The following is a 57671-nucleotide window of genomic DNA, read 5'->3' as shown; positions in this document are numbered from 1 at the left end:
GGCAACATCCGCCTCGTCTTCCCGGTGATCAAGGGCGAGACGCACGCGGTGATCCGCTTCACCGGCTCGCCGAGCTTCCGCGGCGCCGTCGATCTCACCGCTCGCCTCGACGAGGGCGAGACCCTGTCCTGGTCGCAGTTCGCGGTGCCTTAGGGCGTTTCACGATCGCGTTGCAATCGCGAAGCTCTCTAAGCCATTTTTTTGTCGCATTTTTTGCGACGAACCGGTTTCCACTTCGTCGGAAAATGCTCTAGCGATGAATACCGTCCTCAAGGCCGCGGCGGCCTACATCATCGTGCTGTTCGTGATCCGGCTGATCGGGCGCCGCACCGCGAGCCAGCAGGCGCCGATCGACATGGTGGTGCTCTTCCTGTTCGGCGGCCTCTCGGTCAGCGCCGTGCTGGGCGACGACCGCTCGTTCGTCGGCGCGATGAGCGCGCTCTTCACCGTCGGGCTGATGCACGTCGCGGCGTCGTGGCTGAAGCTGCGCTTCGTCTGGTTCGAGCGCATCGTCGACGGCACCCCGATCGTGGTGTTCCGCGACGGCCGCTGGAACGAGACCGCGATGCGCCGCCTGCGCATGCAGCAGGCCGACATCCGCACCGCCGCCCGCCAGGAGAAGCTCGACGACCTCGACAAGGTCGCGGTCGCCATCGTCGAGCGCGACGGCACGGTGTCGATCCTGGAGAAGGAGTAGAGGCTCAGCGCATCCCCGCCGGCCGCTCCCCCACCGCCCAGGCGAGCGCCTGCTCCAGCCGGTCGTTGCCCCAGAACAGTTCGCCGTCCTCGGTGAGGAAGGTCGGGGCGCCGAACAGGCCGCGGGACTTCGCCTCCTCGCCGATCGAGCGCAGGCGGCTCTTCACCGGCTCCTGGGTCGAGGCGCGGATCAGTGCCGGCCCGTCGAGGTCGAGGCCGTTGAGGAGGTTCGAGACCGCGGCGGGCTCGGCGATCGACTGGCCGCGGGCGAACTCGGCGTCGTAGACCGCCCGGACGTAGGGCCCGATCCACGGCTCCTCGGCGCCGTGGACCGCGACCCGGGTCGCCGCCAGGCTGTTCTGGGGAAAGCTCTCGGGGCGCACCACCGGCGGCAGGCCGAGGCGGGCGGCCTCGCGGGCGAGGTCGCGCCACATGTGGCGGCCCTTGGCCGGGTAGAGGTTGAACGGCGAGGAGGTCCAGCCCTGCGCGGCGAAGACCGGCCCGAGCAGGAACGGGCGCCAGCGCAGGGTGACGCCGGCGGCCTCCGCGAGCGCCTCGATCCGCATGGCGGCGAGGTAGGAATAGGTCGACGCGAACTCGAACCAGAATTCGAGCGTGGGCCGGCGCAGCATCGCACCCCTCCGTGTGGCTGAAGCCGGCACCTTCGCGTCCGCGCGCGCCGCCCACAAGCACCGGGCCGGGCGTCGCTTCGCCACGGGCCGGAGCGAGGAGTGCGGCAACGCGGTTGCACGCGGCCGGGCCGGGCTGTTAAGCCCCGGCGCGTTCACTCAGTTCCCTTTTCGCTCGAGGCCCGACCCGCATGTCCGACCAGCCCCAGAAGCGCGTGAAGAAGGTCGTGCTCGCCTACTCGGGCGGCCTCGACACCTCGATCATCCTCAAGTGGCTCCAGACCACCTATGGCTGCGAGGTGGTGACGTTCACGGCCGATCTCGGCCAGGGCGAGGAGCTGGAACCGGCCCGCGCCAAGGCCGAGCTCCTCGGCATCAAGCCGGAGAACATCTTCATCGAGGACCTGCGCGAGGAGTTCGTCCGCGACTACGTCTTCCCGATGTTCCGGGCCAACGCCCAGTACGAGGGCATCTATCTGCTCGGCACCTCGATCGCCCGGCCCCTGATCGCCAAGAAGCAGATCGAGATCGCCGAGCGCGTCGGGGCGGATGCCGTGTCCCACGGCGCCACCGGCAAGGGCAACGACCAGGTCCGGTTCGAGCTCGGCTACTACGCGCTGAAGCCCGACGTGACGGTGATCGCCCCCTGGCGCGAGTGGGATTTCCGCTCCCGCGAATCGCTGATCGCGTTTGCCGAGCAGCACCAGATCCCGATCGCCAAGGACAAGCGCGGCGAGGCGCCGTTCTCGGTCGACGCCAACCTCCTGCACGCCTCCTCCGAGGGCAAGGTGCTGGAGGACCCGGCGCAGGACGTGCCGGACTACGTCTACTCGCGCACCCTCTCCCCCGAGGAGGCGCCCGACACGCCGACGATCATCACCATCGGCTTCGAGCGCGGCGACGCGGTCTCGATCGACGGCGAGACGCTGTCGCCGGCCACCCTGCTCGCCAAGCTCAACGAGCTCGGCCGGGCCAACGGCATCGGCCGCCTCGACCTCGTCGAGAACCGCTTCGTCGGCATGAAGAGCCGCGGCATGTACGAGACCCCCGGCGGCACCATCCTGCTGCCGGCCCACCGGGCGATCGAGTCGATCACCCTCGACCGCGGCGCGGCGCACCTCAAGGACGAGCTGATGCCGCGCTACGCCGAGCTGATCTACAACGGCTTCTGGTTCTCGCCGGAGCGCGAGATGCTCCAGGCGCTGATCGACAAGAGCCAGGAGATGGTCACCGGCACGGTGCGGCTGAAGCTCTACAAGGGCGGCGTCCACGTCATCGGCCGCGAGAGCCCGAACTCGCTCTACGACCAGGACCTCGTCACCTTCGAGGAGGGCGCGGTCGCCTACGACCACCGCGACGCGGCGGGCTTCATCAAGCTCAACGCGCTGCGCCTGCGCACGCTCGGCCAGCGCAAGCGCAAGCTGGGCGCGTAAGCGAAAAAAGGCCCGCTCCGGCGACGGAGCGGGCCTCGGACAGGAAAGATGCGACCGGCGAGACGCCGGCCGCGCGGCGTCTTACGCCTCGTCCTCGTCGTCGATGTCGACGAGGAACAGGATGTCGACGTCGTCCTCCTCGTCCTCGTCCTCGGTCTCGCCCTGGCTGTCATTGGCGGCCTTGGGCTCGTCCTCGTCCTCGAAATCCTCGTCGTCCATCGAGTCCTCGAAGGTCTCGACCTCGTCCTCGGTCGCGGGGCGCAGCTTCAGCGACTCGACCTTGCCCGTCCACAGCGGGCGGCCGTCGCTCTTCATGGTGCGCAGGTCGTCCTGGAAACCCTCGACCTCAAGAAGCTCCCGGGCCCGCTCCTCGTTCGACCGGATGATGGCGACGGCCGTGCCGTCGATCTCGAGAGTGAACATCGTGCTTCCCTTTTCAAGGGCCGCGCCGCTCGGGCGGGCGGGGCCGTGTTACGGGGGGAAAGGCCGGCGCGCCAGCCCCGTTCCGGGCGGCCGCGAGGGAAAGTCGCATGGGAAAGTCGCGTGAGCCGCGGGGCGGCGGGCCGGCTCAGCGGATGCCGAGGGCTCCGTCGTCGTTCGAGACGATCAGGATCCGCAGGTCGGAATCCGGCGCGTAATCCGTCGCCTCCCACACGAAGGTGGTCGGCCCCGTCTTGCGCACGCCGGTGCGGCAGAAGCTGACGAGTGCGGCCGGGCTGCCCTTGTCGACCGTCAGGGTGAAGCGGCCGATGCGCCCGGCCCAGTTGCGCGCCGTCGTCACGATGTAGGGCACCTCGATCGCCCGGGTCAGGCCCTGCTCCTTCATCGGCGAGGCGGCGATCAGGCGCCGCACCCCGGCGAGGCCGGCCTCGTCGAGGCAGTAGCGGGCGCGGTAGGCGGGGGTGGCCGCCTCCTCGCGCGAGAGCAGGTGGTTGCCCGTGACGGGGGCGTACGTGTGGGAGACGCGCAGCTCGCGGCCGGCCGGGAAGGTCTGCTCCCAGTGGAACTTCGCCTCGCTGCGCCACAGGCCCTCCGCATCGGCCTTGGCCTCCGAGAGCAGGCCGGCCTTCTCCAGCTCCCCGAGCACCGCCGGCGGCAGGCGCGCGAGCGCCGCCGCCAGGTCCGCGCGCCGCAGCGGGTTGAGCGGCAGGCCGTGGCGGGCGAGCAGGCCGGTCACCTCGCTCGTGCCGAGATGGGCCCGCTCCTCCAGGAGCGGCATCACCGGCGCCCCGTCGACCGTCACCGTGAAGCCGACGAAGTTCGCCCGATCGGCATGGGGCAGGTCGAGCGCGCTCATCGAGAGCTGCGCCCCGTCGATGGCCGGCAGCGGGAAGGCGACCCGGAGGGCCTTGGGCGCGGAGGCGCGGTTGCGGAAGACGTAGTCGACCGTGATGCGGTCGAGGCCGATGCGCAGGTCCTCGCTGGCGAGCGCGATGTCCGGGTCGCGCACCAGCACGAGGCCGCCGGCGTCGAGGGCGGCGGCGCTGTCGTTGGCCCGGGCCGGCACGGGAAGCGACGCCGCCAGGAACGCGACGGCCCCGATGCCGGCGGCCAGGATCGCACGAACTCCGCTGCCCACCATCGCTCTCTCCCGTCTCGAAATGATCGCGACGTCCCGAGGCGGACGCCGCGGACCGATGCCTCCGGCACGGGGGGTCACGGCCGCACGCACTGGCTCAGGCCCCCGATCCCGCTCGTCCGCCCCTGGATCCGGTTCGCGATCGCCCGCAAGGCCCGGGTCGGGCGGCGCGGGTTGCGCAGGATGGGGTTCGGCAGGGTGGCGACCAGCATCGCCGCCTCGCTCCGGGTGAGGTCGCGGGCGGACTTGCCGAACCAGTGCCGGGCCGCGGCCTCGGCCCCGAAGATCCCCTCCCCCCACTCGGCGACGTTGAGGTAGATCTCCATCGTCCGGCGCTTGCCCCAGACCAAGTCGACCATCAGCGCCAGCGGGATCTCGAGGGCTTTGCGCAGGTAGGAGCGTCCCGGCCACAGGAAGACGTTCTTCACCGTCTGCATCGTCACCGTGGAGGCGCCGCGGCTCGGGCCGTCCTCGTCGTCGACGACGCTCCACAGCGCGTCCCAGTCGACGCCGCCATGCAGGCACAGGCGCTGGTCCTCGGAGGCGACGACGCCCTGGACCAGCGCCGGGGCGATCGCCTCCAGCGGCACCGCGATGCGGCTCACCGGCTGGAGCGTGACCCAGCGGCCGAGCATCAGGGTTGAGGGCGGGGTCAGCGCGCGATAGACGAGCGCCAGGACCAGGACGAGGACGACCGCCATGACGGGCACGAGGAGCACGGCGCGCAGCACCCGCCGCCCGCGGGCCCGCGTCGCGCTGCCGGCGACCGGCGCGTGGCTCGGCTCCAGGCGGCGCATCGGCCGCAGGACGTTCCCGTCCCGGCCAGCCCCGTCGCGGTCCGCCGTGACGCGCGGCTCCTGAATCCGACCCTCCTCTCGGCGTGCCCGTCGATACGAGGACACCATGACGTCAACGCGGGCCCCGCAGCACACGACGCCGGGCCGTCCCCAGGAAAATACGATGGCCGGCACCACAGGATACCCGCAGGCAGGCGATTTCACGGCGCGGCTCGCCGCCGTCGCCAAGAGCACCGAAGGCTTCCTCGCCGAGCGCCTCGGCGACGGCGTGCAGGCGGGCGAGATCGCCCGGCCGCCCCGGCTGATGGAGGCGATGCGCCACGCCGTGCTCAACGGCGGCAAGCGCCTGCGCCCGTTCCTCGCGATCGAGACCGCCCGGATGCTCGGCGGCCCGTTCGAGGGCGCGATGGCGGCCGGCGCCGGCGTCGAGCTGGTCCATTGCTACTCCCTCGTCCACGACGACCTGCCGGCGATGGACGACGACGACCTGCGCCGCGGCCAGCCGACCGTGCACAAGAAGTACGACGAGGCGACCGCGATCCTGGTCGGCGACGCGCTCCAGACGCTGGCCTTCGAGATCGTCGCCGATCCAGCCTGGCAGGCCGATCCGCTGATCCGCTCCGAGCTGGTGCTGGGCCTCGCCCGGGCGTCCGGCCTCGGCGGCATGGTCGGCGGCCAGCTCCTCGATCTCGGGGCGGAGGGGCGCTTCGGCCCGGCCAACCTCGACGTCGATGCCACGCTCCAGCTCCAGGCGATGAAGACCGGCGCGATCTTGGCCTTCTCGGTCGATGCCGGCGCGCTCGTCGGCGGCGCCTCGCCCGAGGAGCGCCGCGCGCTCCTCGCCTACGGCCGGGCGCTCGGCCAGGCCTTCCAGGTCGCCGACGACATCCTCGACCGCGAGGCGTCCTCCGAGGCGATGGGCAAGCGCACCGGCAAGGACAAGGATGCCGGCAAGGCCACCCTCGTCGACCGCCTCGGCCTCGACGGGGCGCGTGCCGAGTGCGAGCGCCTGGTGGGCGAGTGCGAGACCGCGCTCAAGCCCTGGGGCGAGGCCGCCGCGACGTTGTGCGAGGCCGCCCGCTTCACCGTCGCCCGCAAGTCGTAGGCTCCTGACGGTCCCGCAGGGGGCTTCCCCCCCCCTGCCCTCCTCTCTCTACCCGGTTTGAAAGATCGCACCATGGCGACCCACAAGATCCTGCTCCTGCCCGGCGACGGCATCGGCCCCGAGGTCGCCACGGAAGTCTCCAAGGTCCTGGCCTGGTTCACCCGCGCCGGTATCGCCCGGTTCGAGACCGAGACCGACCTCGTCGGCGGTGCTGCCATCGACGCCCACGGCGTGCCGCTGTCGGAGGCCGCGATGGACCGGGCCAAGGCCGCCGACGCGGTGCTGTTCGGCGCCGTCGGCGGGCCGAAATGGGCCGGCGTGTCCTACGCCAAGCGCCCCGAGGCGGGGCTGCTTCGCCTGCGCAAGGACCTCGGCCTGTTCGCCAACCTGCGCCCGGCGATCTGCTACCCGGCGCTCGCCGAGGCGTCCGCCCTCAAGCGCGAGCTGGTCGAGGGCCTCGACATCGTCATCGTGCGCGAGCTCACCGGCGGCGTCTATTTCGGCGAGCCGAAGGAGATCGTGACCCTGGAGGACGGCCAGAAGCGCGCGGTCGACACCCAGGTCTACACCACCGGCGAGATCGAGCGCATCGCCGCGGTCGCCTTCGACCTCGCCCGCAAGCGCCGCAACAAGGTCGCCTCGGCCGAGAAGCACAACGTGATGAAGACCGGCGTGCTCTGGAAGGAGACCGTCACCAAGCTCCACGCCGAGCAGTATTCCGACATCGGGCTCGAGCACGTGCTGGCCGACAACTGCGCCATGCAGCTCGTGCGCAACCCCAAGCAGTACGACGTGCTCGTCACCGACAACCTGTTCGGCGACATCCTGTCGGACGTGGCCGCGATGCTGACCGGCTCGCTCGGGATGCTGCCCTCCGCCTCGCTCGGCGCGGTCGAGAACGGCACGCGGCGGGCCCTCTACGAGCCGGTCCACGGCTCGGCGCCCGACATCGCCGGGCAGAACCTCGCCAACCCGATCGCCATGATCGGCTCGCTGGCGATGGCGCTGCGCTACTCGTTCGGCCTGCTCGAGGCCGCCGACCAGCTCGAGGGCGCCATCACCCGCACGCTCGCCGCCGGCACCCGCACCCGCGACATCGCCGGCCCGGGCACCAACGCGGTCGGCACGACCGAGATGGGCGACGCGATCGTGCGCGAGCTGCAGGCGCAGGCGGGCTGAGAGGCGGTCGCTCCCTCCCGCAAACTCATCCCGAGGTGCCCGCGTCAGCGGGCCTCGAAGGAGGGCTCCAGAAGTCTCTGCGATTCCTGGAGCCTTCCTTCGAGGTCAATCGATCTTCGATCGACCGACACCTCAGGATGAGGTCGTGGATGGGATGACGTTCAAGCCGATCCTGGTTTTCGATCGACAGGGAGAACCACCATGCGCCTGTGCGTGTTCTGCGGTTCCAGCGACGGGGCCCGCCCGCTCTACCGCGAGGCGGCGACCGCGCTCGGGCGCCACTTCGCCGAGGCCGGGATCGAGCTGGTCTATGGCGGCGGCAAGGTCGGACTGATGGGGGCGGTGGCCGACGGCGCGCTCTCGGCCGGCGGCCGGGTCACCGGCATCATGCCCCAGGCCCTGGTGGAGAAGGAGACTGCGCATCGCGGCCTGACGGAGCTGCGCGTCGTCGCCTCGATGCACGAGCGCAAGGCGATGATGGCCGACCTCGCCGAGGGGTTCGTGGCGCTGCCCGGGGGGCTCGGCACCTTCGAGGAGATGTTCGAGGTCTGGACCTGGGCCCAGCTCGGCTACCACGGGAAGCCGCTGGCGGTTTTCAATGCCGGCGGCTTCTACGACGGGCTGCTGGGCTTCCTCGACTCCGTGGTGGAGGAAGGTTTCGTGCGCGAGCCGCACCGGGCGATGCTGATCGTCGGCACCGAGCCGGCCGACCTCGTGGCGCGGATCCGCGCCTACGAGCCGCCGCGGGTGATCAAGTGGGTCAAGGCGGAGGAGCGGTAACGGCCCGCCGCCGCGAGGATCGGGTGACGCGGAAACGGAAACGGGCCCCTTTCGGGGCCCGTCGTGCATCCGGATCGTGCCGCTCGGCTCAGTAGCCGTAGCGGGCCCGCGACAGCGGCGAGGTCGGATCGAGGTAGTCGACCGCCGAGAGGTCCACCGTGACGGCGGTGCGGCGGGCGCCGATAAACGGGCCGTTGGTGATCGGGTCGGGCAGGATGCCAGCGCCGCCGAAGCGCTCGCGGTTGGCGATGTAGGGCGGCGAGTTCAGGTAGGAGGCGGTGATGAAGTGCGGGTTGGTGGCCGGGTTGCCGGTCGCGCCCGAATTCGCCTCGACCACGTTGCCGGCATCGAGCCAGCTGCGCGGGCGCACCCGGATCGCGAGGCCCTGGCCGTCCTTGTAGCTGCGGATGACGTAGCTGTCCTGCGCCTGCGAGGCAGCGGTGCCGGCGCCCAGGGTCGCGAGGGAGAGAAGCCCGGTCAGGGCGAGAGTCTGGAAGCGCATGACGCACCTTTGCTGAACGTCGCCAGGGGTAGCGCCGTACCCGTTAAGAAACGGCGCCTATGGGGAAAAAGACGTGCGAGCGCGGCCGAGGTTCCGCCTCACGGCGAAGCCGGTCGCGAATGCCGCACTCTCGCCGCATTCTTGCGGATCGCCCGGCGGGGTGCCGGCACCGCCGCGGTGGTGGCCGGCTCCTCCGGCGGGCAGGCGGCCATGCGCGGGCCGGCCAGCATGGCGGCGACCGGCGCCGGCAGGTCGGCTCCCGGCAGCGCCGCGAGGCGCTCGACCGTGCAGGCGACCGCCTGCGGCTCGGGCAGCTGACCCAGGGGGGCGCAGAGCCAGCCTTCGAGCCGCAGGACGGCCGTGACCCGGAATGCCGTGCAGGCGCGCCGCCCCTCGCCATCCGCCAGGGTCGCGTCGACGGTCTCGAGGGCGCCGAACCGGCTCGCCACCTGGCCGCGCTCGCCGCTGCGCACCACCGCGAGGCCGCCGGCCTCCGCGGCCCGGCGCGCCAGGGCGACGAACAGGCTCCCCTCCCCGTCCGGTTCGGAGGACTCGGCGGCGACGAGGCGCAGGTACGGCGCCTCCTGGACCGCGAACTCGCCGGCCGTCAGGGTGTCCTCCCGCAGGCCCGGCTGCGTGCGGGCGCCGACGGTCGCCTCGCCGAGGCGGTAGCGGTCGGCTGCCGCCTCGCGCCAGGCCGGCGGCGCCACCGCGGGGGCGGCGTAGCGCGGCACGAAGGCGGTCGGCTCGGCGGCGCGCGGCGGGTCGGCGAGGCGCCGCTCGCTGGCGAGCACGCTGAGCAGCGCGATCACCCCGGCGGCGACGACGGTGCGCGCCAGGACGCGCAGGCGCCCGGCGCCGCGCGAGAGCCGGCGGGGCTCCGCGCGGCGCAAGGGCCGGGGCAGCAGCGGCTCGACGGGACCGATGTCCTGCACACCGATGTCCTGCACGAGGGCTCGGCCCGCCCGTGCCAGGGCGGCGTCGTCGAAGTCCGGCCTCTGTCGCACGGGCTCGCTCCTTCGGTTCGCGCAATCTCGCGAAACCAGGAATCGCATCGCATTTTAGCGATTTCCTTGACCGGGCCCGGCTTGTCCTCAGGCGGCGCGAGTCAGGGTGAACGGCACGCTAACGCGTGACGGGTCGCGGAATCTGTCGCCGGCTCCCGATCCCGTTCGCCATCCACCCCTTGACAGGTCGTCGCGTTCGGGCTGTTGCTGTGCGCGCTCGCGTACCCCGTCTCGGGTGCGCCTTTCGAGGACTGACCCCGCGCCATGCGGCTCGTGTCGACCACGACGAAACGCAAAGCCACGACGGCGATTACCGCCGCCGGCTGAAGCCTCGCGTCGTCCTCGGATCCCTCCCCGTCCGTGGCGGACGGAGGCCGGGCTCTCGAGAGCCCGCCTGAGATCGTCCGGGGAGGAGCATTCCGAACTGGAGCGATTGAGATGGGTTACAAGGTTGCCGTCGTCGGAGCCACCGGCAATGTGGGCCGCGAGATGCTCGACATCCTGGCCGAGCGCGCCTTCCCGGCCGATACCGTGGTGGCGCTCGCCTCCCGCCGCAGCCTGGGCCAGGAAGTGTCCTTCGGCGACAAGACCCTGAAGGTTCAGGCTCTCGACCAGTACGACTTCTCCGACACCGACATCTGCCTGATGTCGGCCGGCGGCGAGACCTCGAAGGAGTGGTCGCCGCGCATCGGCCAGCAGGGTTGCGTCGTCATCGATAACTCGTCGGCCTTCCGCTACGATTCCGACGTGCCCTTGATCGTGCCCGAGGTGAACGCCGACGCGGTGGTGGGCTTCACCAAGAAGAACATCATCGCCAACCCGAACTGCTCGACCGCGCAGCTCGTCGTGGCGCTGAAGCCCCTGCACGAGGCCGCCACCATCAAGCGCGTCGTCGTCGCGACCTACCAGTCGGTCTCCGGCGCCGGCAAGGAAGGGATGGACGAGCTGTTCAACCAGACCCGCGCGGTGTTCACCGCCGGCGAGGTCAAGATGCAGAAGTTCACCAAGCGCATCGCCTTCAACGTCATCCCGCACATCGACGTCTTCATGGAAGACGGCTCCACCAAGGAAGAGTGGAAGATGGTGGCCGAGACGAAGAAGATGCTCGACCCCAAGATCAAGCTGACGGCGACCTGCGTGCGCGTGCCGGTGTTCATCGGCCACTCCGAGGCGGTGAACGTTGAGTTCGAGCGCCCGCTCTCGGCCGAGGAAGCCACCCAGATCCTGCGCTCGGCGCCCGGCATCCTGGTCGACGACAAGCGCGAGAACGGCGGCTACATCACCCCGCACGAGGCGGCGGGCGAGGACGCGACCTACATCTCGCGGATCCGCGAGGACATCACGGTCGAGAACGGCCTGTCGTTCTGGTGCGTGTCGGACAACCTGCGCAAGGGCGCGGCGCTGAACACGGTCCAGATCGCCGAGGTGCTGATCAACCGCAAGCTGATCTCGCCCAAGCAGAAGGCGGCGTGAGCGCGACCGGGCTGTAGAAGCGGGATGAATCCCCTATAACTACCGACACCATGACCGGCCCGTCTCCCCTCGAGGCGGGCCGTCTTTCGTCAGACGCGGAGATTCTGCCCATGGCCCCGACCGTCCTGTCCGTCCGTGACGACACCCTGGCGGTGCTGGAGCGCCTCGGCGTCCCGGCCTCGGCCTTCGCGGCGGAAGGCGGAGAGGGCGGCCTGCCGGCGCGCTCGCCGATCGACGGCAGCGTGGTGACGACGGTCCGCGAGACCACCGCCGCGGAGGCCGAGGCGGCGCTGGCGCAGGCATCGCACGCCTTCCTCGCCTGGCGCCGGGTGCCGGGCCCGCGCCGCGGCGAGCTGGTGCGGCTGCTGGGCGAGGAGCTACGCGCCCACAAGGACGATCTCGGCCGCCTCGTGACGCTCGAGGCGGGAAAGATCCTCTCGGAGGGCCTCGGCGAGGTCCAGGAGATGATCGACATCTGCGACTTCGCGGTCGGCCTGTCGCGGCAATTGCATGGGCTCACCATCGCCACCGAGCGGCCGGACCACCGGATGATGGAGGTCTGGCACCCGCTGGGCGTCTGCGGCGTCATCACGGCGTTCAACTTCCCCGTCGCGGTGTGGTCGTGGAATGCGGCGTTGGCGCTGGTCTGCGGCGATCCGGTGATCTGGAAGCCGTCCGAGAAGACCTCCCTTACCGCGCTCGCCGTCCACGCGCTCGCCGCGAAGGCGGTGAAGCGCTTCGGGTCGGACGCGCCCGACGGCCTGCTCGGCCTCCTGATCGGCGGCCGGGAGCTCGGCGAGCGGCTGGTCGAGGACGAGCGGGTGGCGCTCGTCTCCGCCACCGGCTCGACCGCGATGGGCCGGCAGGTCGCCCCGAAGCTCGCCGCCCGCTTCGCCCGGGCGATCCTGGAGCTCGGCGGCAACAACGCCGCCATCGTGGCGCCGTCGGCCGATCTCGACCTGGCACTCCGCGCCATCGCCTTCGCGGCGATGGGCACCGCCGGCCAGCGCTGCACCACCCTGCGGCGGCTCTTCGTGCACGAGAGCGTCTACGATGCGCTGGTACCGCGGCTGAAGGCCGCCTACGGCTCGGTGCGGATCGGCGATCCGCGCGACCCCGCCACCCTGATCGGCCCGCTGATCGACGTTCATGCCGCCGACGGCATGGCGCGCGCCCTCGACGAGGCCCGCGCCATCGGCGGCACGGTGCATGGCGGCGAGCGCCTGCGCGACATCCGCGGCGAGGCGGCGGCCTATGTCCGCCCGGCGCTCGTCGAGATGCCCGAGCAGACCGGCCCGATGCGCCGCGAGACCTTCGCGCCGATCCTCTACGTGACCCGCTACACCGATCTCGACGAGGCGATCACCGCCCAGAACGCGGTCGCGGCCGGCCTGTCCTCGTCGATCTTCACCCGTGACCTGTCGGAGGCCGAGATCTTCCTGTCGGCGTCGGGCTCCGATTGCGGCATCGCCAACGTCAATATCGGCCCGTCCGGCGCCGAGATCGGCGGCGCCTTCGGCGGCGAGAAGGAGACCGGCGGCGGCCGCGAGGCGGGCTCGGATTCCTGGAAGGCCTACATGCGGCGCGCCACCAACACCATCAACTACGGCAAGACCCTGCCGCTGGCGCAGGGAGTGACGTTCGAGGTGTGAGAGCCCGCTTGACTTGAGCAGAAGATTTTGCCCGACTCTAGACCTCATCCTGAGGTGTCAGTCCATCGAAGATGGCCTGACCTCAAAGGACGGCTTCAGGGATCACTACGCCCGCTAGAGGCCTCCTTCGAGGTCAGTCGATTTTCAATCGACCGACACCTCAGGATGAGGTTGCGTGTAGGAGGCAAGATCATCCGTTAAGCTATTGCGTGTGTCGAACAGGCCCTGAGAAACACGGCCCGGCGCCGCCGCGGCGGCGGGCCGTTCCGGCTCACGCCGCCGGCATCGCCCGCTCGATCATCCGGGCGAACAGCGAGACGCCGTAGGGCGTCGCCTGGTCGTTGAAGTCGTAGGCCGGGTGGTGCAGGCCCGCACCCGGGCCGGTGCCGAGGAAGATGTAGGCGCCGGGCCGGGCGTTCAGCATGTAGGAAAAGTCCTCCGCGCCCATCATCGGGGCGACCGCCCGCTCCACCGCGCCCTCGCCCGAGACCTCGGCGGCGATGTCGGCCATGAAGCCGGCGCGCTCCCCGTCGTTGACGGTCACCGGGTAGCCGCGGCCGTAATCGGCGCTCGCGGTGGCGCCGAAGGCGGCGGCGATGTTCGAGGCCACCTGGCCGATGCGCGCCTCGCACAGGTCGCGGACCGATTCCGAGAGCGTGCGCACCGTGCCGTTGAGGATCGCGGTCTCCGGGATCACGTTGAAGGCGTCGCCGGCCTTGACCTGGGTGATCGAGATCACCGCCGATTCCACCGGGTCGACGGTGCGTGCGGCGATCGATTGCAGCGCCGTGACGATGTGGGAGGCGACGAGCACCGGGTCGATGCAGTTGTGGGGCGCCGCCGCGTGGCCGCCCTTGCCGCGCACCGTGATGGTGATCCGGTCGGCCGCCGCCATGATCGCGCCCGGGCGGATCGCGAAATGGCCCAGCGGCAGGCCCGGCATGTTGTGCAGGCCGTAGACCTCCTGGATGCCGAAGCGCTCCATCAGGCCGTCCTTCAGCATCTCGTCGGCGCCGCCGCCGCCTTCTTCCGCCGGCTGGAAGATCACCACCGCGGTGCCGTCGAAGTTGCGGGTCTCGGCGAGGTACTTGGCGGCCCCGAGCAGCATCGCGGTGTGGCCGTCGTGGCCGCAGGCGTGCATCTTGCCCGGCACCGTCGAGCGGTGGGCGACGCCGCTCGTCTCCTCGATCGGCAGGGCGTCCATGTCGGCGCGCAGGGCCACTACCTTGCCCGAGCCGCCGCTGCGGCCGCGGATGACGCCGACGACGCCGGTCTTGCCCAGCCCCGTCACCACCTCGTCGCAGCCGAAGGCCCGCAGCCGCTCGGCCACCAGGCCGGAGGTGCGGTCGAGGGCGAACAGCAGCTCGGGATGCTGGTGGAAGTCGCGGCGCCAGGCCGTGATCTCGTCGGTGAGGGCGGCGACGCGGTTGATGACGGGCATGTGACGATACGCTCGTGTGGGGGGCGGAAAACGGACGCGCAGGATGCAACAGGCAGACCGGCGCGCGGTCAACTCCCTCCGGGCGTTCGCGAATGGCGCGGGCCCGGCGCCCGGCGCATGACCTCGCCCGGTTGGCCCGAGATTTGTTAGAGCTGCGCGATCGTGCCGGCCCCGCGGGACGTCCTGCGAGACGAACCGGGGACGATGCATCATTTTTCATCAATCCGGCGTCGCGTGCGGCGCCGGAAGGCTCTAGTAAGAGCCTCAGCGTCCCCCGCGGAGTGTGCCCGTCGATGTCGTTCGTGAAGTCCCGCCCGCTGCTGGCCTGCCTGACCGCCGCCACCGCCCTGATGGCGGTGGCCGGTGCCGCGCCGGCCTCGGCCGCCAACACCTTCCGGTTCGCCTTCCAGGGCGACCTCAAGTCCCTCGACCCGTACACCCTGAAGGAGACGTTCACGATCGCGGCGCACGGCGCGGTCTACGAGTCCCTCGTCACCCGCGACAAGGACCTGAAGCTGGTCCCGGGCCTCGCGGAGTCCTGGGAGACCCCGGAGCCGACCCGCTACCGATTCAAGCTGCGTAAGAACGTCAAGTTCCACGACGGCTCGCCCTTCACCGCCGACGACGTGATCTTCTCCGCCGAGCGCGTGCGGGCGCCGGGCTCCAACTTCCAGACCAACGTGCCGGCGGACGCCACCTTCGTGAAGGTGGACGACCACACCGTCGACATGGTGCTGAAGAACCCCAACCCCATCGCCCTGTACCAGTTCGGCGGCTGGTACATCATGTCGAAGACCTGGGCCGAGAAGCACGATGCCCTGAAGCCCACCCCGGTCGCGGCCTCGGCCCCGAGCTACGCGGCGCTCCACGAGAACGGCACCGGCCCGTTCACCATCACCGAGCACCAGCCCGGCGTGCGCACGGTGTTCAAGAAGTTCGACGGCTACTGGGGCAAGGTCGACTCGAACCTCGACGAGGCGATCTTCACCACGATCAGCAACGACGCCACCCGCGTCGCCGCGCTGATCTCGGGCGAGGTCGACTGGGTCGACCCTGTGCCGCTCCAGGACCAGAGCCGGGTGAGTTCCAGCCCCAACGCCGTGGTGGTGAACGCGCCCGAGCTGCGCACGATCTATCTCGGCATGGACCAGACCAGCGACGAGCTGCGCGGCTCGAACGTGAAGGGCAAGAACCCGTTCAAGGACGTGCGGGTGCGCGAGGCGTTCTTCCGCGCCATCGACGAGGACGCGATCGTCAAGCGCGTCATGCGCGGCCAGGCGACCCCGGCCGCCCTGCTCATCGCCCCGCCGCTCTTCCCGCTCGCCGGCGAATTCAAGCGCCCGGCCTACGACCCGAACAAGGCCAAGGCGCTGCTCGCCGAGGCCGGCTACCCCAACGGCTTCGAGGTGCCCCTCGACTGCCCGAACGACCGCTACGTCAACGACGAGGCGATCTGCCAGGCCGTGACCTCGATGCTCGCCCGCGTCGGCGTCAAGGTGAACCTGATCGCCCAGCCCAAGGCGAAGTATTTCGCCAAGATCCTGAAGCCCGCCTTCGACACCTCGTTCTACATGCTGGGGTGGACGCCGTCGTCGATGGACTCGCACAACATCCTGTACGAGATCGCCGGCTGCCGGAACGACAAGGCCTCGCCGCGCGGCACCACCAACCTCGGGAACTACTGCAACCCGAAGGTCGATGCGCTGGCCGACAAGATCGAGCGCGAGACCGACCAGGAGGCCCGCAACCTGCTGATCAAGCAGGCCTACGAGATCGTCATGAATGACTGGGGCTACATCCCGCTCCACCAGCAGGCGCTGGCCTGGGGCGTGTCGAAGAAGGTGAAGCTGGTGCCGCGTGCCGACAACCAGATGATGCTGTTCTGGGTGTCGAAGGAGCAATAAGGCGCCTCCCCGACCAGTTCGCGTGAAAGGAAAGGCGCGGGTCGCCCCTCTCCCGTGTGGGAGAGGGGCCGGGGGTGAGGGTGACACGCTTCCGTCTAAAGTTCGAAGCGTTGTGCTGGCAGCGGCACGTCCTAAGCGAGACTCAGGACCGTAGCACCCTCACCCCTACCCCTCTCCCACACGGGAGAGGGGATCCCGCGCTTTTCTCGTCCAGATCAGAACACCCGAGGCTCTCGCCCCGGACCACACGAGAACACAAGAACCCCCCCATGCTCGCCTTCATTCTCCGCCGCCTGCTGCAATCCGTCGGGGTGCTGCTGGCGGTCGGGCTGATCGCCTTCGCGATGTTCCGCTTCGCCGGCGATCCGGTGAACCAGCTCGTCGCGCCGGACACGCCCTATGCCGAGCGGCTACAGATCCGCCAGAGCCTCGGCCTCGACGATCCGGTGCTGGTGCAGTTCGCCCGCTACGCCGGCAACGCCGTGCGCGGCCAGTTCGGCAACTCGTACCAGTTCCGCCAGCCGGTCTCGACGCTGCTCGCCGAGCGTATGCCCGCCACCCTCGAGCTCGCGCTCTGCGCCACCCTGTTCGCGCTCACCGCCGGCATCCTGATGGGGGTCTACTCGGCGCTCCGCCGCGACAGCGTCGGCGCCAAGCTCGTCCAGGCGATCTCGCTCGTCGGCGTCTCGCTGCCGACCTTCCTGATCGGCATCCTGCTCATCTTCCTGTTCTCGGTGACGCTCGGCTGGCTGCCCTCCTACGGGCGCGGCGACACGGTGCGGCTCGGCTGGTGGACCACCGGCTTCCTCACCGCCTCGGGCTGGCGGGCGCTGATCCTGCCCTCGATCACCCTCGGGCTGTTTCAGATGACGCTGATCATGCGCCTCGTCCGGGCCGAGATGCTGGAGGTCCTGCGCACCGACTACATCCGCTTCGCCCGCGCGCGCGGCCTCACCACCCGCTCGATCCATTTCGGCCACGCGCTGAAGAACACGCTCGTCCCGGTCATCACGGTCGCGGGCCTCCAGCTCGGCTCGATCATCGCCTTCTCGATCATCACCGAGACGGTCTTCCAGTGGCCGGGCATGGGCCTCCTGTTCGTGCAGGCGGTGCAGAACGTCGACGTGCCGATCATGGCCGCCTACCTGCTGCTGGTCGCCCTCATCTTCGTGACGATCAACCTCGTGGTCGATCTCCTCTACACCATCGTCGATCCGCGCCTGCGCCTCTCGGTGCGGCGGGCGACGTGAGGATTGTTTAGAGCCCATGGCCTCCCCCGCCCTCCCCGCCGCGGCGCCGCCGTCGCGCCTCGCGCGCTTCCTCGACTCCGACCTGTTTGCCAACTTCAAGCGCTCGAAGCTCGCCATCGCGGCCTTCGTCGCCACGGTACTGTTCATCGCGCTGGCGCTGCTGGCTCCCCTCATCTCGCCGCAGAACCCCTACGATCCGGCGCAGCTCGAGCTGATGAACGCCAGCCTGCCGCCGCTCTGGTACGCCGACGGCCAGGCGCCGTTCCTGATCGGCACCGACGACCAGGGCCGCGACGTGCTCTCGGCGGTGTTCTACGGCATGCGCCTGTCGCTCCTCGTCGGGGTGCTCGGCGTGCTCCTGTCGGGCTTCATCGGCATCGGCCTGGGGCTGATCGCCGGCTATGCCGGCGGCTGGGTCGACACCATCATCATGCGCGTCGCCGACGTGCAGCTGACCTTCCCGGCGATCCTGATCGCGCTCATCGTCGACGGCGTCGCCAAGGCGGTGGCCGGCGGCCACATGGAGGCGAACGCGCAGATCGCCCTGATCGTCCTGGCGATCGGCCTGTCGTTCTGGGTCCAGTACGCCCGCACCGTGCGCGGCTCGGTGATGGTCGAGAAGAACAAGGACTACGTCCAGGCCGGCCGGCTCATCGGCCTGTCGGCGCCGGTGATCCTCACCCGCCACATCCTGCCGAACGTCACCGGCCCGGTCTTCGTCATCGCCACCATCAACCTGGCGCTCGCCATCATCACCGAGGCGACGCTCTCCTTCCTCGGCACCGGCCTGCCGGAGACGATGCCGTCGCTGGGCACGCTCATCCGCACCGGCAACCGCTTCCTGTTCTCGGGCGAGTGGTGGATCGTCGCCTTTCCGGGCCTGGCGCTGGCCGGCCTGGTGCTGGCGATCAACCTGCTCGGCGACTGGCTGCGCGACGCCCTGAACCCCAAGCTGCAATGACCGACATGACCCAACCCGTCCTCTCGGTGCGCGACCTGCGGGTCGAGTTCGCCACCCGCCGCGGCGTGCTGACCGCCCTCGACGGCGTCTCCTTCGAGATCAACCGCGGCGAGGTGCTCGGCGTCGTCGGCGAGTCCGGCGCCGGCAAGTCGGTGACCGGCTCGGCGGTGATCGGCCTGATCGACCCGCCCGGCCGCATCGCCGGCGGCGAGATCCGCCTCAACGGCGAGCGCATCGACAACCTCCCCCCGGAGGCGATGCGCAAGGTGCGCGGCAAGCGCATCGGCATGATCTTCCAGGACCCGCTAACCAGCCTCAACCCGCTCTACCGGGTCGGCCGGCAGATCGAGGAGACGATCCGTACCCACACCGACCTGTCGGCCAGGGCCGCCCGCCAGCGGGCGATCGACCTTCTGGCCGAGGTCGGCATCCCGGCGCCGGAGCGGCGGATCGACGGCTTCCCGCACGAATTCTCCGGCGGCATGAGGCAGCGCGTGGTGATCGCGCTCGCGCTCGCCGCCGAGCCGGAGCTGATCATCGCGGATGAGCCGACCACGGCGCTGGACGTCTCGGTCCAGGCCCAGATCATCACGTTGCTGAAGCGCCTCGGGCGCGACCACGGCACCGCCGTGATGCTGATCACCCACGACATGGGGGTGATCGCCGAGGCCGCCGACCGCGTCGCGGTGATGTATGCCGGCCGCGTCGCCGAGATCGGCCCGGTGGCCGCCGTGGTGGGCGATCCCCTCCACCCCTACGCCAAGGGCCTGATGGGGGCGATTCCCTCTCTGTCGCAGGAGACCGATCGCCTGGCCCAGATTCCCGGCGCGATGCCGCGGCTCTCGGCGATCCCGCCCGGCTGCGCCTTCAACCCGCGCTGCCCCAAGGTGTTTGCCCGCTGCACGGTGGACCGGCCCGAGCCCCTGACGGTCGGCTCGCACCGGGTCGCCTGCCACCTCTACGACGCGACCGGACAGGCCGCCGCATGAAGCCCGACATCAAGCCCCACATCGCCTTGAAGCCCGTGATCACGCCCCAGCCCGACTACGTGCAGGTCCGCGACCTGCGCCGCCTGTTCGACGTCTCGCGCCCCTGGCTCAACCGGGTGATCGAGCGCCAGCCGCGCCAGTACCTGCGCGCCGTCGACCACGTCTCGTTCTCGGTCGCCAAGGGCGAGACCCTGGCGATCGTCGGCGAATCCGGCTCCGGCAAGTCGACGGTCGCCCGCATGGTGGTCGGCCTGATGCCGCCCTCCGACGGCGAGGTGACGATCAGTGGCATCTCGATGACCGACCCGCGCCAGGCCGCCGAGCGGCGCCTCTTACGCCGTCGCATCCAGATGATCTTCCAGGACCCCTACGCCTCGATGAACCCGCGCTGGCGGGTCGACCGGATCGTCTCCGAGCCGATCCGCGCCTTCGGGCTCCTCAGCGGCGAGCGCGAGATTCAAGCCAGGGTCGGCGAGCTGCTGACCCTGGTCGGCCTGCACCCCGACGACGGCAAGCGCTACCCCCACGCCTTCTCGGGCGGCCAGCGCCAGCGCATCGCCATCGCGCGGGCGCTCGCCTCCGAGGCCGAGTTCCTGGTCGCCGACGAGCCGACCTCGGCCCTCGACGTCTCGGTCCAGGCCCAGATCCTGAACCTGATGCGCGACCTGCAGGACCGGCTCGGCCTGACCTACCTGTTCATCAGCCACAACCTCGCCGTGGTGCGCCACATGGCGAACCGCATCGGCGTGATGTATCTCGGCCGCATCGTCGAGATCGGCGGCGGCCGCGAGCTCTTCACCGCCCCGAAGCACCCCTACACCCGCATGCTCCTCGATGCGGTGCCGGACCTGGCGCATGTCGGACGGCAGCGCGTGCCGGTGCAGGGCGAGATCCCGAACCCGATCAACCCGCCGTCAGGGTGTACCTTCCATCCGCGCTGCCCGTTCGCGAATGAACGGTGCAAGGCGGAGGTGCCGGTGTTTCGGGATGGGGTGGCGTGTCATGCGGTGGAGGAGGGGCGGTTGATGCCGGGGGGTGTGGCGGCTGTGGCGTAGTACCTCGGTCCTCGGTCAGCCCGAGGACCATTCTCGCACGTCGATGTGAACGGTACTTGGCCAACACGGCTCCGTGACGTCGCTTGCCGAAAAACCAGCTGTTAGGCGTTGCCTAACACCTAACAGTGGCGCTAACCTGCTTTCAGGAGGCGCAAATGACCCAGCAATCGACCCCCACTGATCCACATGACCCGATTCGAGTTTCAGCACCTCACCCCGGTACATATGTGAGGGATACAGCGTTAGCTCCAAAAGGCATTTCCGTAACAGAGACTGCCAAATTGGTAGGCATCAGCCGACCTAGCATGTCACTATTCCTGAATGGGCGAGTTGCTGCAACGCCAGACATGGCGATGAGAATTGAACGCGCCCTCGGCATTCCAGCAGCTAAAATATTGGAATTGCAAGCGATTTATGACGCCGTGCAAAGGAAAGATAATTCTGAAATACATAATGTGAAACAATATGTTCCTGCATTCCTAGAGTTAAAAGCAAAAGATATTGAACAATGGTCAAGTAAAAATATTTCATCGCGCTCAAGGTTTGCGGTATTTCTGAGGATACTTGCAAATTCGACTGGAGCAGCGCTGACAAAATCGGAGTTCCCCGGCAATGACGATGCCGAAACTCCGGGTTGGGACGGATTTACCGAAGCCAGTCAGGGAACCCCATGGGTCCCAGCAGGAAAATCTGGCTGGGAATTCGGAACAAACGCTGTTCCGAAAACAAAAGCAGACTCTGATTTTAAAAAGAGCATATCTGCGCATTCCGCCACAGAGCGCTCTGAGATTACATTCATATTCGTTACCCCTAAGAGATGGCCTGGAAAAAAAAGTTGGGAGGCAGCAGCAAAAGCCAGCAAAAGCTGGAAAGATGTTCGCGTATACGACGCTGTTGATTTGGAACAGTGGGCCGAACAGTCGCTATCTGCTCAAGCTTGGCTTGCCGGCGAAACTAACATGCCAAATACGAATGTGAGGTCCCTGGATCAATGTTGGTCTGATTGGGCCAATGTGACATCTCCTCCCTTATCTAGAAAATTTTTCGAATATATGATTGATAAATATAAAACTGTAGCCTTAAACCATCTCCGAGATAAACCTCGCTCTCCATTAATTGTGTCTGCGGACTCGACCGAAGAAGGCTTAGGTTTTGTCTCCTGTTTGTTTAATGACGAAGCGCTCATCGGATTTCGTGATCAAATAATTGTAATCGATAAGCCGAATATTGTCCCAAGGCTTGCCATGGGCGCACAAACATTTATTGCCATAACAACAAATCGTGATGTCGAAAGGGAATTGGCGTCATTATCCAATTCGATGCATTCCGTAATTATTTCGTCCCGCAACACAGCAAATTCTGAACCACACATAGTTTTACATCCCGCTGATTATGAAAGATTCCAAGCAGGCTTGAATGAAATGAACAAAGAGCGAGACGAAATTGATCGTCTAGCTAATGCATCTGGCCGTTCTCTTACAGTATTAAGGAGACGATTGTCAAACGTACCGGCAGTTCGCACACCCGAATGGGCACGCAATCCAAAAATTGCTCGGCGCTTAATACCGCTTATGTTTGTTGGAAAATGGAGTAGCACAAATCCTGTAGATCGCGAAGGCATGAGCTTACTGGCAGATCGCTCCTACAAAACAATTGAACAAGATTGTCAAGAATTAGGACAACTTGACGATATCCCAATTATATCAATAGGTGAGTTTAGAGGAATTATTTCAAAGATCGACGCCCTCTTCGCTGTTGCACCGTTCGTTACTAGAGATGAACTTGAGAGATATTTTAGTTTAGCGGAAATGGTCCTATGCGAAGACGACCCATCATTAGATTTGGCGGATAAAGATCGTATCTACGCCAATATTCATGGTAAAACCCGAGAATTCACAGGTAGCTTCAGAAATGGCGTAAGCGAAACACTTGTGCTTCTTGCAGTCTACGGAAACGATCTATTCCTCAATCGCTTGGGTTTCAATGCAGAATTTCATGCCGCAAACTTAGTGAAGAAAATTCTACCAGTGCCCTTGATACTAAGAAATATAGAGGCGAACGATCAAGACTTGCCAGTTTACGCCGAAGCGGCGCCAAGTGTGTTCCTAGATATAATTGAGGACGATCTTCAGCAACCTGCCCCAGCTATCCTAGGTCTCTTACGCCCTATCGATAGCAGGTTGTTTGGTTGGCTCTCCAGCCGCACAGGATTACTTTGGGCTTTAGAGGATCTCGCATGGAATCCAAAAACATTTTTTCGATCCATAATTATTTTGGCAAGGCTGTCAGAAGTTGAAATCAACGATAATTTGTCAAATAAACCGATTAACTCATTACATTCAATTTTCCGATCATGGATGCCGCAAACAGCAGCCAATCATGAACAGCGACTCGCAGCGATAAAGTATTTGTTGGATAAATTTCCCCAAATCGGCTGGCAATTGTGTGTTAAACAATTTGGAGAAAACCAAGAGATAGGTCATTATAATCACAAACCCCGCTGGCGTACCGATGGATATGGCTTTGGCGAGCCGTTTAAAACCTGGGATCCAATTCTGTCTTTCCGGCGCGAAATGGTCGAGCTCGCATTTACATTTGAACCTCATAGTTTTGATACTTTATCTGATATTGTCGGTAGACTTGAGTCATTAGGAGAAGAATATCAAATAGATTTTTGGGAAATAGTCTCAAAGTGGGCACGGAATGCTGCCGACGCTGACAAAGCCTCACTTCGTGAAAAGATTCGTACCAGTACAATGTCACGCAGAGCAGTCAAAGCAAAAAAACCTACCGCTAGCGCGCCCTTAAGAGAAGCAGCCTCGAGAGCGTATGAAGCTTTGGAGCCCTCGGATTTATTAAATCGTCACGCTTGGTTGTTCCATAAATCTTGGGTTGAAGAGTCATGCGACGAAGTGCTCGCAGATGACATGGATTTTGAGAGCAGGCAAAGGCGTATAGATGCTCTTCGTATAACTGCATTGAAAGAAATTTATGCCGATAGAGGAGTGGCAGGTATCATCCAGGCTGCCGGCAATGGGGGAGCGGCTTGGCAGATCGGATGTCTATGCTCAAGCTCAGCTCTCACATTTGATGAATTGATTGAATTCCTTCAATTTTTATGGACAACTAAGAAGGAAAATATGACTCATTCCTTTGTTTTGCAGCAATTATTTTCAGGAGCGTTGCATATCCTCGATGATACTACAAGAGAAATAGCGATATCTCAAATATACCAAAAATACGAAGACGAAGAAAGGAGCCGTATACTTATCCATGCTCCGTTTCGCCGTAGTACATGGGTGCTTGTAGAAAAACTGACAACAGAAGCGCAGCGAATTTACTGGAGCGAGGTTGCTCCGGACTGGGGACAAAGATCCGACGATGAAACACGCGACGCCATGCGCAAGTTGCATCAATCGGGCCGGCCGCGCGCCGCTTTCGCTTGCGCGCGCTTTCATCTAGAAAATACCGATGCACGTCTGCTAGCAGGCATATTGCATTCTATGATTGATGATAGCGATGAAAAGGTGGATCATCATCAGATCGATCAATATCATATCGTTGAAGCATTGAAATTCATATCGCGTAGCAATGATATTTCTTTTGAAGAAAAGGTTTCTCTTGAATTTTCTTACCTGTCTCTGCTTTCGAACTATTCTGAACGTGGTAAAAATAATTATATCTCAAATTTAGAAATATACATCCAAAAAAATCCGGAATTTTTTGTCCAAGCAGTTGTATGTGCCTATCGACGCAATGATGATAATCTTGATCCACCCGAATTCATCATTCAACAAAAACATATAAAACGTATGTCCGAGCAAGCATATAAGCTTCTTGACAGCCTCACGCGTATTCCCGGATATAACGAGCAAGGAAATCTTACGACGTCAGAACTCATACATTGGGTCCAGACAGTTCGAAGTGCGTGCTCAGAACTGGCTAGATCCGAGATTGGCGATCAAATGATTGGGCAACTTCTGTCATATGCACCAGTGGGTGCTGACGGTACATGGCCTTGCGAGGAAGTTAGAGAAGTACTCGAACATATACGCTCTGATCATATAATGACAGGTGCTCGCATAGGGCGCTACAATGCGCGAGGCGCGGTATGGCGGGGCCCAGACGGCTCAGAAGAAAGAAAATTAGCTTCTATGTACGATCAATGGGCAGACGCTATACAATACACGCATCCATATGTCTCGTCGAAGCTTTTAACAGGAATGGCTAGTAGCTACGAGCAAGATGCGCGGCGCGAAGATACAGAAGGAGAAATTCGTCGCCGCTTACGCTGAATTTTTCGCAAGACCGGCCCCGACATTTTGTCGGTGGCCGGTAGAGACATCATACTAGATGTCAGCTCTTCACCGCCCCCGCCGTCAACCCACCCACCATATACCGCTTGAACACGTAATAGATCGCGGCCGGCGGCATGGCGTAGATCAACCCGGTGGTCATCAGCAGTTCCCACGGCGAGTCATCCGCCGCCAGGAAGCTGCCCAAGGCCACCGGCAGGGTCACGTCGGTGTCGCGGGAGAGGAGCAGGAAGGCGAACAGGTACTCGTTCCAGGCGAGCAGCAGCGCGTAGACGCCGATCGCGACCAGCGACGGGACCATCAGCGGCAGGTAGACGAAGCGGAAGAGCTGGGGCGGCGAGGCGCCGTCCATGATCGCGGCTTCGTCCAGTTCCACCGGCAGCTTGTCGGAGGCCTGCTTCAGCACCCAGATCGCGTAGGGGCTGGCGATCGTCACCATCGCGAGGATGAGCGCCCACTTGCTGTTCAGCAGCCCGTAGGCGCCCATCGTCTTGTACATCGGCACGGCCAGGAACGCGGCCGGGATGAAGTAGGTGAACAGCGCCATGTTCATCACGGTCCGGCCGCCCTTCACCTTCAGGCGGCTGATCGCGAAGGCCGCCGCGGTGGCGACGACCAGCGTCAGCACGCCGGTCGCGAAGGCGATGACCGCCGAGTTCCAGAATTGCTGCCAGAAGTTCGACAGGAAGTAGTGCTGCTGCCCGAAGACGATCCGAAAATTCTGGAGCGTCGGGTGGGCCGGAAACAGCGCCCCCGACATCGCGTCCTGCTTGGGCGAGATCGCGAACAGGACGAGGTGGTAGATCGGGATCACGGTCCAGAGCAGGACCGGGATGCCGATGAGGAGGAGCTTCGCCTCCGTGCCGGCCGCGCGCAGCCAGTTGGTGCGGGCGGCGGAGCGCTCCTCGGCAGACGGAGCGGCGCGGGCTGTCAGGGTCGTGCTCATTTCGAGAGCCTCTTCATCAGCACGTAGACCAGCGGCAGCACGAAGGGCATCGCGCAGACCACCGCCGCCATCGAGGCGTCGACCTGATCGAGGCGCAGATACCGGATGCCGAGGGTCGCGAGCACGTGGGTCAGGTCGGCGGGGCCGCCGCCGGTGAGCAGGTAGACCGAGTTGAAGTCGCCCAGCGTCCAGATCATCGACAGGATGGTGCAGGTCACGTAGAGCGTCCGCATCGACGGCCAGGTGACGTGCAAAAACTTCTGCCACTTGGTGGCGCCGTCGACGGAGGCCGCCTCGTAGAGGTCGGCCGAGATGGCGAGCCGGCCGGCGAGCAGGATCAGCGTCCAGAACGGCAGCGACTTCCAGATATGGACGCCGATGGCGAGCGTCAGCGCGAGGCTCGGGTCGTTGAGCCAGTTCGGGCCGTCGTCGCCGGTCAGCCGGAAGATCATCGAGTTCACGATGCCCCATTCGGGGTTCAGCATGAACCGCACCGACAGGATGGTGGGGATCGACGGCACCGCCCAGGGCAGGATGAACAGCACCGACAGCCAGCGGATCCACTTCCGCTCGTTGGTGAAGAAGCCCGACAGCACGAGCGCGATCGCCATCTTCACGTTGATGCCGACGATGAGGAACACCAGCGTGTTGACGACGGCGCGGGCGAAGATCGGGTCTTCGGCCAGATGCACGTAGCTCGCGGGGCTGCGCGCCAGCCACAGGCCGTAGCCGATCGGGTAGATGACGAAGAAGATGAAGATCAGCAGGTAGGGCGCGATCAGGATCAGCCCCCAGGCCTGCCACGAGGTCAGGCGGAAGGGCTGGGCCGCGGCGACCGGCGCTGCCTCAGCGACCGTTGCGGACATGGTCGGTCTCCTTGGTGAGGCCGTGAGGCGGGGGATGGGAAAACCGAGAGCGGGCCCCGAGCGCCACGCGATCGGACCCCGCTCGGGATGGTGTGGGTTGAGGCACGGGTGCCTCCCCTGTTGTTCCGCGGGGCTGGGCGGGACTGTCCTTCAACGAAAGAGGCGCGGGATCCCCTCTCCCGTGTGGGAGAGGGGTAGGGGTGAGGGTGACACGCTTCAGTGTGAAGCTCAGACCGTTGTGCTGGCCGCTCAACGCTTAGTGCTGAACTCAGAACCGTAGCACCCTCACCCCCAACCCCTCTCCCACACGGGAGAGGGGAGTACCTGCGCCTTTCCTTGCCCCGAACAGCCCTTTCTGTTTACTGCCCGGCGATCTGCTTGATGCGGGCCAGCATCTCGTCGGCGGCCTTCTCGACCGGGACCTTCTCGCTCACCACGCGGTTCATCGCCTTGGCGAAGACGTTCTCGTTGTTGACCAGCGTGAACTTGTAGTTCTTCACGTAGTCGAACGGCTCGGTGCCGGACTTGAACTGGTTGTAGACCGCCTTGCGGTGCTTGTCGGCCTGCCAGAACGGGCTCTCGATCGAGTCCTTGGTGACCGGGAACCAGCGGCCGATCGCGCCCTCGACGTAGGGACGGAGGTTGTCCTCCTCCATGATGAACTTCACGAATTCCTTGGCCGCCGCCTTGTTCTTGGCGCCCGAGAAGACCACGCCCTGCTTGACGTCGGCGCGGTAGGTCATCGGCTTGCCGTCCGGCCGGGCCGGGAACGGCGCGGTGATGATGGTCTCCTCGTAGGCCTTCTTCGAGGCCTCGCGCTGCTCGGGCGTGTTGTTCGGGTTGACGCTGTCCTCGTACCACTTCGCGGCGATCGAGATGGTGAAGTTGTGCGTCATCACCGTGGTGCGGTTGTGGAACGCGACGTTGTTGTCGGGGTCCTTCCAGGTCGTGGCGGACGGCGGCACGCAGCCCTTGATGTAGGGGTCGGTGTAGTCCTTCAGCGCCTTGACCACGCCCTCGCGGGTCTTGGGGTCGTCGACGGTCAGCTTGCCGTCGGCGTCGACGAGCTTGGCGTCGTAGGCGTCCATGAAGGCGTAGAAGGACTGGAAGCTGTCGGTCGATTCCACCCCCATCGGCGCGCCGATGCCGTAGGTGCGGGTGCCCGAGGCCTTGCGGTAGCCGGGCTGGACCTTGTCGCACCAGAACGCCCAGTAGTCGGACCATTTCTGCGGGATGTCGGCCTGCTTGAAGCCGGCCTTCTCCAACATGTCGCCCCAGATCTCGGTGTGGAGCGTCTGGCGCTTGAGCGGGAAGCCGTAATAGGCCTTCTTGCCGGTCTGGCCGTTCATGAGCAGCACGTGCTCGACGGTCTGGGGCGCGAAGCGCGGCATCATCGGCTGGAGGATGTCGGTGAGGTCCTCGAGCTTGCCCTCGAAGGCCCATTTGCCGGCGGCCTGGTTGTTGTAGGTGTCGGAATAGCCGACATCCGGCGGCGAGCCGGAATCGAGCGCCGCCACGGTCTTGGGGATCATGTCCTGGATCGCGTATTGCGACAGCTCGACCTTGATCCCGGTCTTCTGCTCGAACTTCTTGATCGTCGCCCAGAGCGACTCGTCCTCGGACCGATAGAAGCCCTTGCTGAACCAGACGGTGAGCGTCTTGTTGTCCTGCGCCACGGCCGGCAGCGCTGCCATAACGAGGGCGCCCAGCGACAACGCTCCCGCGATCACTCGCTTCATCGATCGATTCCTCCCAACGCCGCCCCGTTGGTCGGGAGGCTTATGCCGCATATCAGCACGCCCGGCGGGCCGAGGCAATTCGGCGAAAGTCAATCGACGGTCCGGATCAAGCGAAATTATATGGCGCGCGACGGCGCATGACGCGCAGGATTATTCCATCGGTCGACACATTCCGCACGCAACGGCGCGGCCGCGCCCCGCCGCAATACACGGCGTTCCTGCATCGACGCGCCCCGGGCCCGACGCGATACGCTGGCGCTAACAAAAGACCGACGACGCCGGACGCGGCCGACCGGGCTTCACGACGCCGGTGCGGACAGGGCCGGCGGCCCCGCCGCCACCCGGAACCGCGCCCTCCCCTCGGCCTTGGCGGCGTAGAGCGCCGCGTCCGCCGCCGCGTAGAGCTCGGCGGAGGAGCGGCCGTCGGCGCGGGCGATGCCGATCGAGGCGCCGATGCTGAAGGTCCGGCCGGCCCAGGCCACCGGCTGCCCGAGCGCGGCGACGAGGCGGGCGGCGACCTCCTCGGCGATGCCGGGCGCGGTCGTGGCGAGGAGGACCGCGAACTCGTCGCCGCCGATCCGGGCGACGAGGTCGCCGTCGCGGCACGACCCGCGCAGGCGGCCCGCGACCTCGACGAGGCAGGCATCCCCGGCCGGATGGCCCAGCGTGTCGTTGACCGGCTTGAAGCCGTCGAGGTCGATCAGCAGCAGGGCGCCGAAGGGGGAGCGCCCCGGAGTTTCGTCGAGGGCGGCGAGGCGGGCCTGGAACGTCGCCCGGTTGGCGAGGCCCGTCATGGCGTCGAACTCGGCGAGGTAGCGGGTCCGGTCGGCGAGGAGCTTCTCTTCCGTGATGTCCTGCTTCATCCCGAAGATCCGCACCGGGTCGGCGCCCTCGCACTCGACCACCGCGTTGATGCGGATCCAGCGGCGGCGGCCCTGGCCGGTGACGATCTCGGCGTCGAGGGTGAAGCCGCCGCGCTCGGCGATGGCCCGCCCGCGGGCCTCGGCGAGCGCGGCCCGGGAGTCCGGCGCGTAGCAGGCGACGATCCGGTCGCGGTCGAGGGGCGCGTCGCGCGGCAGGTCGAACATCGCGTAGACCTGATCGGTCCAGGTCAGGGTCTCGTCCGGCAGGGCGCATTCCCACACGCCGATCCGCGCGGCGGTCGCAGCGCGGTCGAAGATCTTGCGGCTGTGGGCGAGCGCCCGCCCCTGGGCGGCCAGGGCCTGCGCCAGGCCCTCCCCCGCCCGGGCGAGGCGGCCGAGGCTCTCGGCGGCGGCGGCGAAATCGGCCAGCCGCCGCTCCTGCGCCCGCGTCAGGCGGCGGGGCCGGGAATCGAGCAGGGCGAGGAGGCCCGGTCCGGGCTCGAGCGCGTGGGTCGCGACGAAGCGCCAGCCCGGCGCGCCGGCGACCGCCGGGTGAGCGCGCCAGCGCGGGGCGGCGAGGTCGGGGACGACGCGCAGGCCCTCGCCGGAGACTGCCCGGCACAGGGCGGCCGCCGCGGCGTCGGGCGTCGCGCCGCCGCTCGCCCAGGCGGGCGCCCCGCCCTCGTGGGCGAGCAGCAGGACGGCACGCACGGCGAAGGCCTCGCGGACGCGATCGAGGAACGCGACCACGGTGTCCGCCCCTTGTGCGAGGGACGAACGAAGGTCGGTTGCGTCGTACAACCCGTTGCTCGCGTGCATTGCAGGCGGATGTCACATGCCGAACAGTCTGACCGAACGTAATGGCCATGACTTAAGACATGATTGATCGGCCGGAATTCGCCGGTCAAGCTCCGTTCGTCGAGGGACCGGCGGCGAACATGGTCGCCGCCGCCGCGAAACCGTCGGCGGCGGCCTGCCTCAGCCGCGGGTGAAGCGCAGGCTGTCGCGGGTGAGCTGGTCGATCGCGGTGCAGCCCATCAGCTTCATGTCGCGCTCGATCTCGATCCGCATCAGCTCCAGCGCCCGCTCGACGCCGGGCTGGCCCGCGGCCGCGAGCGGGAAGAGGTAGTAGCGGCCCAAGCCCACCGCCTTGGCGCCGAGCGCCAGGGCCTTGAGCACGTGGGTGCCGCGCTGCACCCCGCCATCCATGATCACGTCGATCCTGTCGCCGACGGCGTCGACGATCTCGGCGAGCTGGTCGAAGGCGCTGCGCGAGCCGTCGAGCTGGCGCCCGCCGTGGTTCGACAGCACGATGCCGGTGCAGCCGATCGCCACCGCCCGCTTGGCGTCCTCCACCGACATCACGCCCTTGAGGCAGAACTGGCCGCCCCAGTCGCGCACCATCTCGGCCACGTCGTCCCAGGTCATGCTCGGATCGAGCATCTCGGTGAAGTAGCGGCTGATCGAGAGGGCGCCGCCATCCATGGCGATGTGGTTCTCGAGCTGCGGCAGCCGGAAGCGCTCGTGGGTGACGTAGTTGATCCCCCAGGCCGGCTTCATCGCGAACTGCGCCATGCCGCCGAGGGTGAGCCGGAACGGAATCGCGAAGCCGGTGCGCTTGTCGCGCTCGCGGTTGCCGCCGGTGATGCTATCGACAGTCAGCATCATCACCTCGATGCCGGCCTGCTTGGCGCGGGCCATCATCTCGCGGTTCAGGCCGCGGTCCTTGTGGAAGTAGAACTGGTAGACCTGGGGACCGCTGCTGATCCGGCGCGCCTCCTCGAGGCTGACGGTGCCGAGCGAGGAGACCCCGAACATCGTGCCGAACTTGCCGGCCGCCGCCGCCACGGCGCGCTCGCCCTGGTGGTGGAACAGCCGCTGCAGGGCGGTGGGCGAGCAGTAGACCGGCATGGCGAGGCGCTGGCCCATCACCGTCACCGACATGTCGACGTCGGTGACGCCGCGCAGGACGTTGGGAACGAGGTCGCAGGCCTCGAAGGAGGCGGTGTTGCGCCGGTAGGTGACCTCGTCGTCGGCGCCGCCGTCGATGTAGTTGAAGATCGGGCCGGGCAGGCGGCGTTTCGCCATGCGGCGGAAGTCGTGGAAGCTGTGGCAGTCGCTCAGGCGCATCGGGGCTCTCGCATCAAGGCTGTCCCGGGGGCGATCCCCCGGGCGCGGGGAACCGCGCGGCCAGGCAGAGGGAAGGACGGGGGCCGGGGGTCGCAGCCCCCGGCCCGGTTGGAGGATCAGTGCGCCGGCACGAGCGCGGTGAAGGGCGGCACGTAGGCCTGGAGCATCACGAGGCAGCCGACGAGGCAGGCGAGCGCGACCGAGTGGAAGAACACGTAGCGCAGGATCTTGGCCTCGCCGCCGTACCATTGCGTGGCCGTGGAGGCGACGACGATCGACTGGGCGTCGATCATCTTGCCCATCACGCCGCCCGAGGAGTTGGAGGCGGCCATCAGGGTCGGCGAGAGGCCGAGCTGCTCGGCGGTGATCTTCTGCAGGCCGCCGAACAGCACGTTCGAGGCGGTGTCCGATCCGGTCAGGGCCACGCCGAGCCAGCCCAGCATCGCGCCGAAGAACGGGTAGATCCAGCCGGTCTGCGCGAAGGCGAGGCCGAGCGTCGCGTCGGTGCCCGAATACTTGGTGACGTAGCCGAGCGCCAGCATCGCGGCGATGGTCAGGAGGGAGTAGCGCACGAGATAGGTGGTGCGGCCGTATTCCCGCAGGAGCCGCAGCGGGGAGAAGCCGAGGATCAGCCCGCCGACGAGGCCCGCGAGCAGGATGCCGGTTCCGGTCGCCGAGAGCAGGTTGAGGGTGTAGACCGCGGCCTCCATGGTGGGCTTGGCGACGACCGGCGGCATCTTCACCACCAGGTTGTGCAGGGCGGGCACCGGCAGCTTCCAGACCCAGAGCGAGTCGAGCCAGGCGCGGAATTGCGGCGTGCCCCAGGCGAAGACGAACACCGACAGGATCATCCAGGGCGTCCAGGCGCGCAGGACCGCCCGGGTGGTGTGGGTCTTCGGCTCCGCGACCGGCGCCTGCGCGCCGTCGTCCCCGGTCGAGGTCCAGATCTTGGCCGGGCGCCAGACCCGCAGGAAGCCCGCGAGCGCCGCCATCGAGCAGAGCGCGGCCACCACGTCGACGAGCCAGGGGCCGTGGAAGTTCGAGACCAGGTATTGCGGCACCGCGAAGGACAGGCCGGCGACGAGGAGCGCGGGCCAGACCTCCCACATGCCCTTGCGGCCGGCAAAGGCCCAGATCAGCCAGAACGGCACCAGGACCGAGAAGAACGGCAGCTGGTGGCCGATCATCGCCGAGAGCGCGATGAGGTCGAGCCCGGTCACCGCCGAGAGCGCGATGACGGGGGCGCCGAGCGCCCCGTAGGCGACCGGCGCGGTGTTGGCGATGAGCGAGAGGCCCGCGGAGGCGAGCGGCGAGAAGCCCAGGCCCATCAGCATCGCGGCGGTGACCGCCACCGGCGTGCCGAAGCCCGCCGCACCCTCGAAGAAGGCGCCGAACGAGAAGGCGATGAACAGGAGCTGGAGCCGCCGGTCCGGGGTGATGCCGGCGATCGAGTCGCGCAGGACGTCGAACTGCCCGGTCTTCTCGGTGAGCCGGTAGAGGAAGATGACGTTGAGGATGATCCAGCCGATCGGCAGGAGGCCGAAGGCGGCGCCGTAGACCGCGGTGGCGCCGGCCATCGGGGCCGGCATGCCGAAGCCGAGCACCGCAACCGCCAGGGCGACGGCGAGGCCGGCGAGCGCCGCGACGTGGGCCTTGAGGTGCAGGAGGCCGATGCCGCCCAGCAGCACGACGATCGGCAGGGCGGCGAGCGCCGTCGACCAGACGCTGTTCGACAATGGATCGTAGACTTGATTCCAGCTCACCTTGTGGATCCTCCCTTCTCGACTTCCTCGCCCTCTCGGACCGTCTCGCCCGTTGCGGGCGCGTGCGGGTCCTTCGGACCTCTCTTGCGGATGCGGCTGCCTTCGATCCGCGCGGCCGCCATCGCCGTCCCGCACCGGGTGCGGGGGCGTGAGCGGGCGCGCCGGCCGACGGGACCGCGCGACCTCGATGACCGACTTGAACCAGAGGTAGGGTAACGGTAAAATGATTTTACCAAACCGGTCAATTGGAAATCGCAATTTCCCGCATTATAGTGCCGGTCAGGGTGACGGTGGCCGGCGGAGCGCGGGATGGAGCAGGACCCGATCAAGGGCGCGAGCGTGGCCGAGGGGACGGCCCGCCACCTCAAGGACCTGATCCTCGAAGGCTCGCTCAGCCCCGGCGACCTGCTGCTCCCCGAGCGCGACCTGGCGCTGCGCCTGAACGTGTCGCGCCCCACCCTGCGCCAGGGGATGAAGATCCTGGAGGAGGAGGGCCTGCTGGTCGCCTCGGGCGGTGGGCGCGCGGTGGCGCCCCTCGGCCGGGAGATCACCGATCCGCTGATCGCGCTCATCGCCTCCCACGCCGAGGTGGTGGACGACTACCTGGAGTTCCGGGCGACGACGGAGCGGATGGCGGCCCGGCTCGCCGCCGCCCGGGCCAACGCGGTCGACCGCGACCGGCTCACCGCCTGCATGGCGCGGATCGACCGCGCCCACGAGGAGGGGGTGCACCGGGAGGAGGCCGAGGCCGACGTGGACCTCCACGTCGCGGTCTACGAGGCGAGCCACAACCTCGTGGTGCTGCACACGATGCGGGCCCTGTCGGGGATGCTGCGCCAGGGCGTGATCGAGAACCGCGAGAAGCTGTTTGCCCGCCCGGAGACCCGCGACCGTCTGCGCGCCCAGCACCGGGCGATCTACGAGAGCGTGATGGCCGGCGACATCGAGACCGCCGGCGAGGCCGCCGAGGCGCATATCCACTACACCCACCAGGCCCTCACCGAGATCAAGGCCGCGGAGGCCCGGCTCCAGGTCTCGCTGCGCCGGCTCAACGGCGGCAGCGTCTCGGTGCGGCGCAAGGGCGAGCGGTAGAGCCCTTCTCCGACGCCGCGGGCGCCGCCTCCTCGCGGGCGGTCCGGTGAGCGCCACGGGGAAGGCGCACCGGCCCTCGGGCGGCGCGAGCGGATGTCGCCCGCCTGGAATGCCTCCAGGCCGCGTTGACGGGGCCGGCCGCGAATGTCAGCCTTGCTGCCATATTTGCGTGGTCCCGAGAGGCCGGAGGAACCGGCCCCCACCGCGCCAGGAGGAGGAACACGCGATGGGTTCGCCCGCGACCACCCCGTCCCTTCGGTCGGTCAGCCTCGACGACAAGTACGACCTCTCCCGCGATCGGGTCTTCGTCACCGGCACCCAGGCCGTGATCCGGATGCTGCTGATGCAGCAGGCCCGCGACCGGGCGGCGGGGCTCAACACCGCGGGCTTCGTGTCGGGCTATCGCGGCTCGCCGATCGGCGGGCTCGACCAGAACCTGGTGCGGGCCAAGAAAGTGCTCGACCAGGCCGGCATCGTCTTCCAGCCCGGCCTCAACGAGGAGCTGGCTGCCACCGCCCTGTGGGGCGCCCAGCAGGCCGAGATGCGCGGCGAGGGCCGCTACGACGGCGTCTTTGGCCTCTGGTACGGCAAGGGCCCGGGCGTCGACCGCTCCGGCGACGTGTTTCGCCACGCCAACATGGCCGGCACCTCCCGCCACGGCGGCGTGCTGGCGCTGATGGGCGACGACCACACGGCGGAATCCTCCACCGTCGCGCACCAGTCGGAGTTCCACTTCGTCGACGTGATGAGCCCGATCCTGAACCCGGCCGGCGTGCAGGAGATCCTGGATTACGGGCTCTACGGCTACGCGATGAGCCGCTATTGCGGCACCTGGGTCGCCTTCAAGTGCATCAAGGAGAACATCGAATCGACCGCGAGCGTCGATGCGCGCCTCGACCGGGTGAAGATTATCTTGCCCGACGACTTCCTGATGCCGCCGGGCGGGCTCAACATCCGCACCCCGGACGGCATCCTGGAGCAGGAGGCCCGCCTCCAGGACTTCAAGCGCGACGCGATGCTGGCCTTCGTGCGCGCCAACAATCTCAACCGGATCGTGCTGTCGGGCGGGCGCCAGCCGAAGATCGGCATCATCACGGTCGGCAAGTCCTATCTCGACGTGCGCCAGGCGCTGGACGATCTCGGCCTCGACGAGGTCAAGGCCAACGACATGGGGGTGCGCCTCTACAAGGTCGCCTGCCCCTGGCCGCTGTCGCGGCGCGAACTGGCGGAGTTCGCGGACGGCCTCGACCTCGTGATGGTGGTCGAGGAGAAGCGCTCCTTGATCGAGGTGCAGCTGCGCGAGGAGCTGTACGGGTCGCGCCACCAGCCCGTCTGCATCGGCAAGCGCGACGAGGAGGGCCACTGGCTCTTCCCGGTGAAGGGCGCGCTCGATCCCAACGACATCGCGGTGGCGCTTGGTGAGAGGCTGCTGCGCTACCACCGCAACGACGACCTCGCCGGCCGCGTCGCGCGGCTCAAAGGGGCGCAGGAGCGGCTGGCCCAGACCGCCGACATCGCCGCCCGGGTCCCACATTTCTGCGCCGGCTGCCCGCACAATTCCTCGACCAAGGTGCCCGACGGCATGCGGGCCTATGCGGGCATCGGCTGCCACTACATGGCGCAGTGGATGGACCGCGAGACCGACGGCTTCACCCAGATGGGCGGCGAGGGCGCGAACTGGATCGGCGAGAACGCCTTTTCCAAGCGCGGCCACGTCTTCCAGAATCTCGGCGACGGCACCTACAACCATTCGGGCTCTCTGGCCCTGCGATGGGCCGTCGATACCGGCACGACGATCACCTACAAGATCCTGTTCAACGACGCCGTGGCGATGACCGGCGGCCAGCCGCACGAGGGCGGGCTCACCGTCGACCGCATCGCCGCGCAGGTGCGGGCGGAGGGCGTCGAGCGCATCGCGCTCGTCACCGACGAGCCGGACAAGTACCCCTCGACGGTGAGCTGGCCGCACGGGTTGACGATCCACCACCGCGACGAGTTGGACGCGGTCCAGCGGGAACTGGCCACCGTGCCGGGCGTCTCGGTGATGATCTACGACCAGACCTGCGCCTCGGAGAAGCGCCGCCGGCGCAAGCGCAACGCCTATCCCGACCCGGACAAGCGGGTGATCATCAACGAACTCGTCTGCGAGGGCTGCGGCGACTGCTCGGTGCAGTCGAACTGCGTCGCGGTGCAGCCGGTCGAGACCGAATTCGGCCGCAAGCGCCGCATCGACCAGTCGAGCTGCAACAAGGACTTTTCCTGCGTGAAGGGCTTTTGCCCGTCCTTCGTGACGGTGCACGGCGCCAAGCCCCGCAGCAAGCCGGCCGGTGTCCCGGTCGCGACCGACGCGGCGCCGGATGCGGGGATCCCCGAGCCGGCGATTCCTGCGATCGACGGCACCTACAACCTGATCGTCACCGGCGTCGGCGGCACCGGCGTGGTGACGGTGGGGGCGATCCTCGGCATGGCGGCGCATCTCGAGGGCAAGGGCCTCGGCATGATCGACATGGCCGGCCTCGCCCAGAAGGGCGGCGCGGTGTTCAGCCACGTGCGGCTGGCCAACCACCAGAAGGACATCCACGCGATCCGGGTCGGGGCGGGCGCGGCCGACCTCGTGCTCGGCTGCGACCTCGTGGTCAGCAGCAACCGCAAGGTGCTGTCGGCGATCGCGAAGGGCCGCACCCACCTCGTCGTCAACACCGCCGAGGTGATGCCGGGCGAGTTCACCCGCCGGCCCGATTTTTCCCTGCCGGCCGAGCGGATCAAGCGGGCGATCCGCGAGGCCGCCGGCGCGGAGCACGCCGACTTCACCGACGCGACGAGCCTCGCGGTCTCGCTGCTCGGCAATGCGCTCGCCGCCAACATGTTCATGCTGGGCTTCGCCTGGCAGCGCGGGCGCGTGCCGCTGTCGCGGGACGCACTCCTGAAGGCGATCGAGCTCAACCGCGAGGCGGTGGCGATGAACCGCGCCGCCTTCGCCTGGGGCCGGCGCGCGGCGGCCTCGCCCGAGACCATGCGGGCGGTCGAGGCCCCGGCCCCGGACCTGGCGCCGGACCTCGACGGGGTGATCGCCAAGCGCGTCGCCTTCCTCACCGCCTATCAGGACGCGGCTTACGCCGATCGTTACGCCAAGGCTGTTTCCGCCGTGCGGGCGCGGGAAGCCGCGATCGTGCCCGGCCAATCGGCCCTGACCGACGCCGCCGCCCGCTCGCTCTTTCGGCTGATGGCCTACAAGGACGAGTACGAGGTCGCGCGACTCTACACCGACGGCAGCTTCCAGGCTCAGGTCCAGCGCACCTTCGAGGGCGAGAACCTGCGCTACGAGTTCCACCTCGCGCCCCCGCTCCTCGCCCGCCGCAACCCCGCCACCGGCCGGCCGCGCAAGATGACCTTCGGACCCTGGATGATGACGGCGTTCGGGATGCTGGCCCGGATGAAGCGCCTGCGCGGCACCGCCTTCGACCCATTCGGCTACACCCGGGAGCGGCGCGAGGAGCGGCGGCTGGCCCAGGACTTCGAGGCACTGCTCACGGAAATCGCCCGAGACCTCACGCCCGCCAACCACGCCGCGGCGGTAGGCCTCGCCGGTCTGCCCCAGCGCATCCGCGGCTACGGGCCGGTGAAGGCGAAGAACCTGGAGGCGGTGCGGGGCGAGGAGGCGGCGCTGCTGGCGCGGTTCCGCACCGACGACGCCCCGCTCGCGACGGCGGCGGAGTAAGCGCCTGCCTCCTCTCCCCGCGGGCGGGGAGAGGGCCGTGTCGCCGTTCAGGCGGTACGGCAAGCGAAGGCGCAGCCGGAGCGAGGGTGAGGGGGTGGAGCCGGAAGAGCCTCATCCGGGGATACCCCCTCACCCTCGCCCTTCGGGCTTGCTGCATCCCTTGAACAGGGACGCAGCCCTCTCCCCGCCCGGCGGGGAGAGGAGTTCCCCGCGCTGGTCCTTCCCCGGTTTGCCCTACCCCTCCACCTCTGCCACTCCTGGCACGCGTCACACCCACCCGGAGCCCCCCGGCATGAAGGACTTCCCCGCCGCCTATCAGGTCAGCGAGGGCTCGGCCCTGTCGGTCGACCGGCCGTTCTACGAGCGGATCGCTACCGAGACCGGCGGGCGCACCCTGGTCGATGCGTTCACCGTCCCGATCCGTACCGGGCGGGCCTGGAGCGTGCCGGCGGGCCACGTCTTCCGCGTCGTCGCGCCGGAGGGGCCGCAGGTCGGCGACCTCAACATCTGGAACCGGCACGATCCGCGCGAGCGGCTGTGGGCGGCGCGCACCCGCCAGCTCCAGGGTGCCCACGTCACGACCTTCGACCGGCTGTGGTCGACCCTGCCGTTCCTGCGCCCGCTCGTCACCATCACGGCCGACACGCTGGCGCATTACGGCACCGACGAGTATGGCGGCCGGGTCCACGACCTCCTCGGCACCCGCTGCGACCCCTACGTCAACAAGCTCCTGACCGGCCAGGACTTCCACTTCCACTGCCACTCGAACCTCACCCGCGCGGTGATGCCGTTCGGCCTGACCGAGTTCGACGTCCACGACGTGCTCAACGTGTTCCAGGTCACCGGGCTCAACCACGACGACCTGTACTTCATGCGCGACTGCCCGGCGCAAGCCGGCGACTACCTCGAATTCTTCGCCGAGATCGACCTGCTCTGCGCCCTCTCGACCTGCCCGGGCGGCGACCTCTCGGTGCCGCTCTGGGGGCCGGACGCCCGCGACCCGATCGAGGTCTGCCGGCCGCTCGCCATCGAGGTCTACCGGCTGGCGCCCCAATTGACCGAGGGCTGGCGGAGTCCGGAGGTGGCCCCCTATCGCGGCCAGCACGGGCTCCACGCCGAGAAAGGCTGGTGGGACAAGGCCTAGCCGGGCGGCCGCGCCAGACCTGGCGGAGCGGCAACGCCAGAGCTAGCGGAGCGGCAGAGCCAAACAGACCGCCACCAGGATCACCGCGTAGGCGACCGTGCGGAACATCCGGTCGGAGGCGCGGCGAAAGCCGTGCGAGCCGACCCAGAGGCCGAAGCTGTAGGGCAGGAGCAGCGGCACCGCTTCCGCGAAACGAGGGCCGGTGAGGACCCCGGTCGCCGTGAACACCACGCCCGAGACCAGCGTCGAGAGGCCGAAATAGGCCATCAGGTTGTCGCGGACCTGGCGCGCGGAGGCGCGCTGGCTGGCGAGCCAGAACACGGCGAGCGGCATGCCGCCGAGCGCGGCAAAGCCGCTCGCCAGCCCCGAGGCGCCCCCCGTGGCGAGCGAGAGCGGCAGCGACGGCTCCGCCTTGTAGCGCCATCCCGAGACGAGCGCGGCGAGCGCCAGCAGGATGGCGCCCGCGGTGATCCAGCGGGTCAGCATCGGATCGAGATGGGTGAGGAACTGGACGCCGACCGGCAGCAGCAGGGTGGAGCCGATCAGCAGCGGCACCACCTCGCGCCAGACCGCCCGCGGCGCTGAGCGGGCGCCGAACCACAGCGAGAACGGCGCGTCGACCACCCAGATCAGCCCCACCGCCGCCGCCGGTCCGACGGCGGCGGCGGCCACCGGCACGAACACCATCGCGAAGCCGAAGCCGGTGAAGCCGCGCACCAGCCCGCCGACGAGCGTGGCGACGAACAGGGTGGCGGCCCGGGCGTCGAGCGGCAGGACATCGACGAGGTGCAGGGCGGCGGGATCGAGTGACATAAGGTCACCACGCGCCCCACGGCTACGATTCGTCAAGGTCTCGGGCGCAAGGGTGCTTCAGGCATGTTCACGGAACGTCCCGTGCTGGCGGCGCAGCGTTTTCCCGGCTAGAGACCGGCGCTCTTCGCGCCGGGACGGTTTTTCGGCATGATGCGGGCGCCGCCCGCATCCACGGCAAGGACACCTGAGCGGCGATGAGCGAACCGATCCGCATCCTGGGCATCGATCCGGGCCTGCGCCGCACCGGCTGGGGCCTGATCACCGTGACGGGCACCCGCCTCGCCTTCGTGGCGAGCGGCACCGTGACCTCGAACGGCGACGACGACCTCGCCACCCGGCTGTGCAGCCTGCACGAGGGCCTGACCAAGGTCGTCGCCACGATGCTCCCCGACGAGGCCGCCGTGGAAGAGACCTTCGTCAACAAGGACGCGCAAGCGACCCTGAAGCTCGGCCACGCCCGCGCCGTCGCCCTGCTGGTGCCGGCCCTCGCCGGCCTGCCGGTGGCCGAATACGCGGCCAACCTGGTGAAGAAGACCGTGGTCGGCGCCGGCCACGCCGAGAAGGACCAGGTCGGCGCCATGGTGCGCTTCCTCCTGCCCAAGGCCACCGCCGACACGGCGGACGCGGCGGACGCCCTCGCCATCGCCATCACCCATGCGAGCCACCGGGCCTCGCGGGCCAGGGCGGCGACCCATGCCGCGGCGGCGGGGCCGGGCGCCGGCCGGATCGCCCGGGCGATGGCGCGGGGGTGACTCCCCGCGAGGTGCGGTCGCTTCAGCCGTGCCCGCCGCAGCTACAGCCCAAGGCGTGCCCGCCGGGCCATGGCGAGGCCCGGATCACGCGGCAGAAATTCCCCCGCTGGAAGCGCGGGTCCTTGTCGGCGAGCACGTCCGCCTTGACGTTGCCGAAGGTGGTGTCGGGCTTGTGCCGGATGCCGTCGTAGAAGGCCTGGATGATGTCCTCCTTGAAGTCGGGCGTGCGCGGGAAGCCCGACACCACGGCTTCGCGCTCGGCATCTGAGTAGTGGCCGTAGGTGAGGCCGAGCACATCCATCTCGACGCCCGCCGTGACGAGAGCGATGACCGGGTGCATGTGGACTGGGATGCCGGGCGTCGTGTGCAGGGCGACTGCCGTCCAGACCGTAGTGATGTCGGCTTCGGGGATTCCGTGCGCGCGCAGGAAGTCGCGTGCTGCATTGGCGCCATCCACCTCGAAGCGCTCATCGGCGCTGGCATGATCGGGCATCAGCCCGAGATCGTGGAACATTGCTCCGGCATAAAGCAATTCACGGTCGAAGATCAGGCCGCGATGAAGACCGGCCAGAGCCCCGAACTGGTAGACCCGGCTCGAGTGGTTGAAGAGTAGTTCGGTCTCGTTATCGCGAATAAAGTCGGTGATCGCACGGGCGAGCGTGCTGTCGGGGATGGCGGCTGCGGATGGGCGGGTCATGGCGGGATCTCCTTTGCACCGTCGACCATCCTGGGCTACGACCGACATGGAGCGTCAGCAATCGCCGTATCCATACATATCCTGCCACCCCACGGGCGCGAACGGACATGATGATGTATCGAACGAAGGGCGAGGAAGCCTTGGGAGCCGGTTCACCGGCCGCACGGAGCGTCGCTGTCCTGGCCCTTCCCGGCGTGCAATTGCTCGACGTCGCCGGCCCCCTCGACGTCTTCGCCGAGGCGAACATCCAGGTTGGACACGCCGCCTACGATCTCGCCCTGGTCGGCACCACTCCGGGCCCGATCGAGACCTCCTCCGGCCGGCGCCTCGTCGCCGATCAGGTTGTGGGAGGGGACGCCCCCGCCTTCGACACGCTGCTGGTCGCAGGCGCACCGCACATGCACCTCCATGAGGCGGATCCGGCCCTTTGCGGCTGGCTCGCCGCGGCGGCGGCCCGCGCGCGGCGCTACGGCTCGGTGTGCAGCGGGGCCTTCCTGCTCGGTCAGGCCGGGCTTCTCGACGGCCGGAGGATCACGACGCATTGGGCGGCCGCCGAGGCCTTGAGCCACCGCTTTCCCCAGGCGAAGGTCGAGGCCGACGCGATCAGCGTGTTCGATGGCCCGCTCAGGACAGCGGCGGGCGTAACGGCCGGGCTCGACCTTGCCCTGGCCCTGGTCGAGGAAGACCTCGGAAACGAAGTCGCCCGCCGGGTCGCGGCGCAACTCGTCATGTTCTTCAAGCGTGGCGGCGGGCAACTCCAGTTCAGCCGCCGCGGTATCGGCCTCCCGGCCGGTCGCTCGGCCTTGCAGGAGGTCCAGCGCTGGGTGGCGGCGCATCCGTCCGAGAACCACAGCGTCGCCCTGCTCGCGGCGCGCACTGGGACGAGCCCGCGCCACTTCGCCCGCTTGTTTCGCGCCGAGACAGGATTGACGCCGGCGGCCTTCGTCGAGGCGGTCCGCATCGAGGCGGCGCGGCGGCTACTAGAGGAGGGTCGCGCCGCCACTAAGCAGGTCGCTGCGGAATGCGGTTTTCGTGACGCCGACACTCTGCGCCGAGCCTTCCTGCGTCGGCTCGGCCTCACGCCCGGGTCTTACCGCGACCGTCATGCGGACCGCCGGGAAACAGAGGCGCCACCCGCCTCAGACCGCTTGTCTTAAAAAACGATCGTTCGTATGAATGGGGAAAATCCGAGGGAGGGCGCCGATGATCCCGAACGCCGCGCGTGAGTTCAATTTCGGCCTGGGCGAGACCGCCGAGGCGATCCGCGACAGCGTGCGCAGCTTCGCGCAGGAGAAGATCGCGCCGCGGGCCGAGGAGATCGACCGCACCAACACCTTCCCGCGCGACCTCTGGCCCGAGATGGGGGCGCTCGGGCTCCACGGCATCACGGTCGAGGAGGAGTACGGGGGCCTCGGCCTCGGCTACCTCGCCCATTGCGTGGCGATGGAGGAGGTGTCGCGGGCCTCTGCCTCGGTCGGCCTGTCGTACGGGGCGCATTCCAACCTGTGCGTCAACCAGATCACCCGCAACGGCTCGGACGCGCAGAAGCGGAAATACCTGCCCAAGCTCATCTCCGGCGAGCATGTGGGAGCGCTGGCGATGTCGGAGCCGGGCGCCGGTTCGGACGTGGTGTCGATGCGCACCCGCGCCGAGAAGCGGGGCGACCGCTACGTGCTGACCGGCTCCAAGATGTGGATCACCAACGGTCCCATCGCCGAGACCCTGGTGGTCTACGCCAAGACCGACCCGGCGGCGGGACCCCGCGGCATCACCGCCTTCCTGGTCGAGAAGGGCATGAAGGGTTTTTCGACCGCCCAGAAGCTCGACAAGCTCGGGATGCGCGGCTCGGACACCTGCGAGCTGGTCTTCGAGGAGTGCGAGGTCCCCGAGGAGAACGTGCTCGGCCAGGTTGGGCGGGGCGTCAACGTGCTGATGTCGGGCCTCGATTACGAGCGGGCGGTGCTGGCGGCGGGGCCGCTCGGCATCATGCAGGCCTGCCTCGACGTGGTGATGCCCTACGTCCACGAGCGCAAGCAGTTCGGCCAGGCGATCGGCGAGTTCCAGCTCGTCCAGGGCAAGCTCGCCGACATGTACGTCTCGACCAACGCCGCCAAGGCCTACGTCTACGCGGTGGCCCAGGCCTGCGACCGCGGCGAGACCACCCGGGAGGACGCGGCCGGCGCGATCCTCTACGCCGCCGAGCGGGCGACGCAATGCGCCCTCGACGCGATCCAGCTGCTGGGCGGCAACGGCTACATCAACGACTACCCGACCGGACGGCTCCTGCGCGACGCCAAGCTCTACGAGATCGGCGCCGGCACCAGCGAGATCCGCCGGATGCTGATCGGCCGCGAGCTCTTCAATAAGTCCGCGTGAGGTTCGAGCCGATGCCGGTCATCCCCACCAGCGCCGACCTCACCTCCGGGGCGGCGGAGCAGAACCGCACCGCTTGGGAGCAGCTGCGCTCCGCCCTCAAGAGCCACCGCGCCAAGGCCGCGGCGGGCGGGCCGGCGCGGGCCCGCGAGCGCCACGTCGCCCGCGGCAAGCTCCTGCCGCGCGACCGGGTGCTGCGCCTGCTCGATCCGGGCTCGCCGTTCCTGGAAGTCGGGGGGCTCGCCGCTCACGGGATGTACGGCGACGACATCCACGCCGCCGGCGTCATCACCGGCATCGGCCGGGTGGCGGGCCGCGAGGTGATGGTGGTCTGCAACGACGCCACCATCAAGGGCGGCACCTACTACCCGCTGACGGTCAAGAAGCACCTGCGGGCGCAGGAGATCGCGCTCCAGAACCGCCTGCCCTGCCTCTACCTCGTCGATTCCGGCGGCGCCAACCTGCCGCAGCAGACCGAGGTCTTTCCCGACCGCGAGCATTTCGGCCGGATCTTCTACAACCAGGCGCAGATGTCGGCCGCCGGCATCCCGCAGATCGCCTGCGTGATGGGCTCCTGTACCGCCGGCGGCGCCTACGTGCCGGCGATGTCGGACGAGAGCGTGATCGTGCGCCGCCAGGGCACGATCTTCCTCGGCGGTCCGCCGCTCGTGAAGGCGGCGACCGGCGAGGTGGTGAGCGCGGAAGACCTCGGCGGGGCCGACGTCCATGCCCGGCTCTCGGGCGTCGCCGACCACTACGCCACCGACGATGCCCATGCGCTCGCCATCCTGCGCCGCATCGTCGGAGGCTTGAACACCGTCAAGCGGCCCGACCTCGACATCGCGGCCCCGGTCGAGCCCGCCTACGGGGCGGGCGACCTCGACGCCCTGGTACCGACGGACCTGCGCAAGCAGTACGACGCGAGAGAGCTGATCGCCCGCCTCGTCGACGGCTCGGAATTCGACGAGTTCAAGCGGCTCTACGGCACCACGCTGGTCACGGGCTTCGCCCGGCTGCACGGCATGCCGGTCGGGATCCTCGCCAATAACGGCATCCTATACTCGGAGAGCGCGCTGAAAGGCGCGCACTTCATCGAGCTGTGCTGCCAGCGCCGCATCCCGCTGGTCTTCCTCCAGAACATCTCCGGCTTCATGGTCGGGCGCGAGGTCGAGGCCGGCGGCATCGCCAAGAACGGCGCCAAGCTCGTGACCGCCGTCGCGACCGCCGCGGTGCCGAAGCTCACCGTGATCGTCGGCGGCTCGTACGGCGCGGGCAATTACGGCATGTGCGGCCGGGCCTACTCGCCCCGCTTCCTGTTCGCCTGGCCGAACTCGCGCATCTCGGTGATGGGCGCCGAGCAGGCGGCGAGCGTGCTCGCCACCGTCAAGCGCGACAACATCGAGGCCGGGGGCGGCGCCTGGAGCCCGGAGGAGGAGGAGGCGTTCAAGGCGCCGATCCGCGCCGGGTTCGAGGAGGAGGGCTCGCCCTACTACGCCACGGCGCGGCTGTGGGACGACGGCATCATCCTGCCGGAGGAGACGCGCCGGGTGCTCGGCCTCTCGCTCTCGGCCTGCCTCAACGCGCCGGTGCCGGAGACCCGGTTCGGCCTGTTCCGGATGTGAGGACAGCATGACCACACGCCGCCTCGCCTCCGTCCTCGTCGCCAATCGCGGCGAGATCGCCTGCCGGGTGATCCGCACCGCCCGGGCCCTCGGGATGCGCACCATCGCGGTCTATTCCGAGGCCGACCGCGACGCGATGCACGTCGCGCTCGCCGACGAGGCCTTCCTGCTCGGCCCGGCGCCTGCGCCTGAATCGTACCTGCGCATCGACCGCATCCTGGAGGCGGCGCGGGCGAGCGGGGCCGAGAGCATCCATCCGGGCTACGGCTTCCTGTCGGAGCGGCCGGACTTCGCCAACGCCTGCGCGGAGGCCGGCATCGTCTTCGTCGGTCCCCCGGCGTCGGCCATCCGCGCCATGGGCCTCAAGGATGCGGCGAAGGCGCTGGTGGCAAAAGCCGGCGTGCCGGTGGTGCCGGGCTATCACGGTGCGCGCCAGGAGCCCGACTTCCTCGCCGCGGAAGCGGCTTCCATCGGCTATCCGGTGCTGATCAAGGCGGTGGCCGGCGGCGGCGGCAAGGGCATGCGCCGGGTCGAGGGGCCGGAGGGCTTCGCCGATGCGCTGGCTTCCGCGCAGCGGGAAGCCCGGAACGCGTTCGGCGATCCGCGGGTGCTGGTCGAGAAATACGTGCTCTCGCCGCGCCACGTCGAGATCCAGGTGTTTTGCGACGCCCACGGCAACGCCGTGCACCTGTTCGAGCGCGATTGCTCGCTCCAGCGCCGCCACCAGAAGGTGATCGAGGAGGCGCCCGCCCCCGGCATGCCCGAGGAGGTCCGAACGGCGATGGGCCGGGCCGCCGTCGAGGCGGCGAAGGCGGTGGGCTATGTCGGCGCCGGCACGGTCGAGTTCATCGCCGACGGCCGCGAGGGCCTGCGCCCCGACGGCTTCTGGTTCATGGAGATGAACACCCGGCTCCAGGTCGAGCACCCGGTGACCGAGGCGATCACCGGCCACGACCTCGTCGAATGGCAGTTCCGCGTCGCCTCCGGCGAGGCGCTGCCGGTCGACCAGGCGGGGCTCGCGATCCACGGACACGCCGTCGAGGCGCGGCTCTACGCCGAGGACCCGGATCACGGCTTCCTGCCCTCGACCGGGCCGTTGCGGGCGCTCACCCTGCCGTCGGGCCAGGGCATCCGGGTCGATACCGGCGTGCGCGCGGGCGACCGGGTGACCCCGTTCTACGATCCCATGATCGCCAAGGTGATCGCCCACGGCGCGACCCGCACCGAGGCCCTGGACCGGCTGGCGGCGGCGCTCGGCCGCACCCTGGTGGCGGGGCCGAAGACCAACGTCGCCTTCCTGAAGGCGCTGGCCGAGGCTGAGGATTTTCGCGAAGGCCACTTCGACACCGGCTTCATCGACCGCGATCTCGCGGCCCTTACGGCACCGAGCCCGCACCGCGACGCCGCGATCCGGGCCGGACTTCGCGCCCTGGTGGCGCGGGAGGCCCCCGCCGGCACCGGCTCGCCCTGGGACGCGGCGGACGGGTTCCAGCTCGGCGAGGCCCGGCGCCAGGCCTACCCGTTCGTGATCGAGGGCGAGCCGGCCGAGGCCGCCCTGCAATGGGGCCCGACCGGCCTCGCGGTGGCATACGGCACGGCCGGCCCCGAGCCCGATGGCGTCACGGTGGTGGAGGCTCCGCCCGGCGTGCTGGTGCTCGCCGAGGGCCGCCAGATCGCGCTCTCCCCCCCCGATCCCTTCGCGGTCGACCTCGATCACATCGACCAGGGCGGCACCATCAAGGCGCCGATGCACGGCCGCCTCGTCGCGGTGCTGGTCGCCCCCGGCGACGCGGTGGTGCGCGGCCAGCGCCTCGCGGTGGTCGAGGCGATGAAGATGGAGCACGCGCTCACCGCCCCCAGCGACGGCACCGTCGCCGAGGTGCTGGCGGAGGCCGGCCAGCAGGTCGCCGAGGGCGCCCGCCTGATCACCCTGACCACGGAGGACGCCGCGTGAGCACGATTCCGGCTTCGACCCACCCGCGCGGCGGGCTGTACTTCGAGGATTTCGAGGTCGGCGCGACGCTCCGCCATCGCCTCACCCGCACGGTGACGCAGATGGACAACATGCTGTTTTCCAACATGACGCTGAACCCGCAGCCGCTCCACATCGATGCGCATTTCTGCGCCACCGAGACCGAGTGGGGCAAACCGCTGATGAACTCGCTGTTCACGCTCGGCCTGATGATCGGCATCTCGGTCAACGACACGACCGTCGGCACCACCATCGGCAACCTCGGCATGACCGAGACGCGCTTCCCGGCGCCGCTCTTCGAGGGCGACACCGTGAGCGTGACGACGGAGGTCGTCGCCAAGCGCGAATCGCGCTCGCGGCCCACCGCCGGCATCGTCGACCTCGTCCACCGGGCCTACAACCAGGACGGCATCCTGGTGGCGGAATGCCGGCGCCAGGCGATGATGCGCAAGCGACCCGTCACGGAGGCCTGAGGATGCGCTCTCTGCTGTTCGTCCCCGGCGATTCGCCCCGCAAGCAGGAGAAGGGCCTGGAGGTCGGAGCCGACGCCCTGATCCTCGACCTCGAGGATTCGGTCGCCCTGCCCGAGAAGGGCAAGGCCCGCGAGGTCGCCGCCGGCTTCCTGGCGCGGATGCGGGCGGTCGCGGGTCGGCCCAGGCTCTACGTCCGGGTCAACGCCCTCGATACCGGCCTCACCGAGGACGACCTCGCCGCCGTGATGCCGCACGCGCCGGACGGGATCATGCTGCCGAAGGCCGAGGGCGGCCCGAGCGTGGCGCAGCTCGGCGCCCGCCTCGCGGTCCACGAGGCCGAACACGGGCTGCCCGACGGCGCCACCCGCATCCTGCCGATCGCCACCGAGACGGCGCGCGCCGTCTTCGCGCTCCAGAGCCTGCCGGGAGCGAGCCGGCGGCTCTCCGGCGTCACCTGGGGGGCGGAGGATCTTTCGGCCGATCTCGGCGCCGAGACCAACCGGGGCGAGGACGGCGCCTGGACCGGGCCGTTCCAGCTTGCCCGCAACCTGACCCTGATGGCGGCGGCCGCCGCCGAGGTCGACGCCATCGACACCATCAACGCCCTGTTTCGCGACCTCGACGGGCTCGCCCGCGAATGCCGCGCGGCGCGGCGCGACGGGTTCACCGGCAAGATGGCGATCCACCCGGCGCAAGTGGCGGTGATCAACGACGCCTTCACGCCGACCGATGCGGCACTCGCCCAGGCCCGCAAGGTCGTGGCCGCCTTTTCCGAGGCGCCCGGGATGGGCGTCGTCGGGATCGACGGCGAGATGTTCGACCGGCCGCACCTGCGCCGGGCGGAACGGCTGCTGGCGCGGCAGACGTGAGGCGGCGCACTCCGTCTCCCCCCGGGGCCGCCGAGCGGCACCCGGGGCGTCACCTCAGATCCAGCGCTTGCGCCGCTTGAAGCTCTTCAGGTTGCGGAAGCTCTTGCGCTGGTCGCCGGCGCCGCCGAGGTAGAATTCCTTCACGTCCTCGTTGGTGCGCAGCTCCTCGACGGTGCCGTCGAGCACCACCTTGCCCTGCTCCATGATGTAGCCGCGGTCGGCCACCGACAGGGCGGCACGGGCGTTCTGCTCGACGAGCAGGATGGTGACGCCGAGGTCGCGGTTGATCTGGCGGATGATGGAGAACACCTCCTTCACCAAGAGCGGCGAGAGGCCCATCGAGGGCTCGTCCATCAGGATCAGGCGGGGGCGGGCCATCAGGGCGCGGCCGATCGCCAGCATCTGCTGCTCGCCGCCCGAGAGGTAGCCGGCGGCTCCCGTGCGCTCCTTGAGGCGCGGGAAGTAAGTCAGGACCCGTTCGAGATCCTGGCCGACCTCGCGGTCGCGGCGCGAGAAGGCGCCGAGGCGCAGATTCTCCATCGGCGTCATGTCGGAGACGATGCGGCGGCCCTCCATCACCTGGAAGATGCCCCGGCGCACGATCTTGTCGGGCTCGATGCCGTCGATGCGGGCGCCGTCGAACACGATCTCGCCGCGGGTGACCTCGCCGTCCTCCGAGCGCAAGAGGCCCGAGATGGCCTTCAGCGTGGTCGACTTGCCGGCGCCGTTGGCCCCGAGCAAGGCCGTGATCGAGCCCGCCGGCACGTCGAGGCTCAGGCCGCGCAGGACTAGGATCACGTCGTCGTAGACGACCTCGACGTTGCGCAAGCTGAGGAGGGGAGCCGGCGCGGCGTCGGAAGTCGGGCGCTCCAGGGTCATGACCTGCGACATCGGATGGCTTTCGTTTCAGCGAGATGCGACGTCGAACCCTCCCCCCTCTGCGGGGGAGGGTTCAGGGCGGCGGGTCACCTGTTGAGGACGGCCCTCACCACCCCTGCCACTCGCTCTTGCGCGGCAGCGTCACGGTCTTGACCGGCTCGAGCTTGATCGTGCCGGCCTTGATCAGGTCGGGCAGCGCGCCGTCGGTCGGGCCCGAGACCTTGGCGCGGTAGATATGCACCTCCATCATCCCGCGATGGTCGGTGGGCGACCAAGTCGAGGGGACGCAGACGCCCTCCATCCCGGCCGGCACCCAGTCCTTCTTCTGGTAGAAGCCCTTGCGGACGTTGGGGCCGGCCAGCCCGCCGTTGTCCTTGGCCCAGGCCAGGGCCTCGGTCATGTAGAGGGCGGCGCAGATGCCGGTGTAGTAGTGCACCGGCCGGTAGGCGGTACCGGCGGCGTCCGACACCTTCGAGATCTCGGCCGCCATCGCCATGCCGGGCGCGGTGCTGCCGCTCACCGCCGCGGTGCGGACCGGGAAGACGACGCCGTTCGCCGCCTCGCCGGCCGCCTTGGCGGCGTTCTCGTCCATGCCCCAGACGTTGCCCATGAACTGGATGTCGGTGCCGACCGACTTGCAGGACTTGAGCAGAGAGATGTTCGAGCCGCCGGTATTGCCGAGATAGGCGTAGTTCGCCCCGGCGTTCTTGGCGGTGAGGCACTGCGCGGTGTAGTCGCCGGGAGCGAGCGCGAAGACGATCGCCGGCAGCACCTCGAAGCCGAGGTCCTTCGCCATCGCCTCGCCGGCTTCCTTGGGCGAGTTCGGATAGGGGTGGTTGCCGCCCATGTGGACGTATTTCGGCTTGCCGGTCTTGCCCTTGGCCTTCCAGTCGTCGGCGGCCCACATCAGCATGGCGCGCAGCGCATCCGAGTAGGACGGGCCGTAGAAGAAGTTGTAGGGCGCCGCCTTGGCCTTGCCGCTGGCGCCGGTCGGGTCGCTGACCTGCGCGGCGTAGGAGCCGGAGATGTAGGGGATCTCGTCCTTGGTGACGAAGGCGGACAGGGCCTCGGTGTCGGCGGTGCCCCAGCCCTGGATCGCCGCGACCTTGTCGCGCCCGCCGGTCCACTTCTTGTAGAGCGCGACGGCGCGCGGCACCTGGTAGCCGTAATCGACCGACTCGACGTTCATCTTCTCGCCCTTGATGCCGCCCTTGCGGTTCACGTAGGCGAGGGCATCGGCCACCCCTTGCGCGTAGGGCACGCCGACGTCGGAGGTGGCGCCGCTCTGGTCGGCGAGGTGGCCGATCGGGATCTCGGCGGCGAGGGCGGGAACGCTGAGCGCGAGGGCGGCGGCCGAGGCGAGGGACAGGCGAAGCATGGGTGATGTTTCCTCCGGTTGGTGGGCTGGTTCGCCAGCCTCGTCGGTGAATTCAGAATTCGTGGACCGGATTGATCGGTCCTATCCCACCCGCGACCTCATCCTGAGGTGCGAGCGAAGCGAGCCTCGAAGGAGGGCTCCAGATGTCTCGGAGCGTGCTGGAGCCCTCCTTCGAGGCCGCTACGCGGCACCTCAGGATGAGGTCGCGGGTGGGATAAGAGGGATGCTCACGGCGCTGCCGCCCCAGGTCAAGACAAGGTCTAGTGCGAGAACGGATACAGCTTCCAGTACGCCTTGATCTGGCGCCAGCGATGGGCGAGCCCGTCGGGCTCGAACATCAGGAAGAGCACGATCACCAGCCCGATCGCCATCTCGCGCAGGAAGGACAGGTTGTCCTTGAGCGAGAGCGCGCGATCGAGGGCGGAGCCGCGGACCGCATCGGTGATCCAGCCCATCGCTTCTGGCACCAGCACCATGAAGGCGGTGCCCATCAGGGTGCCCATGATCGAGCCGAGGCCCCCGATGATGATCATGCCGAGGAACTGGATCGACAGCAGGATCCCGAACCCCTCGACCGAGACAAATTGCAGGTAATGGGCGTAGAGAGCGCCGCCGATGCCGGCGAAGAAGGCCGAGAGGCCGAAGGACAGGGTGCGGTAGCGGGTGAGGTTGATCCCCATCATCTCCGCCGAGAGGTAGTGGTCGCGCACCGCCACCAGCGCCCGGCCGTCGCGGGAGCGCATCAGGTTGGTGGCGAGCACGAAGGTCAGCACCAGGTAGGCGAGCACCACGTAGAAGTAGCGGTGGTCGGTGTCGAAACTGAACCCGAAGATCGAGAAGGGGTCCGCCGCCGTACCGGCGACGCCGCCGGTGAACCAGTTCGCCCGGGCGAAGAAGTCCTGCAGGATGTATTGCGCGGCCAGCGTCGCGATGGCGAGGTAGAGGCCCTTGAGCCGGGCCGCCGGCAGGCCGAAGATCAGTCCCACCGCGGTCGTCATCACGCCGGCGAGCGGAATCGCGAAGAAGACGGGAATCCCGTAGTTGTTCGACAGCCAGGCGGAGGCGAAGGCGCCGAAGCCGAAGAAGGCCGCGTGCCCGATCGAGATCTGCCCGGTGAAGCCGACCAGGATGTTGAGGCCCAAAGCCGCGACCGCGAAGTAGCCGATCTGGATCAGCAGGCTCAGCCAGTAGCGGTCGAGCACCAGCGGGGCGCAGCAGAGCAGCGCCAGCCCCGCCCAGACCGCGTAGCGGCTGCCCGCGGTCGGGAAGATGGTAGTGTCGGCGGCGTACGTGGTGCGGTAGTCGCCGGCGGGAATCAGGCTCTGGGTCGCCATCAGACGCGCTCGATGTCGCGGGTGCCGAACAGGCCGTAGGGCTTGATCATCAGGATCACCACCAGGACGTAGAAGGGAACGATCTCGTAGAGGTTGCCCCAGTGCAGGTACTGGCCGTCGACGTATTGCGCGACGTTCTCCAGCACCCCGATGACGAGGCCGCCGATGACCGCGCCGACGACCGAGTCGAGCCCGCCGAGGATGACGGCCGGAAACACCTTGATGCCGTAGAGCGACAGGGCCGAGGACACGCCGTTGACGATGCCGACGACGATGCCGGCGACCGACGACACCACCGCCGAGATCGCCCAGGCGAGCGCGAAGACGTTGCGGACCGAGATGCCGAGGGATTGGGCCACCTGCTGGTTGAAGGCGGTGGCCCGCATGGCGAGCCCGTGCTTCGAGTACTGGAAGAACCAGGCGAAGCCCGCCATCATGGCGACCGAGATGCCGAGGCTCATCAGGTACACGGTCTGGATCTCGAGCCCGAGGAACGACACCGACTGGGTCTGGAAGATCGGCGGGAAGGGCTGGGCGAAGACGCCGAACAGCCACTTGCACAGGGCCTGGAAGAAGATCGACAGGCCGATCGTCACCATGATGACCGAGATGATCGGTTCGCCGATCAGGGGCCGCAGCACCACGACCTGGATGGCGATGCCGAAGACCAGCATGAACGCGAAGGTGATCCCCATGCCGACGAGGAACGGCAGCTGGTAGGTGGTGAGCAGCCACCAGCACACCCAGGCGCCGATCAGCAGGAACTCGCCCTGCGCGAAGTTCACGACCTGGCTCGCCTTGTAGATCAGCACGAAGCTCATCGCGACCACGCCGTAGAGGGCGCCGACGATCAGCCCGTTGACCACGAGCTGGAGCAGGAGGTGGGTGTTCATGGGCGCGAGCCCCTTCTCAAGCGAGCCCTATTCGGCGGCGGCGAGGATGGCGGGGGCCGCCGTGAGGTCGATCACCGGCAGGGTGGTGCGGATGCGCTGGGTCGTGCCGTCCTGGAACCGGATCACCGTATCGACCCGGTAGCTCGGCGCGCCGGCATAGATCGTGTCGATCAGATCGGCGTATTTCTCGTTGATGACGCCGCGGCGGACCTTGCGGGTGCGGGTCAGCTCGCCGTCGTCGGCGTCGAGCTCCTTGTAGAGGAGCACGAACTTGGCGACGCGCTGCACGTCGGTGAGCCCGGCATTGACCTTCTCGACCTCACGGCGGATCAGCTCGATCACCGCCGGCTTCGAGGCGAGGTCGGAATAGGTCGTGAAGGCGATGCGGTTCTTCTCGGCCCATTTCGCCACCACCGCGTAGCGGATGCAGATCAGCGCCGCCAGGTACTCGCGCCCGGCGCCGAGGATCACGGCCTCGGCCACGTAGGGCGAGAACTTCAGCTTGTTCTCGATGTATTGCGGCGAGAAGCGCTCGCCGTGGATGTTGACGGCGAGATCCTTGATCCGGTCGATGACGACGAGCTCGCCCTTCCTGTCGACGTAGCCGGCATCCCCGGTGTGCATCCAGCCGTCGCGCACGTCGCTCGGGGTGTCGGGGCCGGCCTTGTAGTAGCCGTGGAACATGTTGGCGTGGCGCGCCAGCACCTCGCCGATGCCGTTGCGGTCGGGGTCGAGCACCCGGATCTCGATGCTGTCGTCGAACGGCACGCCGACCGTGTCGAAATCGACCGTCTTGCCCCGGTGCAAGGTGTAGGCGCCGAGCGTCTCGGTCTGGCCGTAGAGCTGGCGCAAGGGCACGCCCATGGCGCGGAAGAACCGGAACGTGTCGGGGCCGAGCGCCGCCCCGCCGGTCGCCGCGGAGGTGAGCCGCGTGAAGCCGAGCCGGTCGCGGAGCGCCCGGAACAGCAGGGCCTCGGCGGCCGCGGAGTGCGTGCCCTGGTCGAGGGCCGCGAGCCCCATCTTCATGCCGCGCTCGTAGAGGGCGCGCTTGAACGGCGAGGCGTCCATCATCCGGGCACGCACGTCGGCGGCCACCGCCTCCCAGACCCGCGGGGCGAACAGCACGAAGGTCGGGGCGATCTCCCGGAAATCGTGCATCAGGGTGTCGGCGTCCTCGACGAAGTTGACCTTCATGCGAGAGAGCAGAGCCTGACCCAGCGCGTAGACTTGCTCCATGATCCAGGGCAGCGGCAGCACCGAGACGTAATCGTCCTGCGGCCCCTTCGGGTCGGCGGCGAGGTAGCGGGCGCAGTGGCGCAGGACCCGGCCACCGCTCAGCATCGCGAGCTTCGGCCGCGCCGTGGTGCCGGACGTGGTGCAGAGGATCGCCACCGCCTCGGCGTCGGTCGCATCGACCATGCGGTCGTAGAGGCCGGGATCGGCGGCGTGCATCGCCTCGCCGCGGGCGGCGAGCGCGTCGGCCGAGATCAGCCGGGGATCGTCGTACTTGCGCATCCCGCGGGGGTCGCAATACACGATGTGGCGCAGGCTCGGGACCTGATCGGCGAGGTTCAGGAGCTTGTCGACCTGCTCCTCGTCCTCGGCGATCACCGCCTTCACCTCGGCGAAGGCCAGCAGATACTGGACCTCGTCCTCGAGCGCGTCGCGGTAGAGGCCGAGCGACAGGGCGCCGAGCGCATGGGCGGCGATCTCGCCGGCCACCCAGTCGGGCCGGTTGTCGCCGATGAGCCCGACCACGTCGCCGCCGTCGATGCCGAGATCGGAGAGGCCGAGCGCGAAGGCGCGGGTGCGGGCGTGGTACTCGCCCCACGTCGTCGGGCGCCACAGCCCGAAGATCTTTTCGCGGAGCGCCACCTCGTCCGCATGCGCGGCGGCGTTGCGGCGCAGCAGCTTCGGGAAGGTGTCGGCGGCTTGCGCGATCGCAGCGAAATCGGTCGTCACGACGCGGCCCTCGCGGGTTCGGGAGCCGCCGGCTCCTCGTCGTCCTCGCCGAGATAGGCCTTGCGGACGTGCGGATCGGCGAGGACCGCCTCGGGGCGGCCGAGCGCGATGCGGCGGCCGAAATCGAGCACCATGACGCGGTGCGAGATGTCCATGACCACGCCCATGTCGTGCTCGATCATCACGACGGTCATGCCGAACTCCTCGTTGAGGTCGACGATGTAGCGGGCCATGTCCTCCTTCTCCTCGAGGTTCATGCCGGCCATCGGCTCGTCGAGGAGGATCAGCTTGGGCTCGAGCGCCATGGCGCGGGCGAGTTCCACCCGCTTGCGCAGGCCGTAGGAGAGGGTGCCGGCCGGCGCCTTGCGGTAGGCCTGGAGGTCGAGGAAATCGACGATCTCCTCCACCCGGCGGCGATGGGCCAGTTCCTCGCTCCGCACCCCCGGCAGCCAGTAGAGCGAGCCGGTGACGAAGTTGTTGCGCATCAGGTGGTGGCGCCCGACCAGGATGTTGTCGAGCACGCTCATGTGGTGGAACAGCGCGAGGTTCTGGAAGGTCCGGCCGATGCCGAGCTTGGGGCGCTGGTTCGGCGTCGCCTTGGTGATGTCGCGGCCGTCGAGCAGGATCTGGCCCTCGGACGGCTTGTAGCGGCCCGAGATGCAGTTGATCATCGAGGTCTTGCCGGCGCCGTTGGGGCCGATGATCGAAAAGAGCTCGCCCTTCTCGACCGCGAAGCTGACATCCGTCAGTGCCTTCACGCCGCCGAAGCGCAACGAGATCTGGCGAACCGCAAGGGTTTCCGCCACGCCTGACCCTCCCTGGGATGGCGGCCGCGCTCGTGTCCGGCGCCGCTCTGCCTGTGGCGGATGCCCGGTATGCGTCCGGGTCATCCGTCGTGAAAATACGTTCGACTGTTTTTTTCCGAGCGTCAAGTGCTACACTGGCGCGACGAAAGTCGAGGGGCGATCAGCCCCGCGAGGGCAGGATCAAGGGCAGCATGGCGCGTATCGCAGGCTCGTCGGGACCGCGGACCGAGGAGGCCATCCGGCGGGCGGGGCTCAGCCTCATCGCCACCCACGGCTACGCCGCGATGAGCCTGCGCCAGCTCGCGGCCGAGGTCGGCATCCAGCAGGGCTCGCTCTACAACTACTTTCGCAACAAGCAGGAATTCCTGTTCGACCTCATCCGCGGCCACATGCTCGACCTGCACGCCGCGCTCGATTCGGCGCTGCTGGCGGAGGGCAGCGCCGAGGCGCGGCTGACCCGGTTCACAGAGTTCCACGTCGCCTACCACGTCGCGCGGCCGCAGGAGGTGTTCATCTGCTACTCGGAGCTGCGCAGCCTCGAGCCCGACAACCTCGCCGCCGTGGTGGCGATGCGACGCGACTACGAGCGCAAGCTCGGCGACATCCTCGACCACGGCCGCGCCACCGGCGAGTTCCGCCTCGCCGATACCCGGATGGCGACGCTCGCCATCCTCGCGATGCTGTCGGGCATCTGCACCTGGTACAAGCCGGGCGGGCGCCTCTCGACGGACGGATTGCAGGAGATCTTCACCGGCATGGTCCTGGCGCTCGCCAGAGGCGAGACGCAGCCGCTCGCCAGAGGCGAGACGCAGGACGAGGTCGCGGACGCCGTCGCGGTGCCGGTGCGCCGACGCGGGACCCTGCGGGCCGGGGTCGGGTAGGGCCTCGCATCGTCTATCGACCGTGCAGCCGGCGACGCCGGACCGCGCGGGCGGCCGCATCTCCGCATAGGCTGCCGCAGCGGCAAGATCTCGGCGAGGATCCGAACGCCGCAGCAAGAGCTAACAAAATAAACCAGGCCTTCACTTTCCAGCCTCTATTTCCCGGCGGACATCCGGCAGGGTCCGGATCCGGAGTGGCCGCCCCATGTTCGTGCTCACCCTTCCCCGCAAGTTCGCGCTGCTGATCGCGCTCGCCGCCACGAGCCTGGTCGCCTTGGGCGGGATCGCGCTCAACCATCAGTACGAGGCGATGCTGGCGCAGCGCATCGAGCGCCTGTCGCTCATCACCGAGGCCGCCGCCAACCTCGTCGAGCGCTACCGGCAGAAGGCGATCAAGGGCGAGATCACCGAGGCTGCGGCCCGCGAGGCCGCGCTCGCCGACATCGCGGCGATGCGGCACGGGCGCGACAACTACCTGTTCGTGAACGACAGCGCCGGCACGGTGATCGCGCATCCGGCCGCCAAGGTGGTCGGCCGCAACCTCATGGGCGTGACCGACCCGACGGGGTTCCGCTACGTCGCCGACGTGATGCCGCGGGCCAAGCGCGACGGCGCGGCGACCTTCCGCTACACCTGGATTCCCGAGGGCGAGACCGCGGCGGTGCCGAAGATCGGGCTCTTCCGCCTCTACGCACCCTACGATTTCTACATCGGGACCAGCGACTACGTCAGCGACCTGAGGGCGATGGTCGTCGCCCAGGTCGAGCGCCTCGCCCTCGCGGCGCTTCTCATCGTGCTCGTCCTCGGCGGCGCCTCGCTGATGATCGTCCGCTCGATCGTGCGGCCGATGGAGCGCCTGCGCGCCGCGATGACCGCCTTGTCGGAGGGACGCACCGACCTCGCGGTGCCGGAGACCGGGCGGCGCGACGAGGTCGGGGCGATGGCCCGCACCGTGCTG

General features: G+C 68.1%; 47 protein-coding genes (2 of these 47 running past the window's edge). 26 read left to right on the top strand and 21 right to left on the bottom strand.

All coding sequences use genetic code 11. From position 1 onward, the window contains the following. Positions 1-153, top strand: partial view of a hypothetical protein gene (locus BMX97_RS03030; protein WP_060846763.1) — the end only. The gene continues 369 nt to the left of window position 1, outside the view; 153 of the gene's 522 nt are visible here — the last part of the coding sequence; its start codon lies off the left edge, out of view; its stop codon occupies positions 151-153. Between the two features lie 103 nt (positions 154-256). After that, complete coding sequence (locus BMX97_RS03025) at positions 257-697, top strand: DUF421 domain-containing protein (protein ID WP_091745310.1); 441 nt, start codon at positions 257-259, stop codon at positions 695-697. A gap of 4 nt (positions 698-701) precedes the next feature. Here the strand turns inward: BMX97_RS03025 and BMX97_RS03020 are convergent, their stop codons facing one another. Beyond that, positions 702-1328: a 2-hydroxychromene-2-carboxylate isomerase gene (locus BMX97_RS03020; RefSeq protein ID WP_091745308.1), complete on the bottom strand. Its 627-nt coding sequence runs from the start codon at positions 1326-1328 to the stop codon at positions 702-704. Between the two features lie 188 nt (positions 1329-1516). On the opposite strand from BMX97_RS03020, the gene BMX97_RS03015 reads away from it, so the two are divergent. After that, positions 1517-2758: an argininosuccinate synthase gene (locus tag BMX97_RS03015; protein WP_091745306.1), complete on the top strand. Its 1242-nt coding sequence runs from the start codon at positions 1517-1519 to the stop codon at positions 2756-2758. 81 nt (positions 2759-2839) lie between these two features. On the opposite strand, the gene BMX97_RS03010 is transcribed toward BMX97_RS03015, so the two are convergent. The 3 genes from BMX97_RS03010 to mtgA all read right to left on the bottom strand — a co-directional run bounded on the left by BMX97_RS03010 (position 2840) and on the right by mtgA (position 5134). Then, on the bottom strand, positions 2840-3181 hold the full coding sequence (locus BMX97_RS03010; protein ID WP_091745304.1) for a hypothetical protein: 342 nt from the start codon (positions 3179-3181) through the stop codon (positions 2840-2842). Between the two features lie 145 nt (positions 3182-3326). After that, positions 3327-4340 (bottom strand): DUF4424 family protein, encoded by a 1014-nt coding sequence (locus BMX97_RS03005; RefSeq protein WP_091745302.1) that lies wholly within the window; start codon positions 4338-4340, stop codon positions 3327-3329. 74 nt (positions 4341-4414) lie between these two features. Continuing rightward, complete coding sequence (mtgA, locus tag BMX97_RS03000) at positions 4415-5134, bottom strand: monofunctional biosynthetic peptidoglycan transglycosylase (protein WP_091745300.1); 720 nt, start codon at positions 5132-5134, stop codon at positions 4415-4417. Positions 5135-5297: 163 nt separating this feature from the next. Between mtgA and BMX97_RS02995 the strand changes: the two genes are divergently transcribed. The 3 genes from BMX97_RS02995 to BMX97_RS02985 all read left to right on the top strand — a co-directional run bounded on the left by BMX97_RS02995 (position 5298) and on the right by BMX97_RS02985 (position 8198). Beyond that, positions 5298-6239, top strand: coding sequence for a polyprenyl synthetase family protein (locus BMX97_RS02995; RefSeq protein ID WP_048429210.1), 942 nt, complete (start codon positions 5298-5300; stop codon positions 6237-6239). Positions 6240-6311: 72 nt separating this feature from the next. Then, positions 6312-7418 carry a 3-isopropylmalate dehydrogenase gene (gene leuB, locus BMX97_RS02990; RefSeq protein WP_091745298.1) on the top strand — a complete coding sequence of 369 codons (1107 nt, stop codon included), beginning with the start codon at positions 6312-6314 and terminating at the stop codon, positions 7416-7418. A gap of 201 nt (positions 7419-7619) precedes the next feature. Continuing rightward, positions 7620-8198 carry an LOG family protein gene (locus BMX97_RS02985; protein ID WP_091745296.1) on the top strand — a complete coding sequence of 193 codons (579 nt, stop codon included), beginning with the start codon at positions 7620-7622 and terminating at the stop codon, positions 8196-8198. Positions 8199-8286: 88 nt separating this feature from the next. Here the strand turns inward: BMX97_RS02985 and BMX97_RS02980 are convergent, their stop codons facing one another. Beyond that, a complete protein-coding gene (locus tag BMX97_RS02980) occupies positions 8287-8700 on the bottom strand; it encodes a hypothetical protein (protein ID WP_091745294.1) in 414 nt (137 codons plus the stop codon). Positions 8701-8798: 98 nt separating this feature from the next. Continuing rightward, positions 8799-9707 (bottom strand): hypothetical protein, encoded by a 909-nt coding sequence (locus BMX97_RS02975; RefSeq protein WP_091745292.1) that lies wholly within the window; start codon positions 9705-9707, stop codon positions 8799-8801. 438 nt (positions 9708-10145) lie between these two features. Here BMX97_RS02975 and BMX97_RS02970 point away from each other — a divergent pair, with 438 nt between their 5' ends. Continuing rightward, complete coding sequence (locus BMX97_RS02970; RefSeq protein WP_091745290.1) at positions 10146-11180, top strand: aspartate-semialdehyde dehydrogenase; 1035 nt, start codon at positions 10146-10148, stop codon at positions 11178-11180. Positions 11181-11290: 110 nt separating this feature from the next. Then, positions 11291-12832 (top strand): L-piperidine-6-carboxylate dehydrogenase, encoded by a 1542-nt coding sequence (locus BMX97_RS02965; protein WP_091745288.1) that lies wholly within the window; start codon positions 11291-11293, stop codon positions 12830-12832. Positions 12833-13103: 271 nt separating this feature from the next. Here BMX97_RS02965 and BMX97_RS02960 read toward each other — a convergent pair whose 3' ends face one another. Beyond that, entirely contained in the window at positions 13104-14273 is a 1170-nt protein-coding gene (locus tag BMX97_RS02960; protein WP_091745286.1) for a M20 aminoacylase family protein, read from the bottom strand. 350 nt (positions 14274-14623) lie between these two features. On the opposite strand from BMX97_RS02960, the gene BMX97_RS02955 reads away from it, so the two are divergent. From BMX97_RS02955 to BMX97_RS02930, 6 genes are all read left to right on the top strand, one after another. Beyond that, positions 14624-16177, top strand: coding sequence for an ABC transporter substrate-binding protein (locus BMX97_RS02955; protein WP_244538278.1), 1554 nt, complete (start codon positions 14624-14626; stop codon positions 16175-16177). 269 nt (positions 16178-16446) lie between these two features. Continuing rightward, entirely contained in the window at positions 16447-17427 is a 981-nt protein-coding gene (locus BMX97_RS02950) for an ABC transporter permease (protein ID WP_091745282.1), read from the top strand. 16 nt (positions 17428-17443) lie between these two features. Next, complete coding sequence (locus tag BMX97_RS02945) at positions 17444-18388, top strand: ABC transporter permease (protein WP_091745280.1); 945 nt, start codon at positions 17444-17446, stop codon at positions 18386-18388. 5 nt (positions 18389-18393) lie between these two features. Next, on the top strand, positions 18394-19377 hold the full coding sequence (locus tag BMX97_RS02940) for an ABC transporter ATP-binding protein (protein WP_091745856.1): 984 nt from the start codon (positions 18394-18396) through the stop codon (positions 19375-19377). Continuing rightward, a complete protein-coding gene (locus BMX97_RS02935) occupies positions 19374-20432 on the top strand; it encodes an ABC transporter ATP-binding protein (protein WP_091745278.1) in 1059 nt (352 codons plus the stop codon). Before BMX97_RS02940 ends, BMX97_RS02935 begins: the two co-directional genes overlap by 4 nt. Before the next feature lie 155 nt (positions 20433-20587). Then, positions 20588-24727: a helix-turn-helix transcriptional regulator gene (locus BMX97_RS02930; RefSeq protein WP_210187615.1), complete on the top strand. Its 4140-nt coding sequence runs from the start codon at positions 20588-20590 to the stop codon at positions 24725-24727. 61 nt (positions 24728-24788) lie between these two features. Here the strand turns inward: BMX97_RS02930 and BMX97_RS02925 are convergent, their stop codons facing one another. The 6 genes from BMX97_RS02925 to BMX97_RS02900 form a co-directional block, all read right to left on the bottom strand. Then, on the bottom strand, positions 24789-25694 hold the full coding sequence (locus BMX97_RS02925; protein WP_244538253.1) for a carbohydrate ABC transporter permease: 906 nt from the start codon (positions 25692-25694) through the stop codon (positions 24789-24791). Continuing rightward, positions 25691-26560: a carbohydrate ABC transporter permease gene (locus BMX97_RS02920; protein WP_091745276.1), complete on the bottom strand. Its 870-nt coding sequence runs from the start codon at positions 26558-26560 to the stop codon at positions 25691-25693. Before BMX97_RS02920 ends, BMX97_RS02925 begins: the two co-directional genes overlap by 4 nt. 359 nt (positions 26561-26919) lie before the next feature. Next, positions 26920-28299 carry an ABC transporter substrate-binding protein gene (locus tag BMX97_RS02915; RefSeq protein WP_091745274.1) on the bottom strand — a complete coding sequence of 460 codons (1380 nt, stop codon included), beginning with the start codon at positions 28297-28299 and terminating at the stop codon, positions 26920-26922. Between the two features lie 299 nt (positions 28300-28598). Continuing rightward, positions 28599-29912 carry a GGDEF domain-containing protein gene (locus tag BMX97_RS34135; RefSeq protein WP_280142782.1) on the bottom strand — a complete coding sequence of 438 codons (1314 nt, stop codon included), beginning with the start codon at positions 29910-29912 and terminating at the stop codon, positions 28599-28601. Between the two features lie 228 nt (positions 29913-30140). Beyond that, positions 30141-31292: an alpha-hydroxy acid oxidase gene (locus tag BMX97_RS02905; RefSeq protein ID WP_091745272.1), complete on the bottom strand. Its 1152-nt coding sequence runs from the start codon at positions 31290-31292 to the stop codon at positions 30141-30143. A 116-nt stretch (positions 31293-31408) separates the two neighbouring features. After that, positions 31409-33055, bottom strand: a complete 1647-nt coding sequence (locus BMX97_RS02900; RefSeq protein ID WP_091745270.1) for an L-lactate permease — start codon at positions 33053-33055, stop codon at positions 31409-31411. 309 nt (positions 33056-33364) lie between these two features. On the opposite strand from BMX97_RS02900, the gene BMX97_RS02895 reads away from it, so the two are divergent. From BMX97_RS02895 to BMX97_RS02885, 3 genes are all read left to right on the top strand, one after another. Beyond that, on the top strand, positions 33365-34147 hold the full coding sequence (locus BMX97_RS02895) for an FCD domain-containing protein (protein ID WP_091745268.1): 783 nt from the start codon (positions 33365-33367) through the stop codon (positions 34145-34147). A 226-nt stretch (positions 34148-34373) separates the two neighbouring features. After that, positions 34374-37865, top strand: coding sequence for an indolepyruvate ferredoxin oxidoreductase family protein (locus BMX97_RS02890; RefSeq protein ID WP_091745266.1), 3492 nt, complete (start codon positions 34374-34376; stop codon positions 37863-37865). A gap of 292 nt (positions 37866-38157) precedes the next feature. Then, a complete protein-coding gene (locus BMX97_RS02885) occupies positions 38158-39009 on the top strand; it encodes an urea carboxylase-associated family protein (protein WP_091745264.1) in 852 nt (283 codons plus the stop codon). Between the two features lie 42 nt (positions 39010-39051). Here the strand turns inward: BMX97_RS02885 and BMX97_RS02880 are convergent, their stop codons facing one another. Continuing rightward, entirely contained in the window at positions 39052-39822 is a 771-nt protein-coding gene (locus BMX97_RS02880) for a sulfite exporter TauE/SafE family protein (RefSeq protein ID WP_091745262.1), read from the bottom strand. 194 nt (positions 39823-40016) lie between these two features. Here BMX97_RS02880 and ruvC point away from each other — a divergent pair, with 194 nt between their 5' ends. Then, positions 40017-40574 carry a crossover junction endodeoxyribonuclease RuvC gene (ruvC, locus tag BMX97_RS02875; RefSeq protein ID WP_091745260.1) on the top strand — a complete coding sequence of 186 codons (558 nt, stop codon included), beginning with the start codon at positions 40017-40019 and terminating at the stop codon, positions 40572-40574. A 22-nt stretch (positions 40575-40596) separates the two neighbouring features. On the opposite strand, the gene BMX97_RS02870 is transcribed toward ruvC, so the two are convergent. Further along, positions 40597-41271 carry an HD domain-containing protein gene (locus BMX97_RS02870; protein ID WP_091745258.1) on the bottom strand — a complete coding sequence of 225 codons (675 nt, stop codon included), beginning with the start codon at positions 41269-41271 and terminating at the stop codon, positions 40597-40599. 113 nt (positions 41272-41384) lie between these two features. On the opposite strand from BMX97_RS02870, the gene BMX97_RS02865 reads away from it, so the two are divergent. From BMX97_RS02865 to BMX97_RS02840, 6 genes are read left to right on the top strand one after another with little or no spacing between them, the layout of a single operon-like run. Then, positions 41385-42428: a GlxA family transcriptional regulator gene (locus BMX97_RS02865; RefSeq protein ID WP_091745844.1), complete on the top strand. Its 1044-nt coding sequence runs from the start codon at positions 41385-41387 to the stop codon at positions 42426-42428. Between the two features lie 46 nt (positions 42429-42474). After that, entirely contained in the window at positions 42475-43647 is a 1173-nt protein-coding gene (locus tag BMX97_RS02860; protein WP_091745256.1) for an isovaleryl-CoA dehydrogenase, read from the top strand. Positions 43648-43658: 11 nt separating this feature from the next. Continuing rightward, positions 43659-45266 carry a carboxyl transferase domain-containing protein gene (locus tag BMX97_RS02855; RefSeq protein WP_091745841.1) on the top strand — a complete coding sequence of 536 codons (1608 nt, stop codon included), beginning with the start codon at positions 43659-43661 and terminating at the stop codon, positions 45264-45266. 7 nt (positions 45267-45273) lie between these two features. Continuing rightward, positions 45274-47220, top strand: coding sequence for an acetyl-CoA carboxylase biotin carboxylase subunit (locus BMX97_RS02850; protein WP_091745254.1), 1947 nt, complete (start codon positions 45274-45276; stop codon positions 47218-47220). Beyond that, entirely contained in the window at positions 47217-47711 is a 495-nt protein-coding gene (locus BMX97_RS02845) for a MaoC family dehydratase (protein ID WP_244538252.1), read from the top strand. The genes BMX97_RS02850 and BMX97_RS02845 overlap by 4 nt, the downstream gene beginning before the upstream one ends. A 2-nt stretch (positions 47712-47713) precedes the next feature. Further along, positions 47714-48580, top strand: coding sequence for an HpcH/HpaI aldolase/citrate lyase family protein (locus BMX97_RS02840; RefSeq protein ID WP_091745252.1), 867 nt, complete (start codon positions 47714-47716; stop codon positions 48578-48580). Positions 48581-48634: 54 nt separating this feature from the next. Here BMX97_RS02840 and BMX97_RS02835 read toward each other — a convergent pair whose 3' ends face one another. The 6 genes from BMX97_RS02835 to BMX97_RS02810 form a co-directional block, all read right to left on the bottom strand. Further along, positions 48635-49471 carry an ABC transporter ATP-binding protein gene (locus tag BMX97_RS02835; protein ID WP_091745250.1) on the bottom strand — a complete coding sequence of 279 codons (837 nt, stop codon included), beginning with the start codon at positions 49469-49471 and terminating at the stop codon, positions 48635-48637. 94 nt (positions 49472-49565) lie between these two features. Next, positions 49566-50837 carry an ABC transporter substrate-binding protein gene (locus BMX97_RS02830; protein ID WP_091745248.1) on the bottom strand — a complete coding sequence of 424 codons (1272 nt, stop codon included), beginning with the start codon at positions 50835-50837 and terminating at the stop codon, positions 49566-49568. Between the two features lie 260 nt (positions 50838-51097). Continuing rightward, entirely contained in the window at positions 51098-52171 is a 1074-nt protein-coding gene (locus tag BMX97_RS02825) for a branched-chain amino acid ABC transporter permease (protein ID WP_091745246.1), read from the bottom strand. Beyond that, a complete protein-coding gene (locus BMX97_RS02820) occupies positions 52171-53064 on the bottom strand; it encodes a branched-chain amino acid ABC transporter permease (protein WP_091745244.1) in 894 nt (297 codons plus the stop codon). The genes BMX97_RS02825 and BMX97_RS02820 overlap by 1 nt, the downstream gene beginning before the upstream one ends. 27 nt (positions 53065-53091) lie before the next feature. Continuing rightward, positions 53092-55026 carry a long-chain fatty acid--CoA ligase gene (locus tag BMX97_RS02815; RefSeq protein ID WP_091745241.1) on the bottom strand — a complete coding sequence of 645 codons (1935 nt, stop codon included), beginning with the start codon at positions 55024-55026 and terminating at the stop codon, positions 53092-53094. Next, entirely contained in the window at positions 55023-55832 is an 810-nt protein-coding gene (locus tag BMX97_RS02810; RefSeq protein WP_091745239.1) for an ABC transporter ATP-binding protein, read from the bottom strand. The genes BMX97_RS02815 and BMX97_RS02810 overlap by 4 nt, the downstream gene beginning before the upstream one ends. Before the next feature lie 191 nt (positions 55833-56023). On the opposite strand from BMX97_RS02810, the gene BMX97_RS02805 reads away from it, so the two are divergent. Continuing rightward, positions 56024-56713 carry a TetR/AcrR family transcriptional regulator gene (locus tag BMX97_RS02805; RefSeq protein WP_091745237.1) on the top strand — a complete coding sequence of 230 codons (690 nt, stop codon included), beginning with the start codon at positions 56024-56026 and terminating at the stop codon, positions 56711-56713. 205 nt (positions 56714-56918) lie between these two features. Continuing rightward, positions 56919-57671 carry the start of a methyl-accepting chemotaxis protein gene (locus tag BMX97_RS02800; RefSeq protein ID WP_091745235.1) on the top strand. Its footprint extends 924 nt past the window's final position, so only the first 753 of its 1677 coding nucleotides appear in the window; its start codon is at positions 56919-56921; its stop codon lies beyond the right edge, outside the window.

This window comes from Methylobacterium sp. ap11, assembly GCF_900110515.1.
Lineage (GTDB): Bacteria > Pseudomonadota > Alphaproteobacteria > Rhizobiales > Beijerinckiaceae > Methylobacterium > Methylobacterium ajmalii.
This window is presented reverse-complemented; position numbering and strand designations above follow the sequence as displayed.

What these genes read in the sequence shown, in the direction of transcription:
- BMX97_RS02950 (WP_091745282.1), top strand. Translation starts at nt 16,447, where the DNA reads ATGCTCGCCTTCATTCTCCGCCGCCTGCTGCAATCCGTCGGGGTGCTG.
- BMX97_RS02880 (WP_091745262.1), bottom strand. Translation starts at nt 39,822, where the DNA reads ATGTCACTCGATCCCGCCGCCCTGCACCTCGTCGATGTCCTGCCGCTC.
- BMX97_RS02915 (WP_091745274.1), bottom strand. Translation starts at nt 28,299, where the DNA reads ATGAAGCGAGTGATCGCGGGAGCGTTGTCGCTGGGCGCCCTCGTTATG.
- BMX97_RS02885 (WP_091745264.1), top strand. Translation starts at nt 38,158, where the DNA reads ATGAAGGACTTCCCCGCCGCCTATCAGGTCAGCGAGGGCTCGGCCCTG.
- BMX97_RS02960 (WP_091745286.1), bottom strand. Translation starts at nt 14,273, where the DNA reads ATGCCCGTCATCAACCGCGTCGCCGCCCTCACCGACGAGATCACGGCC.
- BMX97_RS02935 (WP_091745278.1), top strand. Translation starts at nt 19,374, where the DNA reads ATGAAGCCCGACATCAAGCCCCACATCGCCTTGAAGCCCGTGATCACG.
- mtgA (WP_091745300.1), bottom strand. Translation starts at nt 5,134, where the DNA reads ATGCGCCGCCTGGAGCCGAGCCACGCGCCGGTCGCCGGCAGCGCGACG.
- leuB (WP_091745298.1), top strand. Translation starts at nt 6,312, where the DNA reads ATGGCGACCCACAAGATCCTGCTCCTGCCCGGCGACGGCATCGGCCCC.
- BMX97_RS02865 (WP_091745844.1), top strand. Translation starts at nt 41,385, where the DNA reads ATGTATCGAACGAAGGGCGAGGAAGCCTTGGGAGCCGGTTCACCGGCC.
- BMX97_RS02945 (WP_091745280.1), top strand. Translation starts at nt 17,444, where the DNA reads ATGGCCTCCCCCGCCCTCCCCGCCGCGGCGCCGCCGTCGCGCCTCGCG.
- BMX97_RS02985 (WP_091745296.1), top strand. Translation starts at nt 7,620, where the DNA reads ATGCGCCTGTGCGTGTTCTGCGGTTCCAGCGACGGGGCCCGCCCGCTC.
- BMX97_RS02870 (WP_091745258.1), bottom strand. Translation starts at nt 41,271, where the DNA reads ATGACCCGCCCATCCGCAGCCGCCATCCCCGACAGCACGCTCGCCCGT.
- BMX97_RS03010 (WP_091745304.1), bottom strand. Translation starts at nt 3,181, where the DNA reads ATGTTCACTCTCGAGATCGACGGCACGGCCGTCGCCATCATCCGGTCG.
- BMX97_RS02920 (WP_091745276.1), bottom strand. Translation starts at nt 26,560, where the DNA reads ATGTCCGCAACGGTCGCTGAGGCAGCGCCGGTCGCCGCGGCCCAGCCC.
- BMX97_RS02840 (WP_091745252.1), top strand. Translation starts at nt 47,714, where the DNA reads ATGCGCTCTCTGCTGTTCGTCCCCGGCGATTCGCCCCGCAAGCAGGAG.
- BMX97_RS02905 (WP_091745272.1), bottom strand. Translation starts at nt 31,292, where the DNA reads ATGCGCCTGAGCGACTGCCACAGCTTCCACGACTTCCGCCGCATGGCG.
- BMX97_RS02850 (WP_091745254.1), top strand. Translation starts at nt 45,274, where the DNA reads ATGACCACACGCCGCCTCGCCTCCGTCCTCGTCGCCAATCGCGGCGAG.
- BMX97_RS02970 (WP_091745290.1), top strand. Translation starts at nt 10,146, where the DNA reads ATGGGTTACAAGGTTGCCGTCGTCGGAGCCACCGGCAATGTGGGCCGC.
- BMX97_RS02895 (WP_091745268.1), top strand. Translation starts at nt 33,365, where the DNA reads ATGGAGCAGGACCCGATCAAGGGCGCGAGCGTGGCCGAGGGGACGGCC.
- BMX97_RS02890 (WP_091745266.1), top strand. Translation starts at nt 34,374, where the DNA reads ATGGGTTCGCCCGCGACCACCCCGTCCCTTCGGTCGGTCAGCCTCGAC.
- BMX97_RS02855 (WP_091745841.1), top strand. Translation starts at nt 43,659, where the DNA reads ATGCCGGTCATCCCCACCAGCGCCGACCTCACCTCCGGGGCGGCGGAG.
- BMX97_RS02925 (WP_244538253.1), bottom strand. Translation starts at nt 25,694, where the DNA reads ATGAGCACGACCCTGACAGCCCGCGCCGCTCCGTCTGCCGAGGAGCGC.
- BMX97_RS02930 (WP_210187615.1), top strand. Translation starts at nt 20,588, where the DNA reads ATGACCCAGCAATCGACCCCCACTGATCCACATGACCCGATTCGAGTT.
- BMX97_RS02940 (WP_091745856.1), top strand. Translation starts at nt 18,394, where the DNA reads ATGACCCAACCCGTCCTCTCGGTGCGCGACCTGCGGGTCGAGTTCGCC.
- BMX97_RS02980 (WP_091745294.1), bottom strand. Translation starts at nt 8,700, where the DNA reads ATGCGCTTCCAGACTCTCGCCCTGACCGGGCTTCTCTCCCTCGCGACC.
- BMX97_RS02825 (WP_091745246.1), bottom strand. Translation starts at nt 52,171, where the DNA reads ATGGCGACCCAGAGCCTGATTCCCGCCGGCGACTACCGCACCACGTAC.
- BMX97_RS03005 (WP_091745302.1), bottom strand. Translation starts at nt 4,340, where the DNA reads ATGGTGGGCAGCGGAGTTCGTGCGATCCTGGCCGCCGGCATCGGGGCC.
- BMX97_RS02860 (WP_091745256.1), top strand. Translation starts at nt 42,475, where the DNA reads ATGATCCCGAACGCCGCGCGTGAGTTCAATTTCGGCCTGGGCGAGACC.
- BMX97_RS03015 (WP_091745306.1), top strand. Translation starts at nt 1,517, where the DNA reads ATGTCCGACCAGCCCCAGAAGCGCGTGAAGAAGGTCGTGCTCGCCTAC.
- BMX97_RS02805 (WP_091745237.1), top strand. Translation starts at nt 56,024, where the DNA reads ATGGCGCGTATCGCAGGCTCGTCGGGACCGCGGACCGAGGAGGCCATC.
- BMX97_RS03025 (WP_091745310.1), top strand. Translation starts at nt 257, where the DNA reads ATGAATACCGTCCTCAAGGCCGCGGCGGCCTACATCATCGTGCTGTTC.
- BMX97_RS02995 (WP_048429210.1), top strand. Translation starts at nt 5,298, where the DNA reads ATGGCCGGCACCACAGGATACCCGCAGGCAGGCGATTTCACGGCGCGG.
- BMX97_RS02955 (WP_244538278.1), top strand. Translation starts at nt 14,624, where the DNA reads ATGGCGGTGGCCGGTGCCGCGCCGGCCTCGGCCGCCAACACCTTCCGG.
- BMX97_RS03020 (WP_091745308.1), bottom strand. Translation starts at nt 1,328, where the DNA reads ATGCTGCGCCGGCCCACGCTCGAATTCTGGTTCGAGTTCGCGTCGACC.
- ruvC (WP_091745260.1), top strand. Translation starts at nt 40,017, where the DNA reads ATGAGCGAACCGATCCGCATCCTGGGCATCGATCCGGGCCTGCGCCGC.
- BMX97_RS02835 (WP_091745250.1), bottom strand. Translation starts at nt 49,471, where the DNA reads ATGTCGCAGGTCATGACCCTGGAGCGCCCGACTTCCGACGCCGCGCCG.
- BMX97_RS02965 (WP_091745288.1), top strand. Translation starts at nt 11,291, where the DNA reads ATGGCCCCGACCGTCCTGTCCGTCCGTGACGACACCCTGGCGGTGCTG.
- BMX97_RS02830 (WP_091745248.1), bottom strand. Translation starts at nt 50,837, where the DNA reads ATGCTTCGCCTGTCCCTCGCCTCGGCCGCCGCCCTCGCGCTCAGCGTT.
- BMX97_RS02820 (WP_091745244.1), bottom strand. Translation starts at nt 53,064, where the DNA reads ATGAACACCCACCTCCTGCTCCAGCTCGTGGTCAACGGGCTGATCGTC.